Annotated in this window: 46 protein-coding genes and 11 pseudogenes; 30 read left to right on the top strand and 27 right to left on the bottom strand. The window is 70.5% G+C overall.

Features of this window, described 5'->3' with window-relative positions; all coding sequences use genetic code 11:
- The 3 genes from ACZ3TS_RS01845 to ACZ3TS_RS01835 form a co-directional block, all read left to right on the top strand.
- On the top strand, positions 1-546 hold a 546-nt coding region (locus tag ACZ3TS_RS01845), incomplete at its 5' end, for an IS66 family transposase (RefSeq protein WP_467612592.1).
- Positions 453-1,538 (top strand): ATP-binding SpoIIE family protein phosphatase, encoded by a 1,086-nt coding sequence (locus ACZ3TS_RS01840; RefSeq protein ID WP_467612589.1) that lies wholly within the window; start codon positions 453-455, stop codon positions 1,536-1,538. The genes ACZ3TS_RS01845 and ACZ3TS_RS01840, both read left to right, overlap by 94 nt.
- Positions 1,539-1,673: 135 nt before the next feature.
- Positions 1,674-1,916, top strand: a complete 243-nt coding sequence (locus tag ACZ3TS_RS01835; RefSeq protein WP_467612586.1) for a hypothetical protein — start codon at positions 1,674-1,676, stop codon at positions 1,914-1,916.
- On the opposite strand, the pseudogene ACZ3TS_RS01830 reads toward ACZ3TS_RS01835, so the two are convergent.
- Together ACZ3TS_RS01830 and ACZ3TS_RS01825 are read right to left on the bottom strand one after the other, a co-directional pair.
- A pseudogene (locus tag ACZ3TS_RS01830) lies at positions 1,880-2,020 on the bottom strand (molybdopterin-dependent oxidoreductase); the annotation flags it as partial. The gene ACZ3TS_RS01835 and the pseudogene ACZ3TS_RS01830 sit on opposite strands and share 37 nt — an antisense overlap.
- A gap of 82 nt (positions 2,021-2,102) precedes the next feature.
- Positions 2,103-2,690: a hypothetical protein gene (locus tag ACZ3TS_RS01825; RefSeq protein WP_467612583.1), complete on the bottom strand. Its 588-nt coding sequence runs from the start codon at positions 2,688-2,690 to the stop codon at positions 2,103-2,105.
- A 703-nt stretch (positions 2,691-3,393) separates the two neighbouring features.
- Here ACZ3TS_RS01825 and ACZ3TS_RS01820 point away from each other — a divergent pair.
- Positions 3,394-4,581: an N-acetylmuramoyl-L-alanine amidase gene (locus tag ACZ3TS_RS01820; protein ID WP_467612580.1), complete on the top strand. Its 1,188-nt coding sequence runs from the start codon at positions 3,394-3,396 to the stop codon at positions 4,579-4,581.
- Positions 4,536-5,297 carry a hypothetical protein gene (locus tag ACZ3TS_RS01815; protein WP_467612577.1) on the top strand — a complete coding sequence of 254 codons (762 nt, stop codon included), beginning with the start codon at positions 4,536-4,538 and terminating at the stop codon, positions 5,295-5,297. Before ACZ3TS_RS01820 ends, ACZ3TS_RS01815 begins: the two co-directional genes overlap by 46 nt.
- A gap of 186 nt (positions 5,298-5,483) precedes the next feature.
- Here the strand turns inward: ACZ3TS_RS01815 and ACZ3TS_RS01810 are convergent, their stop codons facing one another.
- The 3 genes and pseudogenes from ACZ3TS_RS01810 to ACZ3TS_RS01800 all read right to left on the bottom strand — a co-directional run bounded on the left by ACZ3TS_RS01810 (position 5,484) and on the right by ACZ3TS_RS01800 (position 7,321).
- Positions 5,484-6,128: a DsbA family oxidoreductase gene (locus ACZ3TS_RS01810; RefSeq protein ID WP_467612574.1), complete on the bottom strand. Its 645-nt coding sequence runs from the start codon at positions 6,126-6,128 to the stop codon at positions 5,484-5,486.
- A gap of 143 nt (positions 6,129-6,271) precedes the next feature.
- Positions 6,272-6,832: pseudogene (locus tag ACZ3TS_RS01805) on the bottom strand (NAD(P)H-dependent oxidoreductase); the annotation flags it as partial.
- Positions 6,833-6,922: 90 nt separating this feature from the next.
- Positions 6,923-7,321 carry a 6-pyruvoyl trahydropterin synthase family protein gene (locus ACZ3TS_RS01800; RefSeq protein WP_467612571.1) on the bottom strand — a complete coding sequence of 133 codons (399 nt, stop codon included), beginning with the start codon at positions 7,319-7,321 and terminating at the stop codon, positions 6,923-6,925.
- A 154-nt stretch (positions 7,322-7,475) separates the two neighbouring features.
- On the opposite strand from ACZ3TS_RS01800, the gene ACZ3TS_RS01795 reads away from it, so the two are divergent.
- A complete protein-coding gene (locus tag ACZ3TS_RS01795) occupies positions 7,476-8,093 on the top strand; it encodes a TetR/AcrR family transcriptional regulator (RefSeq protein ID WP_467612568.1) in 618 nt (205 codons plus the stop codon).
- 275 nt (positions 8,094-8,368) lie between these two features.
- Here ACZ3TS_RS01795 and ACZ3TS_RS01790 read toward each other — a convergent pair whose 3' ends face one another.
- The 5 genes and pseudogenes from ACZ3TS_RS01790 to ACZ3TS_RS01770 all read right to left on the bottom strand — a co-directional run bounded on the left by ACZ3TS_RS01790 (position 8,369) and on the right by ACZ3TS_RS01770 (position 11,490).
- Positions 8,369-8,929, bottom strand: a complete 561-nt coding sequence (locus ACZ3TS_RS01790) for an NADPH-dependent FMN reductase (RefSeq protein ID WP_467612565.1) — start codon at positions 8,927-8,929, stop codon at positions 8,369-8,371.
- Between the two features lie 542 nt (positions 8,930-9,471).
- Positions 9,472-9,843 carry an SgcJ/EcaC family oxidoreductase gene (locus ACZ3TS_RS01785; RefSeq protein WP_467612562.1) on the bottom strand — a complete coding sequence of 124 codons (372 nt, stop codon included), beginning with the start codon at positions 9,841-9,843 and terminating at the stop codon, positions 9,472-9,474.
- A gap of 52 nt (positions 9,844-9,895) precedes the next feature.
- Positions 9,896-10,198, bottom strand: coding sequence for a muconolactone Delta-isomerase family protein (locus ACZ3TS_RS01780; RefSeq protein ID WP_467612559.1), 303 nt, complete (start codon positions 10,196-10,198; stop codon positions 9,896-9,898).
- A 238-nt stretch (positions 10,199-10,436) separates the two neighbouring features.
- A pseudogene (locus ACZ3TS_RS01775) lies at positions 10,437-10,799 on the bottom strand (NADPH-dependent FMN reductase family protein); the annotation flags it as partial.
- A gap of 118 nt (positions 10,800-10,917) precedes the next feature.
- Positions 10,918-11,490, bottom strand: coding sequence for a TetR/AcrR family transcriptional regulator (locus tag ACZ3TS_RS01770; protein ID WP_467612556.1), 573 nt, complete (start codon positions 11,488-11,490; stop codon positions 10,918-10,920).
- Between the two features lie 188 nt (positions 11,491-11,678).
- Between ACZ3TS_RS01770 and ACZ3TS_RS01765 the strand changes: the two genes are divergently transcribed.
- Both ACZ3TS_RS01765 and ACZ3TS_RS01760 read left to right on the top strand, forming a co-directional pair.
- A complete protein-coding gene (locus tag ACZ3TS_RS01765) occupies positions 11,679-12,695 on the top strand; it encodes an alcohol dehydrogenase catalytic domain-containing protein (RefSeq protein WP_467612553.1) in 1,017 nt (338 codons plus the stop codon).
- A 225-nt stretch (positions 12,696-12,920) separates the two neighbouring features.
- Positions 12,921-13,865 (top strand): annotated as a pseudogene (locus tag ACZ3TS_RS01760) (SLAC1 family transporter); the annotation flags it as partial.
- Here the strand turns inward: ACZ3TS_RS01760 and ACZ3TS_RS01755 are convergent.
- Both ACZ3TS_RS01755 and ACZ3TS_RS01750 read right to left on the bottom strand, forming a co-directional pair.
- Positions 13,828-14,403 (bottom strand): nitronate monooxygenase, encoded by a 576-nt coding sequence (locus ACZ3TS_RS01755; protein WP_467612550.1) that lies wholly within the window; start codon positions 14,401-14,403, stop codon positions 13,828-13,830. The pseudogene ACZ3TS_RS01760 and the gene ACZ3TS_RS01755 overlap by 38 nt on opposite strands.
- Positions 14,360-14,482: pseudogene (locus ACZ3TS_RS01750) on the bottom strand (nitronate monooxygenase); the annotation flags it as partial. The gene ACZ3TS_RS01755 and the pseudogene ACZ3TS_RS01750, both read right to left, overlap by 44 nt.
- Here ACZ3TS_RS01750 and ACZ3TS_RS01745 point away from each other — a divergent pair.
- Together ACZ3TS_RS01745 and ACZ3TS_RS01740 are read left to right on the top strand one after the other, a co-directional pair.
- Positions 14,469-14,789: a hypothetical protein gene (locus ACZ3TS_RS01745; RefSeq protein ID WP_467612547.1), complete on the top strand. Its 321-nt coding sequence runs from the start codon at positions 14,469-14,471 to the stop codon at positions 14,787-14,789. The pseudogene ACZ3TS_RS01750 and the gene ACZ3TS_RS01745 overlap by 14 nt on opposite strands.
- A 183-nt stretch (positions 14,790-14,972) precedes the next feature.
- Entirely contained in the window at positions 14,973-17,096 is a 2,124-nt protein-coding gene (locus ACZ3TS_RS01740) for an AfsR/SARP family transcriptional regulator (RefSeq protein ID WP_467612544.1), read from the top strand.
- 26 nt (positions 17,097-17,122) lie between these two features.
- Here the strand turns inward: ACZ3TS_RS01740 and ACZ3TS_RS01735 are convergent, their stop codons facing one another.
- Positions 17,123-17,641 (bottom strand): sigma-70 family RNA polymerase sigma factor, encoded by a 519-nt coding sequence (locus ACZ3TS_RS01735; protein WP_467612541.1) that lies wholly within the window; start codon positions 17,639-17,641, stop codon positions 17,123-17,125.
- Positions 17,642-17,955: 314 nt separating this feature from the next.
- Here ACZ3TS_RS01735 and ACZ3TS_RS01730 point away from each other — a divergent pair, with 314 nt between their 5' ends.
- The 3 genes from ACZ3TS_RS01730 to ACZ3TS_RS01720 all read left to right on the top strand — a co-directional run bounded on the left by ACZ3TS_RS01730 (position 17,956) and on the right by ACZ3TS_RS01720 (position 20,672).
- On the top strand, positions 17,956-18,615 hold the full coding sequence (locus tag ACZ3TS_RS01730) for a YbaB/EbfC family nucleoid-associated protein (protein ID WP_467612538.1): 660 nt from the start codon (positions 17,956-17,958) through the stop codon (positions 18,613-18,615).
- Positions 18,616-18,811: 196 nt separating this feature from the next.
- Positions 18,812-19,312 carry a hypothetical protein gene (locus ACZ3TS_RS01725; RefSeq protein WP_467612535.1) on the top strand — a complete coding sequence of 167 codons (501 nt, stop codon included), beginning with the start codon at positions 18,812-18,814 and terminating at the stop codon, positions 19,310-19,312.
- 646 nt (positions 19,313-19,958) lie between these two features.
- On the top strand, positions 19,959-20,672 hold the full coding sequence (locus tag ACZ3TS_RS01720; protein ID WP_467612531.1) for an SDR family NAD(P)-dependent oxidoreductase: 714 nt from the start codon (positions 19,959-19,961) through the stop codon (positions 20,670-20,672).
- 376 nt (positions 20,673-21,048) lie between these two features.
- On the opposite strand, the gene ACZ3TS_RS01715 is transcribed toward ACZ3TS_RS01720, so the two are convergent.
- The 3 genes from ACZ3TS_RS01715 to ACZ3TS_RS01705 are packed head-to-tail and all read right to left on the bottom strand — an operon-like array spanning position 21,049 to position 22,707.
- Complete coding sequence (locus ACZ3TS_RS01715; RefSeq protein WP_467612528.1) at positions 21,049-21,210, bottom strand: hypothetical protein; 162 nt, start codon at positions 21,208-21,210, stop codon at positions 21,049-21,051.
- A gap of 25 nt (positions 21,211-21,235) precedes the next feature.
- Positions 21,236-21,931, bottom strand: a complete 696-nt coding sequence (locus ACZ3TS_RS01710; protein WP_467612525.1) for a DedA family protein — start codon at positions 21,929-21,931, stop codon at positions 21,236-21,238.
- A 5-nt stretch (positions 21,932-21,936) separates the two neighbouring features.
- Positions 21,937-22,707, bottom strand: coding sequence for a hypothetical protein (locus ACZ3TS_RS01705; RefSeq protein ID WP_467612523.1), 771 nt, complete (start codon positions 22,705-22,707; stop codon positions 21,937-21,939).
- Between the two features lie 278 nt (positions 22,708-22,985).
- Here ACZ3TS_RS01705 and ACZ3TS_RS01700 point away from each other — a divergent pair, with 278 nt between their 5' ends.
- A complete protein-coding gene (locus ACZ3TS_RS01700; RefSeq protein WP_467612520.1) occupies positions 22,986-23,780 on the top strand; it encodes an LLM class flavin-dependent oxidoreductase in 795 nt (264 codons plus the stop codon).
- A gap of 4 nt (positions 23,781-23,784) precedes the next feature.
- Here ACZ3TS_RS01700 and ACZ3TS_RS01695 read toward each other — a convergent pair.
- Positions 23,785-25,164, bottom strand: a pseudogene (locus ACZ3TS_RS01695) (FAD-dependent monooxygenase); the annotation flags it as partial.
- Positions 25,165-25,254: 90 nt separating this feature from the next.
- Complete coding sequence (locus ACZ3TS_RS01690; protein WP_467612517.1) at positions 25,255-25,413, bottom strand: hypothetical protein; 159 nt, start codon at positions 25,411-25,413, stop codon at positions 25,255-25,257.
- Between the two features lie 117 nt (positions 25,414-25,530).
- Here ACZ3TS_RS01690 and ACZ3TS_RS01685 point away from each other — a divergent pair, with 117 nt between their 5' ends.
- Together ACZ3TS_RS01685 and ACZ3TS_RS01680 are read left to right on the top strand one after the other, a co-directional pair.
- Positions 25,531-25,974 (top strand): VOC family protein, encoded by a 444-nt coding sequence (locus ACZ3TS_RS01685; protein WP_467612514.1) that lies wholly within the window; start codon positions 25,531-25,533, stop codon positions 25,972-25,974.
- A gap of 92 nt (positions 25,975-26,066) precedes the next feature.
- Positions 26,067-27,518, top strand: coding sequence for a dihydrolipoyl dehydrogenase family protein (locus ACZ3TS_RS01680; protein WP_467612511.1), 1,452 nt, complete (start codon positions 26,067-26,069; stop codon positions 27,516-27,518).
- Here the strand turns inward: ACZ3TS_RS01680 and ACZ3TS_RS01675 are convergent.
- Together ACZ3TS_RS01675 and ACZ3TS_RS01670 are read right to left on the bottom strand one after the other, a co-directional pair.
- Positions 27,494-28,210: an arylamine N-acetyltransferase gene (locus ACZ3TS_RS01675; RefSeq protein ID WP_467612508.1), complete on the bottom strand. Its 717-nt coding sequence runs from the start codon at positions 28,208-28,210 to the stop codon at positions 27,494-27,496. The genes ACZ3TS_RS01680 and ACZ3TS_RS01675 overlap by 25 nt on opposite strands.
- Positions 28,211-28,632: 422 nt before the next feature.
- A pseudogene (locus ACZ3TS_RS01670) lies at positions 28,633-29,049 on the bottom strand (YbfB/YjiJ family MFS transporter); the annotation flags it as partial.
- Between the two features lie 199 nt (positions 29,050-29,248).
- Between ACZ3TS_RS01670 and ACZ3TS_RS01665 the strand changes: the two are divergent.
- Positions 29,249-29,377, top strand: a pseudogene (locus ACZ3TS_RS01665) (3-oxoacyl-ACP reductase); the annotation flags it as partial.
- A 274-nt stretch (positions 29,378-29,651) separates the two neighbouring features.
- Positions 29,652-30,107 (top strand): MarR family winged helix-turn-helix transcriptional regulator, encoded by a 456-nt coding sequence (locus ACZ3TS_RS01660; protein ID WP_467612505.1) that lies wholly within the window; start codon positions 29,652-29,654, stop codon positions 30,105-30,107.
- A 544-nt stretch (positions 30,108-30,651) separates the two neighbouring features.
- Here the strand turns inward: ACZ3TS_RS01660 and ACZ3TS_RS01655 are convergent.
- Positions 30,652-32,553 (bottom strand): ABC transporter ATP-binding protein, encoded by a 1,902-nt coding sequence (locus ACZ3TS_RS01655; protein WP_467612623.1) that lies wholly within the window; start codon positions 32,551-32,553, stop codon positions 30,652-30,654.
- A gap of 203 nt (positions 32,554-32,756) precedes the next feature.
- On the opposite strand from ACZ3TS_RS01655, the gene ACZ3TS_RS01650 reads away from it, so the two are divergent.
- The 3 genes from ACZ3TS_RS01650 to ACZ3TS_RS01640 all read left to right on the top strand — a co-directional run bounded on the left by ACZ3TS_RS01650 (position 32,757) and on the right by ACZ3TS_RS01640 (position 35,875).
- The gene (locus tag ACZ3TS_RS01650) at positions 32,757-33,719 is read left to right on the top strand and encodes a lysylphosphatidylglycerol synthase transmembrane domain-containing protein (RefSeq protein ID WP_467612502.1); all 963 of its coding nucleotides are present in this window, start codon (positions 32,757-32,759) and stop codon (positions 33,717-33,719) included.
- A gap of 72 nt (positions 33,720-33,791) precedes the next feature.
- Positions 33,792-34,556 carry a crotonase/enoyl-CoA hydratase family protein gene (locus ACZ3TS_RS01645; protein ID WP_467612499.1) on the top strand — a complete coding sequence of 255 codons (765 nt, stop codon included), beginning with the start codon at positions 33,792-33,794 and terminating at the stop codon, positions 34,554-34,556.
- 227 nt (positions 34,557-34,783) lie between these two features.
- The gene (locus tag ACZ3TS_RS01640; RefSeq protein ID WP_467612496.1) at positions 34,784-35,875 is read left to right on the top strand and encodes a mechanosensitive ion channel family protein; all 1,092 of its coding nucleotides are present in this window, start codon (positions 34,784-34,786) and stop codon (positions 35,873-35,875) included.
- 52 nt (positions 35,876-35,927) lie between these two features.
- Here ACZ3TS_RS01640 and ACZ3TS_RS01635 read toward each other — a convergent pair.
- A pseudogene (locus ACZ3TS_RS01635) lies at positions 35,928-36,151 on the bottom strand (DeoR family transcriptional regulator); the annotation flags it as partial.
- A gap of 125 nt (positions 36,152-36,276) precedes the next feature.
- Between ACZ3TS_RS01635 and ACZ3TS_RS01630 the strand changes: the two are divergent.
- A complete protein-coding gene (locus ACZ3TS_RS01630) occupies positions 36,277-38,496 on the top strand; it encodes an NADP-dependent isocitrate dehydrogenase (protein WP_467612493.1) in 2,220 nt (739 codons plus the stop codon).
- 577 nt (positions 38,497-39,073) lie between these two features.
- Complete coding sequence (locus ACZ3TS_RS01625) at positions 39,074-39,583, top strand: MarR family winged helix-turn-helix transcriptional regulator (protein WP_467612490.1); 510 nt, start codon at positions 39,074-39,076, stop codon at positions 39,581-39,583.
- Positions 39,584-40,327: 744 nt separating this feature from the next.
- Here the strand turns inward: ACZ3TS_RS01625 and ACZ3TS_RS01620 are convergent.
- Positions 40,328-40,666, bottom strand: coding sequence for a GNAT family N-acetyltransferase (locus ACZ3TS_RS01620; protein ID WP_467612487.1), 339 nt, complete (start codon positions 40,664-40,666; stop codon positions 40,328-40,330).
- Positions 40,667-40,687: 21 nt separating this feature from the next.
- Positions 40,688-41,677: a pirin family protein gene (locus ACZ3TS_RS01615; protein WP_467612484.1), complete on the bottom strand. Its 990-nt coding sequence runs from the start codon at positions 41,675-41,677 to the stop codon at positions 40,688-40,690.
- Positions 41,678-41,739: 62 nt separating this feature from the next.
- Between ACZ3TS_RS01615 and ACZ3TS_RS01610 the strand changes: the two genes are divergently transcribed.
- From ACZ3TS_RS01610 to ACZ3TS_RS01600, 3 genes are all read left to right on the top strand, one after another.
- Positions 41,740-42,294, top strand: coding sequence for a carboxymuconolactone decarboxylase family protein (locus ACZ3TS_RS01610; RefSeq protein WP_467612481.1), 555 nt, complete (start codon positions 41,740-41,742; stop codon positions 42,292-42,294).
- A 286-nt stretch (positions 42,295-42,580) separates the two neighbouring features.
- Positions 42,581-43,759, top strand: coding sequence for an MFS transporter (locus ACZ3TS_RS01605; protein ID WP_467612620.1), 1,179 nt, complete (start codon positions 42,581-42,583; stop codon positions 43,757-43,759).
- Positions 43,760-44,426: 667 nt separating this feature from the next.
- Positions 44,427-45,146 carry an alpha/beta fold hydrolase gene (locus tag ACZ3TS_RS01600; protein ID WP_467612478.1) on the top strand — a complete coding sequence of 240 codons (720 nt, stop codon included), beginning with the start codon at positions 44,427-44,429 and terminating at the stop codon, positions 45,144-45,146.
- A gap of 190 nt (positions 45,147-45,336) precedes the next feature.
- Here the strand turns inward: ACZ3TS_RS01600 and ACZ3TS_RS01595 are convergent.
- Positions 45,337-46,592: pseudogene (locus ACZ3TS_RS01595) on the bottom strand (MFS transporter); the annotation flags it as partial.
- 355 nt (positions 46,593-46,947) lie between these two features.
- Here ACZ3TS_RS01595 and ACZ3TS_RS01590 point away from each other — a divergent pair.
- The 3 genes and pseudogenes from ACZ3TS_RS01590 to ACZ3TS_RS01580 all read left to right on the top strand — a co-directional run.
- Positions 46,948-47,253: a hypothetical protein gene (locus ACZ3TS_RS01590; RefSeq protein WP_467612475.1), complete on the top strand. Its 306-nt coding sequence runs from the start codon at positions 46,948-46,950 to the stop codon at positions 47,251-47,253.
- Between the two features lie 152 nt (positions 47,254-47,405).
- Positions 47,406-47,921 carry a hypothetical protein gene (locus ACZ3TS_RS01585; RefSeq protein ID WP_467612472.1) on the top strand — a complete coding sequence of 172 codons (516 nt, stop codon included), beginning with the start codon at positions 47,406-47,408 and terminating at the stop codon, positions 47,919-47,921.
- Positions 47,922-48,156: 235 nt separating this feature from the next.
- Positions 48,157-48,450, top strand: a pseudogene (locus ACZ3TS_RS01580) (Tn3 family transposase); the annotation flags it as partial.
- A gap of 125 nt (positions 48,451-48,575) precedes the next feature.
- Here ACZ3TS_RS01580 and ACZ3TS_RS01575 read toward each other — a convergent pair.
- Together ACZ3TS_RS01575 and ACZ3TS_RS01570 are read right to left on the bottom strand one after the other, a co-directional pair.
- Positions 48,576-49,202 (bottom strand): NADPH-dependent F420 reductase, encoded by a 627-nt coding sequence (locus tag ACZ3TS_RS01575; RefSeq protein ID WP_467612470.1) that lies wholly within the window; start codon positions 49,200-49,202, stop codon positions 48,576-48,578.
- A 33-nt stretch (positions 49,203-49,235) separates the two neighbouring features.
- Positions 49,236-49,970, bottom strand: a complete 735-nt coding sequence (locus ACZ3TS_RS01570; protein ID WP_129772044.1) for an SDR family NAD(P)-dependent oxidoreductase — start codon at positions 49,968-49,970, stop codon at positions 49,236-49,238.
- A 144-nt stretch (positions 49,971-50,114) separates the two neighbouring features.
- Here ACZ3TS_RS01570 and ACZ3TS_RS01565 point away from each other — a divergent pair, with 144 nt between their 5' ends.
- Positions 50,115-50,726, top strand: coding sequence for a TetR/AcrR family transcriptional regulator (locus tag ACZ3TS_RS01565; protein WP_467612467.1), 612 nt, complete (start codon positions 50,115-50,117; stop codon positions 50,724-50,726).
- The last annotated feature ends 433 nt before the right edge of the window (positions 50,727-51,159 follow it).

The raw sequence follows: 51,159 nt of genomic DNA, 5'->3' as shown, positions 1-51,159 counted from the left end.
GAGATTCACGAGATCGCCCCCGAGGCCCTGCTGCTGCACCTCCAGGCGTTCCACCAGGGCGTCAAGACCGGCCTGTCCGAGCACCCCCGGGCCGAGGGACGCAAGCAGACCACCGCCCGCAATCTGCTGGAACGCCTGCGCGATCAGGCTCATGCCATCCTCCGGTACGCCGACGACCCGCTCCACGTGCCCTTCACCAACAACTGCGGGGAACGGGCCCTGCGGCCGGTGAAGACCCAGCTGAAGATCTCCGGCTGCCACCAGTCCGAACACGGGGCGGCGGCCTGGCTCACCGTGCGCTCCTACCTCGACTCTGCACGCAAACACGGCCTGAGCGCCTTCCACGCCATCCACCGCGCCTTCACTGGCAACCTCTGGATGCCACCCATCGCGCAGAGTCACCTGACCAGGACACCTCACACACCGTCACCGATCAGCCGCATTCCTGCTGAATGCTTACCTCGGATCTGCCGCGGCTGGCGACCGCGGCGCGGTACCGGCCCGCCGGCGTCACCACCAGGATGGGGGGTGACTGGTACGACGTGATCACGCTGCCCGAGGACCGGGCGGTGCTGGTCGTCGGCGACGTCGAGGGACACTCCGTGGAGAGCACCGCCGTCATGGGGCAGATACGCACCGCGGTGGCCTCCTACGCCGCCGAGGGCCACCGTCCCGCCGCGGTGATCGACCGGACCGGCAGACTCCTGGCCGCACTGGGCACCGACCTCACCGCGACCTGCTGCGTCGTCTCGCTGGACACGCTGGACGGCACTGCCGAGGTGGCCCTCTCCGGGCATCCCCCGCCCCTGGTACGGCGGCCGGACGGGAGCATCGGCGTCCTGACCGCTCCGGCCAACCTGCCTTTGGGCGTTCCCACGGCGGACGCGTGTCAGGCAAGCGAGCACCGTCTTGAGCGCGGTTCGGTCCTGATGCTGTACACGGACGGCCTCGTCGGCTGGGACGTGCCCGATCCGCAGGCGCGTCTGCACGCGCTGCTCGGCGCCGACAGCGGCGGTTCTGCACCCGATCTCGAACAGCTGGCCGACCTGGTCGTCGAGGACGGCTCCACGCCACAGCAGCGCCGCGACGACGCCGTCCTGCTGCTGGCGCTGTACGGCGGGGCGGTGGGGCAGGAGGAACCGCGGGTGGGGAGCCTGCACATCCAGCGCCGTGATCTGCTCGGGGTCCGGGCGGCCCGCACGTTCGTCCAGGACCAGCTGGGCTCCTGGGGGCTGCAGGAGATGTCGGAGCCCCTGGAGCTGGTCGTCTCCGAGATCGTCACCAATGCGCTCATCCACGCCGGCAGTGACGTGGATGTGCGGCTGCGGGCCTTCGACGACCACCTCCGGCTGGAGGTACGGGACTCCGACAGCAACCCGCCGATACCCTCGTCGCTGTCGCTCGGCGAGGAGGAGAACGCGGAAGCGGAACACGGCCGGGGTCTGCTGATCGTGGAGGCGCTGGCCGACACGTGGAACAGTTCCCCGAACGGACAGGGCAAGACGGTGTCCCTGACACTACCCATCCCCGGGCGGTGAGCGGCGGCGGTGCGCGGGTGGGCGCGGGGTCCTGAGCCGGGTGGCCGCCGGTGTACGGTCGGACCGGCGGAGCCGAGGGCGAGCGCGTGTCCGCACGGGGGATGCCGTAAGACCGAGAGGAGGAGGGCGGGCGGGATGACGAGGTTGCGGCGGCCGGACTCGTCCGTCCTGGCGTCGCGCCGGTCGCTGTGGCGGCAGCGGGTGGCCGAACTGCGGGCGCAGGGCCGGTACGGTCCCGAGCTGCGCGAGGTCCTCCTTTCCTTCGTCGGCCTCGGCCTGGTGCTGGTGGCCTTGTCCTGCTGGCCGGCCGCCTCAGCCGCGCGTTCGGGGCCCCAGGCCGGCCGGGCCGGTCCGCCGTGTTCGGGCGAGAGCGGGTAGCCGTCGTAGGTGTGCGCGATCCACGCCCTGCCGTCGAGGAGGTCCTCCAGCGGCAAGCTGCTGGTGGAGCCGCCGTAGCTGCGCACGACGACGTAGTCCGCCGCTGGTCGACGGCGGCATGAGCGCGGGGCACTGAGCACGCGCGCCGAATCAGGCCGCAGGTGTGCTGAGCGGTCCGTGGCCGGTTCAGCCGGCTGAACCGGCCCCAGGCATGAGCACCTCGCGGCGGAGCTTCAGTGCCGCAGCGACCTGAACGCCGTGCGCAGCTCCTCGGACAGCAGTCGCGGCTGCTCCCAGGCGGCGAAGTGACCTCCCTTGTCGACCTCGTTCCAGTGGATGAGGTTGCCGTAGGCCCGCTCGCCCCAGCTCCGCGGCGCGGGGTAGATCTCGGCCGGGAACACCGTGACCGCCACCGGGACGTCGGGGGTCGAACGCGTCGAACGGTCCGCCGCCGGCCTGGTAGCCCTCCCAGTACAGCCGGGAGGAGGATGCCCCGGTGTTGGTCAGCCAGTACAGCGAGATGGCGTCGAGCATCTCGTCGTAGGTGAGGACCTTCTCGGGCTCGCCGCCGGAGTCGGTCCACTCCGCGATCTTGTCGTAGTAGTACGCCGCCATCGCCAGGGGCGAGTCGGCGAGGGCGTAACCGATGGTCTGTGGGCTCTGGTTCATCATCGCCGCATAGCCGAAGCCGTCATGGTAGAAGTGCAGCAGCCTGTCGTAGGCGACCTTCTCTCGGGCCGACAGGCCGACCTGCCTGGCGCTGCTGGGTGTCACGGACGGCGGTCGCCTGCCGGCTCCTGACAGGCACTCGGGCGGCTGCGACGACCCGGCGCCCCGTACGTCGCAGACGGACAGTCGCGCGGTGGGTTCACGGCCTTCGCCGCGCGACCACGGGACGTATGGAGCCGGGGACGCACCCACTGGTGTCACGCGTCATTTCATGGGGCACACACCCTGCCCTGCGGACTGAACTCCCCGCCGAGGGAACGACGTGCATCCACCCCGTCCGCCCTCCGGACCGTACCCCGGGACGGACAACACCTCGGCCCCTGGCGGGACTTCGACGCTGCGCCGGGGAGCCCGTCCCTCAACGCGGCGTCCTCAACTGATTCCGACAGATACGTCGTATCCGAACCGCTCGAGGTTCCGGGTTTGCCGCCACTACCCGACGCCGACGAGGGGTGGGTCCGAGCGCCGGCTGGTGTTCCCGTAAGGTACGTGTGAAGCGGAGGGCCGACTGTGGACGTGGCACCCGCTACAGCTAGGTGTGCGACCGCAGTTCACATCGTGACCAGGCCGGAGGCTCGTCGGGCTCCGGCCGTCCACGGAATCGCGTTGACCGTCTGTCCGACTCATGTGCCTACCGACCCGTCATGTCCGCCGACGCGCTCGGCACATGTGGTTGCGGCTCACACCTGATGACCGCTCACTCCCACTTCGCGTAAGGATCGTCATTTTGCACAAGAGGAAAACACGGTTGCGTCTCCCCGTCATGATCGCGGCGGGCGCGTTGGCCGCAGGCGGCCTGACCGCAACGCAGTTCACCGCACTCGCCGCGACTGATTCCACCGTCACCTCCCGGCAGCAGGACTTCGCCTCCGCCGCCGCGGAGTACCACGTTCCGGTCAGTGTGCTGCTCGGCGTCGCCTACGAGGAGTCTGCGTGGGACGCCCACGGGGCGCAGCACAGCACCGACGGCGGCTTCGGTCCCATGCACCTCACCGACGTCACCCCGGCGATGATGGCCGGTGGAGCCGCGGGCGGTGCCGGCCGGAAGGACCTCGCCTCCCTGGCGGCGAAGCCGGCCCTGCACACTCTCCAGGCCGCCGCGAAGCTGACCGGGATGTCGCCGGACACCCTGCGCAAGGACCCCGCCGCCAACATCCGCGGCGGCGCGGCGCTCCTCGCCTCGTACGAGAAGAAGGTGGCCGGTGGCACGCCGGCGGACCCGGCCCTGTGGTTCGGTGCCGTGGCCCGCTACAGCCAGTCGACGGACCGGCAGGGGGCGGTGGCCTTCGCCGACCGCGTCTTCGGCACCATCCGCAAGGGCGCCTCCACCGCGACGCGCGACGGCCAGCGCGTCCGCCTCACTGCCGTCCCCTCGATCCGCCCCGCGAAGGCGCAGATCGACCGGCTGCACTTGACGGCGGCGGCCACCGCGGACACCGAGTGCCCGTCGGCTGTCGCGTGCACGTTCGTGCCCGGCTCCGCAGCGGGTGTGCAGGTGTCCAACCGGCCCGCGAACGGCATCCGGATCGACACCATCGTCATCCACGACCTGGAGACCACCTACGACGCCGGCGTGAAGGGCCTCTCCTCCCAGACCAACGGCGCCGCGACCCACTACGTGATGCGGTCGTCCGACGGCGCGGTGACGCAGATGGCGCCCACCAAGGACATCGCCTTCCACGCCGGCAACTACTCCATGAACCTGCACTCCATCGGCATCGAGCACGAGGGGTACGCCGCGCAGGGCGCCACGTGGTACACGGAGGCGCAGTACGAGGCCACGGCCGACCTCGTCACGTACCTGGCGGCACGGTTCAACATACCTTTGGACCGTCAGACGTCATCGGGCATGACAACGTTGACAGTCCGGACGACGCTCACGCCGCCGGGATGCACTGGGACCCGGGCAACGGCTGGGACTGGGACCATTTCATGACGCTCCTCGGCCACCCCTACAGCGGAACGCACCGCGTCCCGACCGTGGGCTCGGTAGTGACCATCGATCCGCCGTTCGCCGACAACGTGCAGACCGTGCGTGTCTGTCCTGGTGACGACCCGTCCGATCCCACGACCACCTGCACGGACAGGCAGCAGGCGTCGAACTTCGTCTACGTGCGCACCGCCCCGGACGCATCCGCTCCGCTGTTCGGTGACCAGGCGCTCCGCCCTAACGCCCCGGGCACGAACGAGATCAGCGACTGGGGCAGCACGGCCCAGTCCGGGCAGCAGTTCGTCGTCGCGGATGTGAGCGGCGACTGGACCGCGATCTGGTTCAGCGGTGCGAAGGTGTGGTTCTACAACCCCGACGGCCAGAACGCCAAGATCGCCTACGGGGTGAAGATGATCCGCCCGGCTGGTTCCGCCTCGGTGGCCGTCTACGGCCGCAGCTACCCGGACGCCTCGGAGTACCCGGCCGGCATCTCGCCCTCGACACAGGCCCCCCTCACCGTGTACACCGTCCCCGCGGGTCAGGCGTACGTCGCCACGCAGGCCCCGGCCGTCACGGACGACTACGACAAGAGCAGCGGAACGGTCGTCCTCGGCGGCAAGAAGATGTACACCATCCAGTACGGCCACCGCGTTGCGCTGGTCTACGAGAACGCCGTCACCGCGACCCCCGTGACGCAGCACTGGGAGGACGGCGGCAACTGATCACCTGATCACCGCCGCGCGAAAAGGACCTGGCCGGGCCGGGTGGCTCGGTCCCTCACCCGTCTCGGGTGCACGCGCGTGTGCGTCGTACCGTCCGACCGGCGGACGGAACCATCCGCCGGTTGGGCCGGCCGGGCCATGCCGGCGATGGTCCCTTCTCAGCTCGGGGCCCCGAGGGGCCACGTCTCACGCGGCGGCCCGGTCCGCCCAGGCCTGCTCCAGGGCCCGCGTGAACGTCTCGGGCGACTGGACGCCGCTGACTCCGTAACGGCGGTTCAGCACGAAGAAGGGCACACCGCCGGCCCCCATCTCGGCCGCCAGTCGCTCGTCGGCCCGCACGTCCGCGGCGAACGCGGTCGCATCGTCGAGCACCTCCCGGGCCGAGGCCTCGTCCAGACCCGCTTCCACTGCGAGGGCCACCAGCGTCTCCTTGTCGCAGATCGACCGCTCCTCCGCGAAGTTCGCCCGGAAAGCGAGATCCATCATCTCGGCCTGCCGGCCGTGCGACCTGGCGAAGTGGATGAGGCGGTGCACATCGAAGGTGTTACCGAAGACACGTCCGCCGATGCGGAAGTCCAGCCCTACCTCGCGCGCCATGGCCGCGGCCTGTTCCTCCCTGGCCACCTGCTGCTCCCGGGTCCGGCCGTACTGCGCCGCCACCGCGTCGATGATCGGCACGGTGCCGTTCTCGGCCTGGGGGTTGAGTTCGAACGAACGGTGCACCACTTCGACCTCGTCGCGGTGGTCGAACGCGGCCAGGCCCCGATCGAAGCGGGCTCTGCCGACGTAGCACCACGGGCAAGCGACGTCGGTCCAGATCTCGACACGCATGGGAACATCTCCTGTCACGGCTGGTCGGAGTGAGCAACCTTCCGGTTGCCTGCCGAGGGGTTCGGCCGTCCGTACGGACAATATAGGCGACCGGACGTCTATAGCCCCCGGGATGTGTGGGGTCCTTGCGGTGACGCGTGGTGTCACCGGCGCCGGCGCTGCCACCAGCGCCGCGGGCCCTCCTCGGTGCCGGCCTCGGCCTCAGCCGCGGCCTTGAGGGCGGCGGCGATCTTCACGACGCGCTCGGCCTGGATGCCGGCGGCGAGGCGGGTGACCTCGCCGACGGGCTTGGCGCCCTGGCCGTCGGCGTGCGAGGTGCCGTAGGGGTTGCCGTCGACGAACTTCTGCGGGTCGGTGAAGCCCGGCGTGACCGTGATGCCGCCGAAGTGGTGCACGGAGTTGTACAGGGCGAGCAGGGTGGACTCGTGGCCGGCGTGATCCGTGGCGGTGGAGACGAAGCCGCTGTAGACCTTGTCCGCGAGCTTGCCCTCGGCCCAGAGGCCGCCGAGCGTGTCGATGAACTGCTTGAGCTGCGAGGAGACGTTGCCGAAGCGGGTCGGCGTGCCGAAGATGACGGCGTCGGCCCACTCGACGTCCGCCGGGGTGGCCTCGGGGATGTCGGCGATGGCCGCGTGGTCGGCGGCCCAGGCCGGGTTGGAGTCGATGGCGGCCCGGGGAGCGAGCTCGGCGACCTTGAGGAGACGTCACGTATCTCGCCGTGACCCGGAGAACGGAGCCAGAACGCGCGGGCGGTGCGGTTCATCCGGCGGGCCCCCGCCGCGGGCGGTGCCCCCTCACAGCACACGCTCATGACTCGCCCACGCGATGTGCGACTCGTGGAGCGTGACGGTGATCCCGGCGATGCCGCGGGCGCCCTCCCCCAGCGCGCCGCTACGGACGCGCTCGGCGAGCCGGTCGGCGATGACCTTGGCCAGGAACTCGGTGGACGTGTTGATCCCCGCGAAGTCGGGCTCGTCGTCGAGGTTGCGGTAGTTGAGCTCGCCGACGACCGCGCCCAGTTCCGGGGCGGCCAGGCCGATGTCGACGACGATGTTGTCATCGTCCAGCTGGTCGCGCCGGAACGTGGCGTCCACCAGGAACGTCGCTCCGTGCAGTCGCTGGGCGGGGCCGAAGACCTCGCCGCGGAAGCTGTGGGCGACCATGAGGTGATCGCGGACGGTGATGCTGAACAACGGACGGCCCTGCCATACGGCACACATCCTCGCCGGCCGATGCCGGGGACACCTATCACACGTATGCGCGGCCTCGTTTGGTTCAGCGGCTCGCGTGACGTCTAGCGCAGCGGACCGCCCCCCCTTTATAGTAGATCGGTCGTATACTGGCCCTATGGGACGCACAAGTGACGCCAGGAAGAAGATCCTCGACGCTGCGCAGTCACTCATCGAGCTGCGCGGCTACTCGGCGCTGGGCGTGGCCGAGATCTGCAAGGCGGCCGAGGTACCCAAGGGCAGTTTCTACTACTTCTTCGAGTCCAAGGAAGCCCTCGCGCTCACCGTGATCGACGAGCACTGGGCCGCCGAGCGGCGCGATTGGACCCGCATCCTGAAGAGCGACACGGAGCCCCTCCAGCGACTGCGCCAGCTCTTCGAGGCCACCGAGGCCGAGCACCGGGCCGGCCGGGAGAACCGCGGATCGATCGCGGGCTGCATGCTCGGCAACCTCTCCCTGGAGATGTGCAACCAGAGCGAGGCCGTACGCGACCGGCTCAAGGAGATCTTCGAGGACCAGGTCGACATGATCGAAGCGGTTGTCACCGAGGCCCAGAGCCGTGGGGAGGTCGCCGTCAGCGACACCCGCGAATCAGCCCGGGCCGTGGTCGCGCAGTTGGAGGGCCAGGTGCTGTTCGCCAAGCTCTACAACACCACCTCACCGCTCGGCTCGCTCTGGGCCAACTGTCTGGCGCTGCTGAACGCCCGGCCGGCCTCCGTCACAGCCGCGTCCTGACGGCACACCGGGGCCCGAAGGTCCTGGATCCGGGGCGGCCCCTGGTCCCGATGGCCAGGGGCCGCCGTCGTACGGCCGGGGAACCTCGCGCCCGGCCGCCGGGAGGCGGCGCACCGCCGCTCAGGGTGTCGCGCGAAGGGGGGCCGCACGGCACATGGCCGGCCGGGGCCGCTCCCCTCCTCCGGGAAGCGGCCCCGGCCGGCAGCGGTCACCGTCGTCCTCCGCTCTTGGACAACAGGGACCGGGATGTCGCCGGCCGAAGCCGGCGAGGTCATTCAGCTGGCGCGCAGCGGAGCGAGGGCCTTGGCCCACGCCACGACCTGGTCCAGCGCGGTGACGAGCGTGTCACGCTGGATGTCGGCCGGCTTGAACACGGAGAAGTTCTCGAAGTCCGTGAACAGGGAGAGCGCCACCTGCGCGCGGACGTCGGCCAGCTGCAGCTCACCGGCGATGCCACGCAGATGCTCCACGGCGCGGGCGCCGCCGATCGAGCCGTAGCTGACGAAGCCGACGGACTTGTTGTTCCACTCGGCGTAGAGGAAGTCGATCGCGTTCTTCAGCGCGCCCGGCACGGAGCGGTTGTACTCCGGCGTGACGATGACGAAGCCGTCGAGGGAGGCGATCTTCTCGGCCCAGGCCTGGGTGTGCGGCTGGGTGTAGTTGCCCAGGGAGGCCGGGTACGCCTCGTCCAGGACGGGGAGCTTGTAGTCCAGCAGATCGACCAGCTCGAACTGGGCGTCGGTGCGCTCGGAGGCGACTTCGTGCACCCAGCGAGCGACGGCTTCACCGTTACGGCCCGGCCGAGTGCTGCCGATGATGATACCGATCTTGGTCATGAGGACGCCCTTTCATGGGTCGGCCGTGCCTGAGGTCAGTTCTGGCCCGGCCGCAAATACTTGTCAAAACAAGTAGAGCACGCGATAGTTGACGCGTCAATAAAGCAGGTGGTTTGACGCTGTGCCACGCCTCACACCTGTGACGGTGTCAGCCGGCGCGTTCCCGCAGACGGTGGGGATGGGCCGCGTACACGCCGAGCACGCGCAGCGAGGAACCCCTCCCAGCCGCGTTGCAGGTACGGTGCGGCGGCGAGCCCCGCGGCGCCCGTGGCCGGCATGCCCAACAGCGCGCGCCGACCCACCGGTGCCCCTTCACGGTCCTGATTCGGCCGTCCCGCCATGTCTGTGCTCCTTCGACGTGGCGACGGTCTTCACGGCGCGCTTCCCACGTGACGCAGGCCCTGCCGACCGGTGTGTTCGAAACACCTCAACACCGTCACCGGTTTAACCGATTAGGATGGTGACACGGTGGGACAGAGCCTGCCGACGACACCCAGTGGAGGCGGAGCGGGCCCCGCCCCGGTGACCGTGCGCGAAGCGCGTCAGCCGAGCCTGGTCACCTGGTAGTGGGAGATGTACCAGCGGTCGGCCACACGCTTGAGCACGACGCTGAGAGTGACGTGGATGTCCGGCCGGTCGGTGAAACTGAAGTCGACGTCGAGATACCCGAGCAGGACATCGTCCGCGAGACTCCGCGTCTCCAGCACCTGGTACTCGGCCGCCAGTCCGATCGGCTGGGAGTCGTAGTACGTGAAGACCCCCTGCCGGCCGACGCTGTAGGGATGGAGCCCCTGGAAGATGGCGTCCTCGGTGAAGAGCGCCGCGACCTTCTCCGGCTCGTGCGCGTCGACCGCGGTCTTCCACTGGTCCATGACGCCACGCAGGACGGCTTCTTGTGCTCCTGTGCCGTTCATCGGTTTTCTCCTCTCACGGAGGGGCGCGCCACAAATCCGCGCCCCATGTGGATCAGACGGTGAGGCCGGTGGGGCCCGGGTCGTTAGGGTGTGGCTGCAGGGCGGTGATCTCGGCGTTCATCCACGGCCACAGGGGCAGCGTGCCGAGCACCTTCTCACGCAGGCCGGCCTCGTCGTCCGCGCGCCACACCCCGACGCTGCGCAGCTCGCCGACCGGGCGCCACAGCCGGAACAGGTGTCCGGTGGCGGCCAGTTCCCTGGCCCGTACGGATTCGGCCGCGCGTCGCCGGTCGACCTCGGCGGGGTCGGTGCCCTCGGGCACGGTCGTGGTGAGCACGACCAGGAATTCCTTCATCGTCGTTCGTCCTCTCGGTTCTTCGGGGCTGCGGGGCTGCGGGACTCTGGGGGGCTTCCGGGGCGGGAGGACTGCCCCACGGCACCCGAGCGGCAATCGCTCGGCGAGAACATGCTCGGCCAGTCACCGCCGGACGGCGCGGCATGTACCCGGCGCCGTCCCGTCCCGTCGAGCCGTCCTGGATACCTGTCGGCGACCAGGCGGTGGCGCCGACAGGGGGGTATGTCGGGTGGCCTGGTCAGGCGGCGGCCTTGAGGGCGGCGGCGATCTTCACGACGCGCTCGGCCTGGATGCCGGCGGCGAGGCGGGTGACCTCGCCGACGGGCTTGGCGCCCTGGCCGTCGGCGTGCGAGGTGCCGTAGGGGTTGCCGTCGACGAACTTCTGCGGGTCGGTGAAGCCCGGCGTGACCGTGATGCCGCCGAAGTGGTGCACGGAGTTGTACAGGGCGAGCAGGGTGGACTCGTGGCCGGCGTGATCCGTGGCGGTGGAGACGAAGCCGCTGTAGACCTTGTCCGCGAGCTTGCCCTCGGCCCAGAGGCCGCCGAGCGTGTCGATGAACTGCTTGAGCTGCGAGGAGACGTTGCCGAAGCATGTCGACGTGCGCCCGTCCACGTCCGCGTCCGTCCGCCCTGGTCAGACAGGGCGCGCGGGGATGAGCCGAAGGAGCGGCACCCCGGAACGAGAAACCCGGGGGCGCGTGGGGATGCGCGGGGTCTAGCTAGCGCAGAATGACGCCGAAGACGATGCGGAAGAACGCCTCGACCGGCGCCGCGGACTTGTCGGCCCGAGCCGCGATGAGCGCGCCTTCCCAGGCGCTCAGGACGAACAGGGCGGTGTCCGTCACGTCGAGGGCGCTGTCGAGGGCACCGGCCTCCTTGGCCTCGGTGAGCACCCGCTGGATGTGTTCGGCCCAGCGGCCGAATCCCCGCTGGACGGCCGAGCGGATCTCCTCGTTGTGATCCGCCATCTCCGCGCCGAAGTTGCCGGCCAGGCAGCCGCGGACGAATCCGTTGTCGAGGGTGTCCCCGCCGAGATACTCGAAGTGCGCCCGCAGTCGCTCGAGCGGAGGCCGTCCCGGCGTGGTGAGCATGTCGAACCGCAAGCCGGCGGCGTACCGGTTCAGCGCCTCCAAGGCGCTCTCCTCCTTGCTGGAGAAGTGGTTGTAGAACGACCCCTTGGGGACGCCGGCGGCGGTGGTGATGTCGCTGATGCCCGTGGCGTTGAAGCCCCTCGCCTGGAACTGTCGCAGGGCGGCCTGCGCGATCTCCTCACGCTTGGACACACGTCCCATCCTCGATCACCTCGCGTCCAATATGAGCGGTCGCCTCAACGGGAGTCAAACCCCGGGCGGACCGGTCGCAGGCGCGCAGGAGCCGTGGCCGGCGCATCGGCTAGACTCGATTTAAGTCGACCGGTCATTTTCAGGTCGGCCCCTCGTCCCTGATCCCACCTGGCTGACAACAAACACTCAGGAGCAGCATGTCCACGTACCGAGCCTTCGAGGCGACCGGTGTCCACAACCTCCGGCTGGTCGAACGTGAGCTGGTCGACCCCGAACCCGGACACGTCCGACTGCGGGTGGAGGCCTGCGGTGTCTGCCATACCGACGTGCTGGCCATCGAGGGCCTGCGCGCGGACCCCTCGCAGCCCGTCGTCCCGGGGCACGAGGTCGTCGGAATCATCGACGCCGTCGGCGTCGGTGTCACCGCCTGGCAGCCCGGCGACCGCGTCGGTGTCGGCTTCCTGAACGGGCACTGCGGGGAGTGCGAGCCCTGCCGCCGCGGTGACTTCGTCAACTGCCTGAACCAGCCGCAGACCGGAACGACCACCGACGGCGGCTACGCGGAGGTGGTCTACGCCCGCGCCAGCGGGCTCGCGCGCATTCCTGACGGCCTCTCCGCCATCGACGCGGCGCCGCTGCTCTGCGCCGGCCTGACCACCTTCACCGCGCTGCAGCAGGGTCACGCCCGGGCCGGGTCCCTGGTCGCCGTGCAGGGCATCGGAGGGCTCGGCCACCTGGCCCTGCAGTACGCGCGCAGCCTCGGCTACCGGGTCGCGGCGGTGGCGCGGGGCGAGGAGAAGGAGGCGCTCGCCCGGGAGCTGGGCGCCGACGAGTACATCGACAGCACCGTCGTCGACCCGGGAGACGCACTGCGCGATCTGGGCGGCGCCTCGATCATCGTCGCCACCGCGTCCAGTGGTGCGTCCATGAGCCCGCTGGTGCGGGGCCTGGCCCCGAACGGCACGCTGGTCGTCGTCGGTGCCGCGCCCGACCCGCTGACGGTCTCGACCCCCGACCTGATCTTCGGCACTCACGCCATCGTCGGCAGTCTGACCGGTTCCTCCATCGAGAACGAGGACAACCTCGCCTTCAGTCTGGCCCACGGCATCCGGCCCAGCGTCGAGGTCGTGCCCTTCGCCCAGGCCATGGAGGGATACGAGCGGATGCTCTCGGGCGAGGCCCGGTTCCGCGTCGTACTGGACACCGCGGCCTGAGTCACCCCGCCGCCCGCGAGGAGTGCGGCCCTCGCGGTGCCGTGCGGTGCCGTGCGGGCGGAGTCCGAGGACTCCGCCCGCACGGGTGTCTCGCCCTGTCCGCCCTCTGCTCGACATCCCGCCCCCACCCGCCCCGGCGGCGGGCTTCCTCAGGACCTTGCGTGAACAACGTCAGAGAGAACGCCACCGCGGACGGACACACGGTCCGCGCGGTCCGTCTCGCTCGGCACCGCCGGTCTCGGCGGGGCCTGGCAGTCGGCGGCGACCGTCCATCAGGGAGCCCTGCCGGTCAGCGACGTCTTTTACACGGTCAGCGGTCTGATCTGGCTCGTGCTGCTGGCCCAGTATCTGCGTCACGGCGGAGCCAGGTGGCGCAACCTCCGTCACGACCTCCGTCATCCCGCCCAGGGCTTCGCCATCGCCTACGTGCCCATCATCGGGATGCTGATCACCGGTCACTTCTCCCGGTTCGGGCTCGACCGCGCCCGATGGGCATACGCGGTCTTCGCCCTTCTCGCCGCCCTGGTCGCCGCCCGGCTGCTCGCCCACTGGCTCACCGGTTCGCTCAGCGCAACCGTGCTGCACCCGGGCTATCTGCTACCCGTCTCCTCCGCCCCGTTCATCGCGAGCGCCGTCGCCTCGTCGCTCAAGCTGCCCGGCGTCGCCGACGCGGCGTTCGGGGTCGGGCTGCTGTACTGGCTGACCTTCGGCACCGTCGTTCTGGGCGGACTCGTCACCACCGGGCCGCTGCCGCAGCCCGCACGGCCCGCACTCGCCGTTCTGACCATTCCCCCGGCCACCGGCGGCATCGCCTGGACCGCGGCCCACAAGGGCAGCTTCGGCCCGGTCGGTTACGGCTTCGCGGGGACCTTGTTCTTCACGGTCCTTCTCGTCGCCTTCCTCCTGCCCGACCTGCGTCAGCCCGCGTTCCACCCCGGGCTGTGGGTCTTCAGCTTCCCCGTGACGGCGAGCACGAACTTCACCGTCAGGCTGCTCGTGGCGACCGGCGTCCGGGTCGGACCGCCTCTCACCGGGGTGCTCCTGGCCGCGGCCACCGCCGCACTCGTCCTGCTCTCGGCCGCGACCGCGTGGTACGCGCTGCGCGCCACGCGGCGGCGCCGAGCGCGTCAGGTCACAGCTGACCGGCGAGCCGCTGAAGGGTGCGGCTGACACTCTCGGTCCTCGCCTCCCGGTAGCCCGTGCCGGCCCACAGGTGGATGAGCCGGGTGTCGCCGACGGCGGTGGCCGCCTTGCGCAACGGGGCGGTGAGATGGTGCACGGCCGGATAACCCACCGGGGCGACCGCCTCGTACCGTTCGATGAATCGGTTGCGCAGGCCGCGTGCGGGGCGTCCGGTGAACGCACGGGTCAGAACGGTCTCCGTGAAGGCCGGATCCGCCAGCGCGGCCTTGTGCGGAGCAGCGGCCCCGCTCTCGTCCGTGCGCAGCAACAGGGTGCCGACCGCGGCGGCGTCCGCGCCGGCGCGCAGCGCGGCCGTCACGTCGGCGGAGCCGGCGATGCCTCCGCCGGCGACGATCGGCAGTGCGGTGCCGCGGCGGACGTCGGCGATCAGACCGGCAGCGGCACGGGGCGGGCAGCCTCTCCGGGGTGAACGTGGCCGAGTGCCCTCCCGCGGCGGATGCCTGCAGGACGAGCCCGTCCACCGCCGCCTCTGGCGCCTGCCGGGCCTCGTCGGCGGAGGTGACACTCTGCAGGACGGTGGTCCCGGACCGGCGCAGGGCCTCGACGACCGCGGGATCGGGGACACCGAAAGTGAACGAGACCACTGGCACCGGCGATGCGATGAGGAGATCGATCTCCCGCCGCGTCCCGGACGTCACCGCGGCCGTGCTGCACGCCGGGGCGGCGCGTGTGCCGGCGAAGTTCGAGGGCCGCCCGCTGTCCCTCGACAGCCGGCGGGCCGCTGCGGCAGCGGCCGTCCTCGGTGCGGAGGTGGTGGTGCCGGCCCACTACGACGGCTGGGCCCATTTCTCCGAGGGAGGCGCCGACCTGAAACTGGCCTTCGACGAAGCAGGCCTGTCCTCGCTGCTGCGGACCGCGCCGCACGGGAACTGGGTGGACCTGCGTCCCTGACCACGGAGGGCGGGGGCCGTACCCGCCCGCCGCCCACCGCGCATCTCCTTGACAGGTCAAGGAATTTCCCATTTACTCGACTTAGCAAACCTGAACGATCCTCTACTTTCCTTTCCGCGTCCACCATGCGAGCAGTACGTGACGTATGACATCGGTCCCGACGGCGGGGAGGTCGGACGGGAAATGGACGCGGTAGTGCGCTATTCGATCCTCGGCCCCGTGCGCGCGCTGCGCGGGGCCGACGAACTCGATCTCGGCCCTCCCAAGAGACTGGCCCTCTTCGCCCTGCTCGTGCTGCGCGCGCCCGGCCCCCTCACACTGAGCGAGGCGGTCGACGTCCTGTGGGACGACGAGCCGCCGGCCAGCGCGGCCAACGTGGTGCACCGGCACATCGGTGCCCTGCGCAGAACGTTGGAGCCGCAGCTGCGCAGCCGGTCCAACGCCAAGCACCTCGTACGCGCCGCCGATGGTTACCGGTTGCCGGTCGACGCCTCGGGCTCCGATCTCCTGCACTTCCGTGACCTGTGCACGCAGGCGCGGCTCGCGGCCAGGGCCGGAGACCCCGCGCGGGCCGCCCACCGCTTCGTCGAGGCCCTCCGGCTCTGGCGCGGCCCCGTCGTCGCCGACGGCAGCTACGTGTGCCGGCATCCGGTGTTCACCGCGGTCGGGCACGAGTTCGTCGCGGCGGTCAAGGAAGCCGCCGACGTCGTCCTGACCGCGGCACCCGCGCTGACGGAAGACGTGCTCACCGCCCTGCGCCAGGCGCTGGACGGCCACCCCTTCGACGAAGCCGTGCATGCCCGGCTGATCGCCGCCCTGGCCGCCACCGGCCGGCAGGCCGAGGCCCTGCGGCAGTTCGACCACATCCGCCGCAGTCTGGCCGACGAGCTTGGCGTCGACCCCGGCCCCGAACTGCGAGCCGCCCAGCAGCACCTGCTGCAACGCAGGCTCACCGCGCCCGTGCGCAGGCCGGCGGGCCCTGCCTCGGCCGCGTCGGTGCCGTCCCAACTACCCCCGGACTGCGCGTCCTTCGCCGGCCGGCGGTCGGCGCTCGACCGGTTCCTGGAACTGCTGCCCTTGGAGGGGGAGAGCCCGGCCCCGGCCATCATCGCCGCGGTCTGCGGCATGGCGGGAGTGGGCAAGACGACCCTGGCCGTCCACGTCGCCCACCTGGCGGCGGCACGCTATCCCGACGGACAGGTCTACGTGGATCTCCGGGGCCACCACACGTCGCGAGCGCCTCTCGACCCCAGCGACGCCATGCGCACGGTGCTCGAAGCGCTGGACACCGAAACGATTCCCGCGCAGCCGGGCGCCGCCGCGCTGGGCTCCGCGTACCGCAGGGCCCTGGCCGGGCGTCGGCTGCTCCTCGTCCTGGACGACGCCGGCGACAGTGAACAGGTCCGTCCCCTGCTGCCCGCCACACCCGGCTGTCTGACGATCGTCACCAGCCGTCGGCGGCTGGAGGGGCTGGCCGTGACGGACGACGCCCGGATCGTCACGCTCAACCCCATGACCCGGCAGGAAAGCCTCGAACTCCTCGAACGCCGCCTGGGCGCGGACCGGCTCAGGGGCGAGCGTGCCGCGGCCGAGGAGATCGTGGAAGTGTGCGGAGGACTGCCGCTGACGCTGGCCGTCGCGAGCACCCGGGCGCTGCTGCAACCGACGTTCTCCCTCGCCTCGCTCGCCGCGCAACTGCAGGACGACCGGAGCAGCCTCGCGGCCCTGGCCACACAGGATGTCCGCACCGATGTCAGGAGCGCCTTCACGGCCTCCTACGAAGCGCTGAGCCACAGTGCCGCGTCACTGTTCAGGCTGCTCAGCCTGCACCCCGCGCGCGACATCACCGCGCGGGCCGCCGCCAGCCTGGCCGGCACCGACTTGTGGGCCACGCACGCGGACATGGCGGAACTCACGGATCACCACCTGCTCGTCGAACTCGTACCGGGCCGGTACGCGTGTCATGAACTGCTGCGCGGTTTCGCCGCGGAACTCAGCTCCCGGCGGGATCCGGCCAGCGTGCGGTCCGCGGCACGCGCCCGGATGGTCGAGCACTATCTGTACAGCGCCGATGCCGCCACCGCGCTGATCGCCGCGCACCGCAGGGCCCTGATCCTGCCGCCCCCGCGCCCCGGGGTACGGCCTCAGCAGTTCGACGAGAGAGCGGAAGCCGCAGAGTGGATCATCGCCGAGAGACATCTGCTGCCGTCTCTCGTCGAGGACATGGGGCTCTTCCCCCGGGGCGAAACGTTCCGCCGGCAACTGTGCTCGACACTGAAGACATTCGCGCGCCGCGTCGACCGCTGAGCGGGAGGCGGCCCCGCGGCCACGTCTCAGGACGCCTCGAGCCGTGCCGCGCCACGGAGCTTGCGCAGAGCGTTGTGGTGCCTGGACTTGACCGTTCCCATCGGCACTCCCAGGATTCCGGCGGTCTCTTTGAGGGTGCGGTCGTACAGGTAGATGTGCACCAGCACCGCGCGGTGCTCCGGCGACAGCCCGTGAAGAAGCGGCCTGGCCGTCATGGCGTGGTGCACCGCCTCGGTGCTGTCGGTGCCCGACAGCGGCTCGTTGTAGACGGCGCCGACGACCTCCCTGCGCGTGTGCGGCTTGCGCACCCAGTCGATGACCAGGTGACGGGTCACGGTGAGCAGCCAGCCCCTGACCGATCCTTCCATGCCGATGAGGCGGTCGAGATTCCGCCAGGCCCGGATGATCGTTTCCTGCACGATGTCTTCGGCGAGCCCACGGTCGCCGAGCATTCTTTCGGCATACGAGACAAGCCCGTCCCGGTGCTCCGTCACGATGGCGCCAAGCGTCTCTGCCCGGTTCTGTGCCGTGGAGGGCGTGGTCATAGTCCCCTGAGCCGTTCTGATGCTCTGTCGTTCTGCGGTCGGAGACCGGATGCGGTCTCGCACATGCGCACTGTAGGCGGACGGGGGTGTCGGAAAACTGCTGCGCTTGTGACGCCGCGATGCCGTCCCGCGCCGGGCCGGCCGCCCGTCACGGACGGCGGTCGGCCCGCGGGGTGCGAACACGCGATGGCCAGGTCGTGATGGTCGTGTGGAGACGGCGGTCCGGCCGCGTGAACCGTAGCTGCCGATGCCTCGTGTGTCTCTGGTAGCACGCCGACTCCGAGTCGCTGCACCAACACAGGAGGAACGGAACGGTGGATACGCCTCCGGGAAACCGCGTGGAAGAGGTCCTTGCCGAGTTCGCCCAGCGGTACGACGCCATGGCTCGGGCCGAGGAGGAGCTGCGGACGCTGTCGGTGACGGCGTCGTCCGCGGACGGCGTGGTGGAGGCCACCGTGTGCGCCGACGGCCGGGCGTCGGCAGTCCGCTTTCCCACCAACCGGTTCAAGGAGATGTCGGGCCCGGAGCTGGCCCGCAGCGTCCTGGGGGCCCTGACGACGGCCCGGGCGGAGGTAGCCCTCCGCGCCGCCGCGATCGCCCTGTCCCCGGCGGCCCAGGTGTCCGGATGCACCGCGCCGGACACGTGTGACGACCCGCTCCGCAGTGGCCCGGGGACGCACACCCCGTCCCACACGTGCTGGCATCGTGTGGTGCGGGAGGCCCGAGCGGTGTCCGGCCGTCACGGCGCCGTCCCCGATCCGGTCGGCGTGCCGGGCCGCGGTGCGGCGCCGGAACAATCGCACTCCCCGGGGCCGCTCTGGGGAAAGCTGCTGCCAGGCGTTCCGTCGCCTGCGCGGCCGGCTTCCCTGCCCGCGGAGCTGTCCGAAGCGGTCGTGGCGCTGGGTCAGGCCGTATGCGAGTCCGCCGGAGGGCTGTGCACACCTGACTGGCGCGGGCGGGCTGTGCACACCTGACTGGCGCGGGCGGGCTGTGCACACCTGACTGGCGCGGCCGGCCGGACACGGCGGACCCGTCGGACGGTGACCCCGCGGCGGTGGACACCGCCTGATCGTGATGGTGCGCGAGACACTGACCCTCGACACTTTTCTGCATGTGTACTCGGGCGTGGGTACCATGCGCATCATCAGCATAACGAGGGAGTGAACGGTTGTGACCAGCCAGTCAACCGCCACGCTCCGGTCGCGGTACGTCGCACGAGCCGCGTCGGATCTGGAGGAGAATCGCCGACGACAGCAGGAACTGGCCCAGACCATCAAGATGTTGAAGCGGGAGGAAGCCCTCCTCATCGACATCCTGGCCCTCGCCGAGCGGCACGAGGGTGACGTCGGCGAACCGCCACCCCTCCCCGAGCAGGCCCAGGAGGAACCTACGGTCCGGCAGGTCAGGTCGGCCAAGGCCCAGAACGGCACGGCGAGGAGGAAGGCGAGGGGCAAGTCGCGGCAGCCTCTGCTCGCGGACATCCTGCTGGACCTGCTCCGCGCGCAGGACCAGCCACGTTTCGCGAAGGAACTGAGGGACGAACTCCTCGCCAAGCACCCCGACCGGACCCCGACCCCCCAGGTGGTGCGCAACACCCTTGAATCACTCGTGGCCAAGGGACGTATCCGCCGCCACAAGCACGAGCGGTCGGTGACGTACACCGTCGCGTGAAGTGCCGTGCGCGGCCCGTGGACGTGTGCCGCTCCGCTCGGGGGGCGAGCGGAGCGGCACACGTGCGCAGCGGTCGCCCTCCCCGTCCGGGTGAGACGGAAGGACGACCGCTCCACCCGCTGCGAAGCCAGCCAATCCATGTCTTCGCGGCGGGAGCCTTCAATGGGTGAACGGTCCCGGTGTCGTTCGGGGTTCACGAGTCGGCCGGGATTTTCCCGCTCGGGACGAGGTGTCAGGGCCTCCAGGAGCGGCACAGCAGGTCAGCGGCTCGTTCGGCGATCGCGTAGACGGTGGCGTTGGTGTTGTTCGACGGGATGGCATAGTTCAGTGGCTTCAGTCGCTGATTGGGGGGCGGATGTCTGCGGACCCGAAGTGCAGGTCCTCGGCCACCGCGACGAAGTACCGCACCTGACGCAACTCCATGAGGCCCGTGCTACGGAGCGGCGGTCGGCGGGGCGGCGCTCGGTGACGTGTTGACTCCCAGCTGATAGGCACAGGCTCCTACAGCAGGTCAGAGCGGCGCGACGCCGATACCGGCGGGGCGGGCGCCGGAATTAGACGACCGATCGGCTCGTTGTGCGGCGTGACCGGCCGACACGGACCGGTCGGAACCACCGCCGTCACACCGAAAGCGAAGAAGACAGTCATGAGCAACTCCGGCAAGAAGGTCGCCGTCATCACCGGTGCCTCCCAGGGGATCGGCGCGGGCCTGGTCGAGGCGTATCGCAAGCTCGGTCATGCCGTGGTCGCCACGTCGCGGACCATCGCCGCCTCGGACGACCCGGACGTCGTCACCGTTCAGGGTGACATCGCCGACCCCGCCACGGCCGAGCGCGTCGCCGCCGCCGCGATCGAGCGGTTCGGCCGCATCGACACCCTCGTCAACAACGCCGGCATCTTCGTCGCGAAGCCGTTCACCGAATACACCCAGGAGGACTACGACGCGGTCACGGGCGTCAACCTGAGCGGGTTCTTCCGGATCACCCAGCTCGCCGTCGAGCAGATGCTCCGTCAGGGCGGCGGCCACGTCGTCCAGATCACCACGAGCCTGGTCGACCACGCCCTCTCCGCAGTGCCCTCGCTGCTGGCCTCCCTGACCAAGGGCGGCCTCCAGTCCGCCACCAAGGCGCTGGCCATCGAGTACGCGACCCGGGGCATCCGCAGCAACGCCATCTCCCTGGGCGTCATCAAGACCCCGATGCACTCGGAGGAGTACTTCGAGATGTTCGCCGCCCTGCACCCGGTCGGGCGGATGGGCGAGGTCAGCGACATCGTCGACGCGGTTCTCTACCTGGAGAACGCCGCGTTCGTGACGGGCGAGATCCTGCACGTCGACGGCGGCCAGAGCGCCGGTCACTGACGCCGGGTCTGACGGTCACCGGTCGCCGCCCGGGCCCGGAGGCACATCCACAGGCGGCTGATCAGGGGCGTGATCAGCCGCCTGTTCCGCTGTCCCAGGAGGTGCTCTGACGGTGCAGCGGCACGGGCTGTGGCAGAACGCGAAAGAAACCTTCTCGCGCTGCCGGTCGGCTCCGGGTGGGCCGTCTGAGAACGGGCGACGGGCAGCTCGCGCAGCCTGCGCCGGAGGGCCGCCCCGGCGATGTCGAGCGCCGTGGCCAGGCCGTGTGACATCGGGGCCACCCAGAGGTCCTCCTCAGGGGCTGGAGCACGCCCGGCAGGGTCTCGGCGACCGGGCCGGGGCCGAGCAGGCGGGCGCGCCGGGTGAACTGGTGGCGCTACCCCTGCGTACTGCCGTCCACGAGCCGGTCGGGGCCGCCCCGCACCACGCTCACCAGCATCATCGGCTGCACGAGCACCGCCATACCGTCGGCGGACGGGTCCTGCGCGGACGGGCGCAACGGCCTCACCCGGCGGGCGCAGTCCAGTATGGTCTGCACCGCGGAGACGAACGCCTCCCATGACTCATACCTCCTGTGAATGGGTGAACTCACGTGCCGCGCTCCGCGCCGGCGAGCGCCGCGGCCCGCCGCACGCCACGACCCTGGACCTGGTGACCGGCCGGTGGCGTCGGCGTCGTGCGAGGACCTTGACGACGACGAGCGTCGGAACCGTCACGGCCGTCACCGCGGCGATGGCGACCGCGCCGGCCGTGCGCAGCAGTCCGGTCGCGGCAGCACCGGCGAAGCCCAGCAGCACCGTTCCGGTGCCCCAGACCAGCGACGCCGTGGTGCTGTAGAGAAGGAAGCGCCGGTAGGGCATGCCCGACGAGCCGGCGGCGCAGGGCAGGAAGGTCCTCGCAAAGCCGATGAACTTGCCCGTGAAGACCGCTGCCCCGCCATGGTGGGTGAGGAAGGCCCGGGCTCGTCCGTCGCGGTGGCAGACGAGGGCTTTGAGGGGCCGCCGCCGGTCGGGCCGCCGCGCGCACCAGCGGCCGAGGGCATAGCCGAGGTTGTCGCCGGTGACGGCGCCCGCGACCACGACGGCCGCGAGAAGGGGGGCGTTCAGCTCGCCCCGGCCGGCGACGGCCGACGCCAACAGGACGGCCGTCTCGCCGGGCACCAGAAGTCCGATGAAGGCGCTGGTCTCCCCGGCCGTGAGGACGAACACCGCAGCGTACGACCACCATCCGGCCGCCTCGATCACACTGTCGAGGTGCATGGCCGTCAGCCCGCCTCCCGCAGGGCGCGGAGGCCGCCCGGTATCCGTTTCCGGGCTCCGGCGCGCCTGCGCACCGGCTCCACCCGGCCTTCCGGCTCCCAGGCGTCCGCGGGGCCGCGGGACCGTGCGCCCTGGCGCGTGAGGCGTCCCGCGAGGAGCCAGCTCAGAAGCGGCACGCCCGCGGCGAACGTGGCGGCGAGCCCGGTGTGCTCGGTGGTCAGGACGGACGTCGCGACGGCACCCAGCGCCGTCGTCATGACGGCGACACGCGCTCGGGACGACGAGACGGCGCTGGTGACCGCCAGCGCGATCAGCAGGCACCAACCCGTCAGCGCACCGGGCATGGATAGGTAGTCGCCGAGGAGGCTGCCCTCACGCGCCGGGAGGTGTTCCAGAGGCATCCAGCAGGTGTAGGCCAGCCCGGCCGCGCTGGACGACAGCAGCGCGAGAGCGGCGCGGGCGTAGGCCGCCGGACGCTGGTGTGCCAGCCACAGCGGCACCAGGGCCGTCAGGGGCCAGGGAGCGAGAAGGCGGACGACAGCCATGGTCTGCGCCGTGTCCAGCCGGTCGGGTTCGAGCGGGGAGTCGGCGGAGGAGGAGACTCCGAGGAGGGCCGCGTGGAGCAGCGCGAGCGCCGCCGCCCCGGTCGCCAGGTGCCGCAGGATCCTGCGAGTGACGGTCTCCTGCCCCTGCCGGTCGTCACGCGGACGGTCCGCCTGCCGGCGTTCGGACGCCGGATCGGAGCAGCCGTGCGGTTTCGTGGTGTGGGCTACCACTTGGTCACACCTCACTAACTTGACGCGGCAACCATATGCATTATTTGATCCGTCAAGCAAGTATTCGCGGCGGCGCGCGGTCCATCGCGAGCCGTCGAAGTTGACATTCGGCCAACACGACAGATACTTGACTAGTCAAACAGATGTGGTGGAGAGTGGTCTGCCGCTGCGAGGCTGCCCGAGGAGGACACCATGACGGCCCCGGCCTTCGAGATAGGTTTGAACTCGTTCGGGGAGGTCGCTCGGACAGCGGCCGGACACTCGACGACGCCGAGACCGTGCGGCTGCTCGTCGAGGAGGCGAAGCTCGCCGAAGCCGCGGGGCTGGACGTGTTCAGCATCGGTGAGCACTACCGGCCGGGCCACGTCGACAGCGCCACTCCCGTCCTGCTCGCCGCGGTGGCCACCGCCACCGAGCGCATCCGCCTGGGAACGTCGGTGACGGTGCTCAGCACCAACGATCCCGTGCGGCTCTACCACGATTTCTCGACGCTGGACGCCGTGTCGAACGGCCGTGCCCAGCTCGTGCTCGGCCGTGCGTCGGCCACGGAGTCGTTCCCCCTGTTCGGCTACGACCTCACGGACTACGAGCCGTTGTTCGAGGAGAAACTCGAGCTCTTCATGCGTCTGCAGCGCGAGGAGACGGTGACGTGGACCGGCGCGTTCCGCGCGCCGCTCACGGAACAGCGGCTGCGTCCCCGGATGCGCCCGGGAGGCGTTCCCACCTGGATCGGTGTGGGCGGCAGCCCGCATTCCGTGCTGCGCGCCGCCCGCTACGGCCTGCCCCTGATGCTGGCCGTCGTCGGCGGACGTCCGCAACGCTTCTCCACCCACGGCGATCTCTACCACCGGGCACTCCAGCAGTCCGGGCACGGCCCGCAGCCGGTCGGCCAGCACTCCCTGGGGCTCGTCGCCGACACCGACGAGGAGGCGGTCGAGACCTGGTGGCGGTACTGGAAGCCGGTCGTGACCGCACTGGCCGAGGAGCGGGGGTTCTACAAACCCACGCGGGAACGTTTCGCACGGCCGCGAGCTTCCAGCACAGGTTGTAAGCGTCCTGGACGGCGCTGTTGAGACCCAGGCCGCCCGCCGGGGGAACACGGTGCGCGGCGTCACCGAGCATGAAGACCCGGCCGACCCGGAAGTCGTCGATGAGGAAGCGCTCCAGATGCCACTCGCTCACCCCGAGGATCTTCGCGTTCAGGTCCGGGATGCCCAGGGCCTCGCCGGCCCAGCGCAGCATCTTCTCCGGCTGCGACTTGTCCACATCGGCCCAGGACACGGAGAGCACCCACTCCGTGGTGTGCCGGCCCCAGCGCTCCGGTCCCTGCGAGAGGAGCACGCCGCCGAAGTCCAGGTGCTCCGGGTACTCCGGGTTGAACACCCAGCTGATGACGGAGTCGTCGCCCGGCAGGTACTCCGACAGGTCGGCGGACACGTAGAGGCTGACCAGCTTGCGGAGACGCTCGCGCATCGTCACCTTGACGCCGGCCAGCTCCCCCACCGTGCGGCCCGCGTCGGCACCGAGGAGGTAGCGGGAGCGAACCGTGTAGGCGGTGCCGGTGGCCCGGTTCAGGACGGTCGACGTCACGCCGTCGGCGTCCTGTTCCAGGCCGACCAGTTCGTGGTGGAACCGGACCGTCGCCTGGTCCTAGCTCTCGGCGTGCGCCCTCAGGATCGGCTCCAGGCGCAGCAGGGAGAGGTTGGCGTTGGACTCGGGGCTCGCCGCGACGTAGTCCGGGTCGTTGTCACCGCCCAGGAACTCCACCGATCCCAGACGGCGGCCGTGCGCGCCCTCCGGCCCGCCGCCGGCGAGCCCGGAGTACCAGACGACGGCCTTCGCGTTCTCCGGGGGCGTGGCCTGCCGTCTGATGTCGTCGGACACTCCCATGTCAGTGAATATCTCCATGGAACGCTGGTTGAGCGAGTGTCCTCGCGGAAGCGTCGTCGTCCCTGGGTAGCGGGTGACGAGCAACGACGGAACACCGAGCCTGGACAGGAGGATGGAGGAGGTGAGTCCTGCCCCGCCGCCACCGACTATCAGCACCGGAACGTGAACATCGAACTTCTGTGACACGCGAACGTACCCTCTCGTTTGCGGGGGATTGACGGACGCGAGGCACAGTCCATTCGGCATCGATGACCTGAAGGTTTGTTGGGTGCAGAACGACACACATGCGTCGCGCTCGCGCGGTTGAACGTGAGAGTAACAGGACATCCTTCGCGCGACGCATCGTGTGAAGGCGTCCAGGGGTGACACCCCGGCCGATACATACGTGTTGACCCGTGGCGCTCCGGCACGGGGTACGGGGGCGAGCCCCGCCGCGACATCGAAAGACAGTCTGAACCACGCGTTCTCGGCGATGGGACGCCAGCAAAGGAAGGCCTGTGTCCCGCCCGGTCGCAGCGCCCGCGCGACGTCGCCGAAGGCCGCGTCCGGATCGTCGAAGAACCTCACTCCGAACTGGCTGAGCGCGACATCGAAGGCGCCCTGCTGCGTCGTCTCTCCGGCACGCGGCCGGAGGCGGGACGGCTGCGCCGCGACTGCTCACCCGGCCGTCAGGAACTCGTCCGCGGACAGGCGACGGTTGACGACGCGGATGTCACCGATGTTGCCGTGGAAGACGATGTCCACGGCGCCCGCGTACTGCACTCCTGGCGGCGGCGCGTCGCAGAACGTGTCCGATGAGGACCGAACCGGAGACAAACCCGTCACCCGTTTGACAGGTGACTTGGCAGGCTGCCAGGATGTCACCTGTTCAACCGGTGACGCTGGCGGTATGCCGCAACGCGACACCTCTCATCCGCACCAGTGAAGGCGACCATGGATCTGAAGCTCGAAGTTGTAGTGCTGCCCGTCTCCGACGTCGACCGGGCCAAGAACTTCTACGAGAAGGCGGGATTCCGTCTGGACGTCGACTACGTGGCCGACGACAGCTACCGCGTGGTGCACCTGACACCGCCCGGCTCCCAGTGCTCGATCCTCTTCGGCACCGGGGTCACCACGGCCGCACCCGGCTCCGTCCAGGGCCTGCACCTCATCGTCTCGGACATCGAGGCCGCCCATGACGAACTCGTCGAGCGCGGCATCGAGATGGGCGAGATCTTCCACGACGCCGGCGGGGTGTTCCACCGTGGCACGGAGGAAGGACGGGTCAGCGGCCCGCACCCGGAGCGCGCCAGCTACGGCTCGTTCGCCGCCTTCAGCGACCCGGACGGCAACGGGTGGGTACTGCAGGAGGTCACCACCCGGCTTCCCGGCCGGTGACGACGAGTCCGCTCGCCGGACACGGCTGAAGCAATGCGAGCTCGGGCCCCTCGGTGGAGGCCGGAGCACTCCACCAGGGACAGGAGCATGTGATGAACGAGACCCTCCGCACCTACGACGTGGTGGTCATAGGAGCGGGCCCGGTCGGTGAGAACGTGGCCGACCGGGCCCGCGCCGCCGGGCTCAGCACGGTGATCGTGGAACGCGAACTGCTTGGGGGCGAATGCTCGTTCTGGGCCTGCGAACCCAGCAAGGCGCTGCTGCGGCCGGTGATGGCACGCGCCGACGCCCTCCGGGTCCCGGGGCTGAGCCAGGCGGTGCAAGGGCCGCTGGACGTGGACGCGGTCCTCGCGCATCGCGACCGCATGGCCGCCTTCTGGAAGGACGACGACCAGGTCGACTGGCTCGACTCGGTCTCCGTCGACCTCATACGCGGTCACGGCCGGCTCACCGGTCCCCGGCAGGTGTCGGTACAGACACCCGCCGGGGACACCGTCCGGCTGACCGCGCGGCACGCCGTCTCGCTCTGCACCGGCACCGGCACCGCCCTGCCCGACCTGCCCGGACTCGACACCGTACGCCCGTGGACCAACCGCGAGGCCACCACCGCCGACCGCGTACCCGGGCGCCTCGCCGTGGTGGGCGGCGGCGTGGTTGCCGTCGAGCTGGCGACAGCCTGGCAGGCGCTCGGCTCCCGCGTGACCCTGCTGGCGCGCGGCGAGAGCCTGCTGAGGAAGATGGAGCCGTTCGCCGGTGAACTGGTGGCGGAAGGGCTCCGCGAGGCCGGCGTCGACATACGACTGGGCACCGAGGTGGCCTCCGTGCGGCGCGAGAACGGTGGGGACGGCACGGTACGGATCACCCTGGCCGACGGCGCGGAACTGACCGCGGACGAGATTCTGTTCGCCACCGGCCGCGCGCCGCGCACGACGGACGTCGGCCTGGAGAGCGTCGGCCTGACGCCCGGCGACTGGCTCACCGTCGACGACACCTGCCGGGTGACCGCCGTCGCCGACGGCTGGCTCTACGCCGTCGGCGACGTCAACCGGCGCGCGCTGATGACCCATCAGGGCAAGTACCAGGCCCGGATCGCCGGCGCGGCCATCGGCGCCCGCGCCAGGAAGACACCTGTCGACGACGTCCGCTGGGGCGCACACGCCGCGACCGCCGACCACGTGGCCGTCCCGCAGGTCGTCTTCACCACCCCGGAGGTGGCCTCCGTCGGGCTCACCACGCACGAAGCGCGGCGCACCGGCCGCCGGGTCGAGGTGGTGGACTACGACCTCGGCCGCCTGGCGGGCGCCCAGCAGTACGCCAAGGACTACCGCGGCCGGGCCCGCATGCTGGTCGACGCGACGAACGGCACCGTGGCCGGGGTCACCTTCGTCGGGCCCGGAGTCGGGGAACTGCTCCACTCGGCCACGATCGCCGTCGCGGGGGAGGTTCCGATCGAGCGGCTCTGGCACGCCGTCCCCGCCTTCCCCACGATCAGTGAGGTGTGGCTGCGGCTGCTGGAGACCTACCGGGACGCCGGCGGGCGGTAGACCGCCGGACACGGCGCGGGCGGAGGCCGGCTCGCATGGCGGCGGTCCGGGAGCGGCGAACGGTGACACAGGCCGCTCCGCCCCGCGTGCGGGGTCCCACGTACGGGGTCTCGCAAGCGGAGTCCCACCTGCGGGGCCCAGGTACGGGGTCCCGCGACGGGAACGAAGTCCCGCCCGGGCAGGAGGCCGCCCTCCCAGGTGGTCCCGCCCGGGAAACGCGGCGTCAGTGGCCCATGCCCACCGCTCCGTCGACGGGTACGACAGCCAGCGGTATGGTCCGCCGCACACACGGGAACCGGCCCTGACCCGGCGGCGCGGCCTGGAGGTGGACGGCGACGGTGCCCGTCGCGGCACCGTCGCCGCCGTCCAAGAATCGGCCGTGGCCGTCCGGGCCGGGGCGCGCGCAGCTCCGGGGCACGGTCCAGGGCGATCCCGAAGTGGTCGCGGTACGCCGCTAGGACGGCCTCCTCGGACAGTTCCGTACGGCTGCTCTCCCCCGCCTGCGTGACCTGCAGTGTCTGTCCGCTGAGGGTGATCCGGCCGTTTTTCGTGGGCAGCGAGCACACCAGGTTCTGGGTGAAGTGAGCCTGGGGAGCGTGGGTGTGCCACCAACAGGCCGTGGCGAAGTCCTCAGCGCCCGCGGGCGGATTTCGAACGAGTCGTGGCAAGGACACGGACCCCGGTGCGTCCATCGGTGTCACGGCCCGCGCCGGTCCGGTCCGGCACGACGGCGATTCCGACCAGCGGATTTCTGGCTGCCGTCTTGCATCCGCCCTGACGCCTGTACGCCCGACTGAGAAACACCGTGTTACTGCTCTGGAACGCGTTTCTTCGGACGGACAGCAACTCAGGACACCTGTTCACCGTTTCGGGAGCCGAGTTCAGGACTCAGGTGGGCGGCCGCCCGTAGTGCGCACCACGTGGAGCGGCCGCCCCGTCCCGCCACAAGGGGGTGGGGTGGCGGGGGCCTGTCAGCAGAAACACGTGCGGACCCGGGGGATCGGTTCACGGTCTTCCCGGATCCCCGCCGCCGTGTACCGGAGACGCGGGTCACCGGCCCGTCGGGACCTCGGCGGTCGCCCCGGTCTCCGCGCTCCGCACGGCGTCCGGCGTCCGGCGTCCGGCGTCCGGCGTCCGGCGTCGGCATGGTGTGCGGGAACCCGATGCGGAGCCCGAACGCAGTCAGCGCCGCGGCCAGCACGACGGCGGCGGCCAGGAGCAGGGCCTGGTGGTAGCCGTGACGCAGCAGGGGCGTAGCCACGAGCGGGCCGAGGATCTGCCCGACGGAGTACCCGGCGGTCAGCAGGGCCACGGCGCGCGGGAACCGCAGATGCGTACCGGCCGCCAGCGCCAGCGTGCTCACGCCGATGAAGGTGGAGCCGAACAGCACCGCCGAGATCAGTGCGGGCGCCACTCCCCCGACCAGCGCGGGCAGGGCGATACCCACTGCCTGGACGCCGAGCGCGGCCAGCAGCAGGTCCGGCCTGGACCAGCGGCGTCCCAGTCCGGCCCACACGGCGGAGGAGGGTATTGGGCAGTTGCTCGGCCGGTGACGATCACTGCGCCATGCGCATCGCGCATTCGAACGGCGGCGGCCCCCTGAACCATCGGCAGTCGGCGGGAACACAGAGCCAACCACCTCTCTCCGGAGCATCATCACGAGCAAACCCGATCAGAGGGTCGCCGTCATCACCGGTGCGTCCCAGGGCATCGCTGCCGGCCTGGTCGACGCCTACTATCCGGTCGGCCGGAGGGGCGAGATCCAGGACGCCGTCGACGTGGTTCTCCATCTGGACAACGCTCCCTTCGTCACCGGCGAGATCCTGCACGTCGACGGCGGCCAGAGCGCCGGTCACTGACGTCGGACGCCTGCCCAGCACACCGCGGCGGGCGGCGCCCTGGGCTTACCGGACACGTGTCTCTACGAACACGTGTCTCTACGAACACGTGAGATGACTTTTGAGGACCAGGGGCGGCAATCGATTTTTCATACAGGCACGGCATTAGTTTCCGCTGCAATATAAGTCGACCGGTCATTTTCTGATGCGGATTTCTCCTTTCCGCGGCCGGAGCCTTGGATGTAAACCGGGTACGCCCCGGTCTGTAACGAGCCCTGACATTTACACTGTGGCCATGGCAGACGTGACAACCATCAAGCCTTTGAACCGCGACGAGGAGGCCTTCCTACGGGCTCTGGGGAGAGTAATCACACTCCTGCCCCGGGTCGTCGACGCGGACATGCTGGAAGAGCATCCGATTTCGGGTACCGAGTACATGGTCCTCGTGCATCTCTCTGAGGCGCCGCACAACCAGATGCGGATGAGCGAGCTGGCCGCCATGTGTGGGCTGTCACTGAGTGGCATGACGCGAGTGGTGAACCGGCTGGAGGCGCAGTCGCTGGTCATCCGTGAGAAGTCGCCCGACGACGGGAGGGCCTGGCTCGCCGTTCTCACCAGTGCCGGGTGGACGCAGCTGAAGCAGGCATGGCCCACCAATCTCGCGAGCGTGCGACGCCATGTGTTCTCGCGTCTGGAGGGCTGCGACATCGCCGCCGCCGCGAAGGTGCTGGAGCACATAGCGTCCGTCTGAGGCCCAGTCGCCCGAGCGGGCCGACCGCGCCACGGACCTCCACTAGTACTCCAGTGTGGTTTCGCGATCTTGCGCAGGTCCGGCTGGGAACGGGTACGGGCACCGCGTGATCATCGGGGGTTGTGTGGACTCCTGAAGATCGTGCGGTGGCCGCAGGCCACCCTGCGGCCACACCGAGCGGGCCAACCGGCCCGACCGGGACCACTTCCGCTGCCGTCGGTGCGAGCTCTCCCTCACTCTCGGCTACGCCCCGCAGACGTCGTCGCCGGGGTCAACGTGCGTGATCACGCACGCTCGGCGTGGTGTTCGTCACCGCACCCGCACCCACCCCCGAACCTGACCGGGGATGGGTGGATGCGACCCGTGACCGTCCCGTCGTAGGGGGCACTCGGGAGCGCGACAAGGTGTGAACGACCAAGCGCACAAACTCGGGCCGTTCACGGCCGAGAAGGTGACGCCACGGTCCGCCCAGCGCGAGCACGAGGGGGAGGCGGCGGTCGGTGTGCGGCCGGTCACAGAGAGACGCGTGCCAGGGCCGGGGGTCCTACGCCACGGCCTCCGTCTCCGCCGTCCCTTCCGTCTCCCGGGCCGCCGACTTCTCGAACTGCGTCCGGTACAGCTCCGCGTACCGCCCGCCCGCGGCCAGCAGCTCCTCGTGCGTACCCCGTTCCACGATCCGGCCGGCCTCGACGACCAGGATCACGTCGGCGGCCCGCACGGTGGACAGACGGTGGGCGATGACCACGGCGGTCCGTCCCTCCAGCGCTTCCGTCAGGGCCTCCTGGACGGCCGCCTCCGAGGTGTTGTCGAGATGGGCGGTGGCCTCGTCCAGGATGACCACCCGCTGGCGGGCCAGCAGCAGGCGGGCGATGGTCAGCCGCTGGCGTTCGCCGCCGGACAGGCGGTAGCCGCGCTCGCCGACGACCGTGTCGAGACCGTCGGGCAGGGCGCGTACGAGGTCGTCGAGGCGGGCCCGCCGCAGCACGTCCCACAGGTCGTCCTCGGTCGCGTCCGGGCGGGCCAGCAGCAGGTTGGCCCGCACCGTGTCGTGGAACAGGTGGCCGTCCTGGGTGACCATGCCGAGCGTCTCGCGCAGTGACCCGGCGCTCAGCTCACGTACGTCGACGTCACCGACGCGGACGGCGCCCTCGTCGACGTCGTACAGCCGCGGGAGCAGTGCGGCGATGGTGGACTTGCCGGCCCCGGAGGAGCCCACGAGCGCGACCGTCTGCCCGGGTTCGGCGCGGAAGGAGACGCCGCGCAGGATCTCGGCTCCGCCACGCGTGTCCAGTACGGCCACCTCCTCCAGAGAGGCGAGGGAGACCTTGTCGGCGGCCGGGTAGCCGAAGCGGACGTTCTCGAACTCCACCGCCACCGGCCCGCCCGGAACCCGCCGCGGATCCGGCCTCTCCTCGATCAGCGGCTTCAGGTCCAGTACTTCGAAGACGCGCTCGAAGCTGACGAGGGCGCTCATGACCTCGACGCGTGCCCCCGCGAGGGAGGTGAGCGGCGCGTAGAGCCGGGTGAGCAACAGCGCCAGTGAGACGACGGCACCCGGTTCCAGACTGCCGCGCAGGGCGAACCAGCCGCCGAGGCCGTACACCAGGGCCAGCGCCAGGGCGGAGACCAGCGTGAGCGCCGTGATGAACGCCGACTGCGCCATCGCAGTACGCACGCCGATGTCCCGCACCCGCCGGGCCCGCGCGGCGAACTCCACGGACTCCTCCTCGGGGCGCCCGAACAGTTTGACCAGCGTGGCGCCGGGCGCGGAGAAACGCTCGGTCATCCGGGTGCCCATCGCGGCGTTGAGGTTGGCGGCCTCCCGCTGCAGCCGTGCCATCCGGCCGCCCGTCCGGCGAGCGGGGACCACGAAGACCGGCAGCAGCGCCAGGGCGAGCAGGGTGATCTGCCAGGACAGGGTCAGCATCACAGCCAGTGTGAGCAGCAGCGTGACCAGGTTGCCGACGACTCCCGACAGGGTGTTGCTGAAGGCGCGCTGGGCGCCGATGACGTCGTTGTTGAGACGACTGACCAGCGCACCCGTACGAGTACGTGTGAAGAACGCGACCGGCATGCGCTGCACATGATCGAACACAGCCGTCCGCAGATCCAGGATGAGGCCCTCCCCGAGCGTGGCCGACAGCCAGCGCCCGAGGAGCCCGAGCGCCGCCTCGGCGAGGGCGATGAGAGCGATGAGCAGCGACAGTCGTACGACCGTCCCCCGGTCGCCGTGCGACACGATCGCGTCGACGACGCGGCCGGCGAGCACGGGGGTCGCGACGGCGAGCAGTGCCGTCACCACGCTCACCACGACGAACTGCGCGATGCGGCGGCGGTGCGGGCGGGCGAAAGCGCCGATGCGGCGCAGCGTGGCGCGGGCGAAGGGGCGCCGCTCCTGCTGCGCGCTCATGACGCTGTGCAACTGGTGCCATGCAGTGGTCTCCATGCTCATAAGACAGACGTTAGGACCTCAAGCGACGTTGAGGTCAATGTGCGGCGGAATAGGTACGGGCACCCGGTCGAGGAGGCGGACGACCCGACGGAACGGCCCGCCCGTACCCCGGCACCCCCGGGCATTGCCTGGCACGTCAGCCGCCGTCCGCACGCCCGCAACCTCCCGTTGGCGCGACGTGGAAAGCCTCTGCCGATGTGACTGCCGTACGTCTCACCCAGGGATTCCCCAGACGTCTTCCGGTCCGCCAGGTTCTGTGCCTGCTCCCGCTCGCGCTCGTGCTCGTGCTCGCGGTACAGCACTGGTCCGTGCTGGCGGAGGGCTTTGGCCAAATGGCGTCGGCCGAATGGCCGTGGCTGGTGGCCGCCGCCGGCGCGACCTGCCTGACCTGGGTCGCGGCCGCCTTCACCCGGCAGGGCGCGGTGGTGCAGCGGCTGCCGGCGCGGCGGCTGCTCGCCACGCAGTTCGCGGCGGGCGCGGCCAATCACCTGCTGCCGACCGGCCTCGGCGCGAGCGCGGTCAACCTGCGATTCATGACGGTGTGCGGGGTGCCGCTCGCCAGCTCGTCGGCGGCGCTGGCCCTGTACCTGCTCGCCGAGTCGATCGCCCGGACCGGTCTGCTGCTGGTCCTGCTGATCGCCTTCCCGCACGCCCTCCACCTCGGCACCCTCGTCCCCGCCCCGGCGATGGGCCCGCTGCTGCTCGCCGTGGCCGCGGTGGTGTGCGTCGCGGCCCTGGTCCTGCTCTTCGTACGGCGACTGCGCAGGGCCGTGTTCTCCTTCCTGCGCACGGCCCTCGGCGAGGCCCGCACCGTGCACACCCGCCCCGCCCGCGCGCTCGCCCTGTGGGGCGGCTCGCTGGCCTTCCCGGCGCTGCAGGCGGCCGGACTCGCCGCGGTGGGCCGGGCGTTGGCGCTCCCCGTGCCGCCCGCGCACATGGCCGTCGCGTACCTGGCGGCGACCATCGCGGTCGCGGCCGTGCCCACCCCCGGCGGCATCGGCTCGGTGGAGGCGGCGCTGATTGTCGCCCTGGTCGCGACGGGCGCCCCGGTGGCCCTGGCGACGGCGGTCGTCCTGGCGTACCGGATCATCACGGTGTGGCTGCCGCTACTGCCGGGGGCGCTCACGCTGGGGGCGCTGGTACGGCTGAAGGTGATCTGACGCCGGACAGCGTCCGTACCCCCGAGTAACCTCGGCGGGGCAGCCCTCCCGTCGCGTGAAAGGGACAGCCCGATGCCGGTCCGGATCGAACGCCAGGGGTACGTCACCACCGTCGTCCTCTCCCGCCCCGAGGCCCGGAACGCGGTGGACGGGCCGACCGCCGCCGCTCTCGCCGCCGCCTTCCGGGAGTTCGAGGCGGACGCGTCGGCGCGGGTGGCGGTGCTGTGGGGCGAGGGCGGTACGTTCTGCGCGGGCGCCGATCTCAAGGCGATCGGCACCGAGCGCGGCAACCGGGTGGCCCAGGACGGCGACGGCCCGATGGGGCCGACCCGGCTGCGGCTGTCCAAGCCGGTGATCGCGGCGGTCGCGGGGCACGCGGTGGCCGGCGGTCTCGAGCTGGCGCTCTGGTGCGATCTGCGGGTGGCCGAGGAGGACGCGGTGTTCGGGGTCTACTGCCGCCGTTGGGGCGTGCCACTCATCGACGGCGGGACGGTGCGGCTGCCACGGCTGATCGGCACGAGCCGGGCGATGGACATGATCCTCACCGGCCGTCCGGTACCGGCCCGTGAGGCCGAGGAGATGGGCCTCGCCAACCGCGTGGTGCCCACGGGCCGCGCCCGCGCCGAGGCCGAGGAGCTCGCCGCCGCCATCGCCCGCTTCCCGCAGGCCTGCCTGCGCGGCGACCGCGCCTCCGTCCTCGACCAGGAGGGGCTGGACGAGACGACGGCGATGCGTGGCGAACTCCGGTACGGCATGGGCGTGCTCGCGGAGGGCCTGGAGGGCGCCGCACGCTTCGCGTCGGGAGCCGGGCGTCACGGGTCGTTCACGGACATGTGACCGTGCCGCGCCGCGGACCGGCGTGCCCTGCCGAAGCGCGGCGTCAACGGCGGCTCCCCGTCGGCCCGGTGACGGACGGCCACCGTCATACGGCAGGATGAACCTTCGCTCCGGACGGCGGACGGCTGTCCGGAGGAGAACGTGCATCCCGTGATTCGAGCAGGTGGCAAGGTGACGAACCCTCACATCCGGCCCTGGGGCCCTCTCTCCCGCCCGGGAGGTGACCGGTGAACCGCGCGCTCACCCTCGACGACCTGATCATCGCCGGAATCGCCCTGGCCGCGGGCCTGGTGGCGGCGGTCCTGGTGCGCATGCTGCTGCGCTGGCTGGGCAGGCATGCGAGGCGGACCAAATGGAGCGGCGACGACGTGATCGTGGACGCCCTGCGGACACTGGTGCCGTGGGCGTTGATCGCCGGTGGCGTGGCCTCCGCGGCGGCGGTGCTGCCGCTCACCCGGACGGTGCAGCACCACGTCAACCAGGCCCTGAGTGTGCTGCTCATCTTCGTCGCGACGGTGACGGCCGCCCGGGTGATCGCCGGCCTGGTGCGAACGGTCACCCAGTCCCGGTCGGGAGTCGCCGGATCGGCCACGATCTTCGTCAACATCACCCGCGTCGTGGTGCTGGCGATGGGCTTCCTGGTGACGCTGCAGACGCTGGGCATCTCCATAGCGCCGCTGCTCACCGCCCTGGGCGTCGGCGGTCTGGCCGTCGCGCTCGCCCTCCAGGACACCCTCGCGAACCTCTTCGCGGGCATCCACATCCTCGCCTCGAAGACGGTCCAGCCGGGCGACTACATCCGGTTGAGCAGCGGCGAGGAGGGCTATGTCGTCGACATCAACTGGCGGCAGACGACCGTCCGCCAGCTCTCCAACAACCTGGTCGTGATCCCCAACGGGCAGCTCGCGAAGACAAACATGATCAACTACACGCGTCCCGAGCAGCAGTTGACCGTCCTGGTGCAGGTGGGGGTCGGATACGACAGCGATCTGGAACACGTCGAGAAGGTCACCACCGAGGTGGTCGCCGAGGTGATGACGGAGATCACCGGAGCGGTACCGGATCACGAACCGGCCGTCCGCTTCCACACGTTCGGCGACTCCCGGATCGGCTTCACGGTCATCCTGGGCGTCGGCGAGTTCAGCGATCAGTACCGGATCAAGCACGAGTTCGTCAAACGCCTGCACAAGCGGTACCGGGCCGAGGGCATCCGCATCCCGGCACCGGCCCGGACGGTGGCACTGCAGCCGGGCGGCGCCGCCCTGCCGGAGGGGGTCATCCCGCACCCCAGGGAGGCGGAGGTGCCGCCGCGGCTGTAGTACCACCGAGCAGCCGGTCGTGCCGGGCTGCGCACCCCGGCCAGTCGGCCGGACCCTTCGCCGGGGAGACCCTCGCGAACCAGCGGGCGGCCTCCTCGGCGCCGAGCACCACGCCGTGTCCGCGACGCAGCTTTCCCTCTCGGGTCAGCTCCTCGACGTCCCTGCGGACCGTCACCACCGACACCTGGAGCTCGGCGGCCAGGTCCGCCTCACAGCGGTCTCGAAGTCCTCGAGGGCCTCCAGAAAGCGCTGCCGCCCCCTGCGTCGAAAAATCATGAGCCGCACCTTAGGGCCAGCCGTCTCCGGTCCGGCAGCCGGGCACCCGGCCCTGTGCGCCGGCGGCCACGATGACGAGATATCTTGATGTCGAGCAATGTTGCAGACGTGGAGCGGAGCACCCGGTGACTGACTCGACCATCATTTACACGCACACTGACGAGGCCCCGGCCCTGGCGACGTATTCCTTCCTGCCGGTGGTCCGGGCGTACGCCTCGCAGGCGGGTGTCGCCGTGGAGACGCGTGACATCTCGCTGGCCGGGCGCATCCTCGCCCACTTCCCGGAGTACCTGACCGAGGACCAGCGGATCAACGACGACCTCGCGGAGCTGGGCGAGCTGGCCAAGACGCCCGCGGCCAACATCATCAAGCTGCCGAACATCTCGGCGTCCGTCCCGCAGCTCAAGGCCGCGATCGCCGAGCTGCAGGCCAAGGGCTACGCCCTGCCCGACTACCCGGACGAGCCGAAGAGCGACGAGGAGCGGGAGACCCGCGCCCGTTACGACAAGGTCAAGGGCTCCGCCGTGAACCCGGTCCTGCGTGAGGGCAACTCGGACCGCCGTGCCCCCGCCTCGGTCAAGAACTACGCCAAGACCCACCCGCACCGCATGGGCGCCTGGACGCCGGAGTCCAAGACCAACGTGGCGACCATGGGCGTGGACGACTTCCGCTCCACCGAGAAGTCCGCGGTGATCTCCGAGGCCGGTGCGCTGCGCATCGAGCTGAAGGGCGACGACGGCTCCACCACCGTGCTGCGCGAGTCCGTCCCCGTCCTCGAGGGCGAGGTCGTCGACGCCTCCGTGATGCGCGTCGCCGCCCTGCGCGAGTTCCTCACGGCGCAGGTCGCCCGCGCCAAGGAGGAGGGCGTCCTGTTCTCCGTGCACCTGAAGGCCACGATGATGAAGGTCTCCGACCCGATCATCTTCGGTCACGTGGTGCGCGCCTTCTTCCCGAAGACGTTCGCGAAGTACGGCGAGACCTTCGCCCAGGCGGGTCTGACCCCGAACGACGGTCTGGGCGGCATCTTCAAGGGTCTTGAGGCCCTGCCTAACGGCGACGAGATCAAGGCCTCCTTCGACGCCGAGCTCGCCGAGGGCCCCGCGCTGGCGATGGTGGACTCCGACAAGGGCATCACCAACCTGCACGTCCCCTCAGACGTCATCGTCGACGCCTCCATGCCGGCCATGATCCGTACCTCCGGCCATATGTGGGGCCCGGACGGCCAGGAGCACGACACCCTCGCGGTCCTGCCGGACTCCAGCTACTCCGGCGTCTACCAGGCCGTGCTCGAGGACTGCCGCGCCCACGGCGCCTACGACCCGGCGACCATGGGCTCGGTGCCGAACGTGGGCCTGATGGCGCAGAAGGCCGAGGAGTACGGCAGCCACGACAAGACCTTCGAGATCCCGGTCACCGGCACGGTCCGCCTGGTCGACCAGGCCGGCAACGTCGTCCTGGAGCAGACCGTCTCCGCCGGTGACATCTTCCGCGCCTGCCAGACCAAGGACGCCCCGATCAAGGACTGGGTGAAGCTCGCGGTCACCCGCGCCCGCGCCACCGGCGACCCGGCCGTCTTCTGGCTCGACGAGACCCGCGCCCACGACGCCAACCTGATCGCCAAGGTCAAGCAGTACCTGCCCGAGCACGACACCGAGGGCCTGGACATCCGCATCCTGTCCCCCGTCGAGGCCACCAAGCTGTCCGTGGAGCGCATCCGCCGCGGCGAGAACACCATCTCCGTCACCGGCAACGTGCTGCGTGACTACCTGACGGACCTGTTCCCGATCCTGGAGCTGGGCACCAGCGCCAAGATGCTGTCGATCGTCCCGCTGATGGCGGGCGGCGGCCTGTTCGAGACGGGCGCCGGCGGCTCCGCCCCCAAGCACGTCCAGCAGCTGGTCAAGGAGAACTATCTGCGCTGGGACTCGCTCGGCGAGTTCTTCGCGCTCGTACCGTCCTTCGAGCAGTACGCGAAGACCACCGGCAACCAGCGCGCCCAGGTCCTGGCCGACGCCCTCGACCGCGCCACGGCGACCTTCCTCAACGAGGACAAGTCCCCCACCCGTCGTGTCGGCGGCATCGACAACCGCGGCAGCCACTTCTACCTGTCCCTGTACTGGGCGCAGGAGTTGGCCAAGCAGACCGACGACGCCGAGCTGGCCGAGGCGTTCGCCCCGCTCGCCGAGACCCTCGCCGCAGGCGAGCAGAAGATCGTCGAGGAGCTGATCGCCGTCCAGGGCAAGCCTGCCGACATCGGCGGCTACTACCAGCCCGACCCGGCCAAGGCCGCCGCGGTCATGCGCCCCTCGGCGACCTGGAACGATGCGCTGGCGTCGCTCGCCTAGGCAGCACCCGCACCAGCGTGAAGCCGCCCCGGCCGGATCCGATCCGGCCGGGGCGGTCGCGTTCGGGTTCCGCTCAGTGCTCACCCTGGTCTGCGGCGAACGACGACGCCATCCAGGCCGGCACCGCGTTCCAGTGGTCCGTGCCCGCCACGACCACGGGTTCCCGACAGGGACACACGCCTGTCGGGGGTTCGACCTGATCAGCCTCGAGAAGTCGGGAACCGGACCCGAGGCACAGAGCGGAGTGCGGTGGACGGGCAGCCGTCCGCACGGACCCTCGTCGAGTTCGAGCCGGACGGCGACGGCACCGCCCTCGCCCAGGCGCCGGCCGAGGCACTGGAGCCCGAGAAGGGCTGGTACTCCGACTACACCGTGGGCGAGGAGCGGGCGGTCGTCTTCGCCGGGAAGGCGTTCCGCTATCGGCGCGGCGACGCGGCCGGCCGCGCCGAAGCGGTCGCGTACGGGAGGGTAGTCCGCATCGCGAGAGAACTACGTCCAAATTGTGAGACGATCGCGGGTTCAACCGAGACTTGCCTTCCCCTCATTCAAAACTGGACGACCAGTAGACTGGGGGACCATGGCCCACTCCGCCGCCCCCGCCGATCAGCCCGGAACCGACCGGTCGGACGAGGACGGGTTGCTGCCGGCCGAACTGCGCGCCTGGATGCAGCTCCTGGCCGCGGCCGGGGCGATCGAGCAGCAGCTGCGCTCCCGGGTCAAGGAGTCCCTCGGGGTCTCGCACGACGAGTTCCTGGTGCTGTGCCTGCTGGCCGACCAGCCCGGCGCGGCCCTACGCATGTCGCGGATCGCCGAGCTGCTCGGCCGCCCCAAGACCCGTCTGACCTACCAGATCGCCTGTCTGCAGCACGCCGACCTGGTCACCCGGCGTTCGGTGTGCGGTGACAAGCGCGGCATCGAGGTCGCCCTCACCGACAAAGGGCGCCGTCTGCTGCGTGAGGTCTCCCCTGCGCTGGCCGAGACCGTCACCGCGGCCGTCCAGCACGTGATCGACCACCGGCAGTGCGAGACGCTGCGCGGGCTGCTGCCGGGGGCGGCGGAGGCCGCGGGGGCCGACACGGCCGGATAGGCCCCCGGCCGTCGCGACGGACGCGAAGCGACCTGCGTTCCCTGACGGCCCGCTGGTGCGCGCTGACCTTTTGTTCTTGCCTGAGCCGTATTGACGGTGCTCGTGACCCACCGCCACGTCGACTACGTGCGTGTCACCACCAGGGATTGTTCCGCCGCGAGCCGACGCTCCGCTCCGGCGTCCGATCAGCCCGCTTCCCCTCACGGCACACCCTCCCGCGCTCGACTCCGACCACCCCTGCCCACAGGCCCGGCAGGCGGAGCTCGCCGCTCTGAGCCCCGGTGCCGACCGGCTCCGGGTGCTCCAATCGCCCTACGGGCACGTTGGTTTCCTCATCCGCACTGGGCGGGGGTCAGGACGGCCGTGGAGAAAACGGCGGGCACGGGTGCCTCCTACGGAGACGTTGGATCAACTCGGTGGTCGGCACCGACGTGCCGCCTTCACCACATCAGGGGTTCTCGGGGCCGGCCAAGGAGGAACAGCAGGGAGAACGCCGACAAGAGCTCCCGTCCTGACGTGCGTCATTCCGCCGCCGCGGACCGCGCCGTCGCGGCCGCCGGGCGTGCGCAGGATCGCTTCCCGCACCCGACGATCAGATCAGGGAGGGGGCGCGGGAGCACGGGAGTGCCGGCACGCGTGCGATCGGCGGAATGGACCGGGGCCACGGCCCCGGTCCTCAGGCAGCCCACGAGCGCCGCCCGCGGCTCGGAGGGGCGGTCGCGGGCCGCCGGGGCGGTGCAGCTCTCAGCCCAGTTCCGTGTCCAGCCACTCCAGCACGTCGGGCGTGACGGGGTCGGTGATGTCGGCGAACTCCTCGTGCTTCATCAGGAACTTGGCCACGTAGGGGCAGACCGGCACGATCCGCTTGCCGGACTCCCGCACGTCGGTCAGCGCCTGCTGGACCAGCTGGGCGGCCAGTCCCTGTCCGGCGAAGGCCTCGCCGACCTCCGTGTGGTAGAAGACGCGCTGTGCGCCGCGGTCGCGGTATGCGGTCAGACCGGCGCGCTCGCCGTCGACCAGGATCTCGTAACGGTGCTTGGCGTCTACCCGCTCGACGGTCGGAGCGGCGGACGGCTGGCTCATGGGGTGCCTTTCAGCTGGAGGTCAACGCCGCGGCGGGTTGCTGCGCGGCCTGATGACGGCGTTGGGCAGGGCAGGTGCGGGCAGCCGGTCGCCCGCGTATCCCTCGACCGTGCCGAAGCGCTCGGAGGCGTTCTGCCAGTCTTCGCGGGCTCGGACGATATCTTCATGGCTGCGGCCGATGAAATTCCACCACATGACGATCTCTTCCTCGAACGGGGTTCCGCCGAGCAGTACCGTCCGAGCCGTGTCGTGCGACTCGTTCACCAGCGTCAACGTGTCGGTGCCCGGGGCCGCGTAGCCCAGCTCCGCCGGGCGCAGCAGGGCGTCGGCCATGCGGACGTTCCCGTGGTCGACGAGGAGACCGTGTTCGAAGGCGGGGTTCACGGCGAGCGTGATCGCCGCTCCCGGCTCGAGGACGATCTCGGCGCCGAGCAGCGGCGTGAAGGTGCGCACCGGGGAATCGTGTCCGGCCAGGGACCCCAGGAAGACCCTGAGTTCGGCCCCGTCGATCCGCACGGGCTCGGGTGCGTAGTGCTGGAAGTCCCGTTCGGTGTGCCGGTGTTCCTCGGGCAGCGCCACCCACAGTTGCACGCCGTGCAGGACCGCGGTCCGCGCGGTCGAGACCTCGGAGTGGCTGATGCCGTGGCCGCCCGTCATCAGGTTCAGCTCACCGGGCCGTACGAAGGCGTGGCTGCCCAGGCTGTCACGGTGCTCGATCTCCCCGCTGAACAGCCAGCTCACCGTCTGCAGCCCGGTGTGCGGGTGCGGGGCGACGTCCATGCCGCCGGTCTCTGCGATGTCGTCGGGGCCGTAGTGGTCGGCGAAGCACCACGCTCCGATCAGGGTGCGGGCGCGCTGCGGGAGCGTCCTCCGCACGGTCATCGCCCGCGGACCACCGAGTGGCACGTCACGCGGGGCGAGCACCTCGATCACTGGGACCTTCGTCTCCCGCCGGTCGTCCACCGCCGCTCCGCAGCGCACTTCGACGGACTCCGCCTCTACGTTGCTCATGGGACACCGCTCTCCATCCCGCACAATGGTTTTACATTCAACAACAATATCGGGATCATAGGATGACAAGCCGCCCGGCGCACGCCCAAGCAGCACAGACCGGAGCGGTGACCCCGAAGGAGTCCAGGTTGAGCAGCCGCACCACACAGTCCGAAGGCCCGCGGATCTTCATCGACAAGCAGAGCCCGAAGGCCTATCACGCCCTGGTCCAGACGTCCGAGGCCGTTCGCTCGGGCGCCGCCGACGCAGGGCTCGACCGTACCCTTGTGGAGCTGATCAATCTACGGGTGTCGCAGCTCAACCGCTGCGCCTACTGCCTCGACCTCCACACCGGGGCCGCCCTGCGTGCGGGCGAGACCACGCAGCGGCTCGGCGTGCTGGCGGCCTGGCGGGACACCGAACTGTTCACACCTGCGGAGCGCGCGGCACTCGCGCTGGCGGAGGCCGTCACGGACGCGTCCCACGCCACCGCGCAGGAGTCCGCCTACGACGCGGCCCGCGAAGTGTTCTCCGACGACCAGATCTCCGCGGTGATCTGGGTGGCGATCACGATCAACGCGTTCAACCGGGTCTCGATCATGAGCAAGCACCCGGTGCGGACCGGCGCCCGGCAGTGACGCCTCCCCTCGGTGCCGTCCCCACCGGGGCGGCGAGCCTCCGGCGCGGGGGTCATCTCGGAAGGAGATGACCCACATCAAGAACCATCGTCGTGGATGAGGAAGCAGGGCGAGTCCCCCAGCGCTTACGCCCCGTGAGAGCACCGAAGAAAATGCTCGACCGTCGCATGGCACCCGCTCCGAGCCGGCTCCCCGGCTCCCTCTCCCGAAGAAGGGTCCTGTGTCCGAGACAACCGATCTCCGAGCCTCACGCGTGAACACAACCAGGGCGGAACCCGCTCACGGTGTGCCGGGGTGGCTGATCGCGCTGCTCGCCGTAGCCTCCGGCATGACGGTCGCCAACCTCTACTACGCACAGCCCCTGCTCTCCTCGCTGCGCGACGTCTTCCACGTCAGCACGGCCACCGCGGGCGTACTGATCACGCTCACCCAGGTCGGCTACGTGATCGGCATGCTCTTCCTGGTCCCGCTCGGCGACCGGCTGGAGAAGCGCACCCTGATCAACACCCTGCTGACGGTCACCACGCTCGCCCTGGTGGCGGCGGGTCTCGCGACCGGCTTCCCCATGCTGCTCGCGGCCTCCCTGATCAGCGGCGCCACCTCGGTCGTCGCCCAGATCCTGGTCCCGTTCGCCGCGAGCCTCGCCCCCGACCACGCACGCGGCCGGATCGTGGGCCGGGTGATGAGCGGCCTGCTCACCGGCATCCTGCTGTCGCGGACCGTCAGCAGCCTGGTCTCAGACGTCGCCGGCTGGCGCGTCGTCTACCTCGGCTCAGCCGTTCTCATGGCCCTCCTGGCCGTGGCCCTGCGCGCGGCACTCCCGCGGCAGGCACCCACCACGACCGTGCCCTACGCCGAGGTCCTGCGCTCCACCCTCAGGCTGGTGCGCACCCACCCCGCACTGCTGCGTCGCGGCTTCTACCAGGCGGCCATGTTCGGCGCGTTCAGCGCCTTCTGGACCACCGTGTCCTACCTCCTCACCGGCCCGCGCTTCCACTACTCCCCCATCGGCGTCGGCGTGTTCGCCCTCGTCGGGGCGGCCGGAGCGGCCGTCGCCCCGCTCGCCGGCCACTGGGCCGACCGGGGGCTGGTGCGCCCCGTGACCGGCGTCGCGTTCGCCGTCGCCGCACTGGCCTTCGCCGTAGCGGGATTCGGAGGCCACAGCATCGTGCTGATCGCCCTGGCCGCCGTCCTCATCGACATGGCCGTCCAGACCACCCTCATCCTCGGCCAGCACACCATCTACCAGCTCGACCCCCACGCCCGGGCCCGCCTCAACTCCGCCTTCATCGCCACCTTCTTCATCGGCGGCGCCCTCGGATCCCAGCTCGGCTCGATCGCCTACCGCGACGGCGGCTGGGGTGCGGTCACGGCGCTCGGCGCGGCGCTGCCGGTCCTGGCGTTCCTGTACTGGGCCACCGAGCAACGGGCCGCCGACCGCCGAGAGGCCCGTAACTCGGAGTAAGAAAAGCCGTGACGTACGGTAATGGCTTGGGCAGTCGAGGAGCCGAGGGGGCGGGGTGGTTCCGGAACCCGTACGGTTCGCCGTTCTGGGACCGCTCCGGGTCTCGCAGGCGGGACGGAGCTGAACCCCGGCAACCCTCAGAAGAGGGCTCTGCCCGCGCAGGCCGGTGAACCGGTCCCCCCGAGATCGTGGAGGCCCTGTAGAGGGCGTGACTCCCGCAGAGCGCGGTCAATGTGATGCGCCGTCACATAGGGACACCGCGCCGCCTGCCGGAGCCGGAGCTGCCCACCCGCGCGACCGGCCACTGACTGATGCGGAGCGCGGCCGGATACCGGCTGCGGACCGACACCGGGGCTTCGTGAGCACCACCCACTTCGGCCGCGTGTCCCGGGCCGCCTACGGAATGTCCTCGGCGACTGGCCGGACACCGTGGGCCGCCGCTGAGGCCGCCGACGCCTTCTTGCCGTCTCCTCCCTCCAGCACCCGGCGCCTTCGCCAGGGTCGTTCCGATGCGCTCGTTGTGCGCTGCCGGTTCAACGGCGGTGCGCGCACGGGCAACAAGGGCCCGCAAAACGGCTTTAGCGTGAGAAACGTTTCCGCCGGGAGGAGCCCCGGCGTACCGCACACCGCGCTGCACGCCGGCTGAGCCCGAGGAGAGACACCACCCATGACTTCGTCCACCCCCACCGTCGTTCTCGTCCACGGGGCGTTCGCCGACGCGGCCAGCTGGTCCGGCGTCATCGCCGAACTGCAGAGCGAGGGCATCGCGGTCGTGGCGCCGCCGAACCCGCTGCGTGGGCTCGCGTCGGACGCCGCCTACATCGCCTCCGTGGCCTCTCAGATCGACGGCCCGGTCGTGCTGGTGGGCCACTCGTACGGCGGCGCACTCATCACCGAGGCCGGCGTGACGGAGAACGTCGTCGGGCTGGTCTACGTGGCAGCCTACCTGCTCGAAGAGGGCGAGAGCCTCGGCGAGCTCCAGGGCCGCTTCCCCGAATCTCCGCTGGTGAGCAACCTGAAGGAGTGGACCTACCCCGTGGCGGACGGCGACCCCGCGGTCGAGGTCAGCATCCAGCAGGACGCCTTCCCGTCGGTCTTCGCAGCCGATGTGCCGGCCGACGTCACCAAGGTCCTGGCGGTGGCGCAGCGTCCGCTCGCCGCCTCGGCGTTCGCCGAGAAGGCCACCGCGGCCGCGTGGCGGACCAGGCCCGCCTGGGCCCTGGTGGCGGGCGCGGACCACGCCATCAACCCGGAGGTTCAGCGCTTCGCCGCGAAGCGGGCCGGTGCCACCGTCGTCGAGATCGAAACCGCCTCGCACGCCGTCGCGGTCTCCCGGCCCCAGGAGGTCGCTGGTCTGATCCGCGACGCGGTGCGCGCAACTGCCTGAGCGGGTGTGACCCCCGGTCCCCGTTCGCCCCGGGGACCGTGAGCGCAGCGGCCCCCGGGCGCGGAGCTCCTCCGCCCCCGAGGGCCGCCCGAGGGCCGGGGCGCGGACGGACTACACCCGGGGATGGGAGAGTTCGATGTCGTCCGCCCTCCGCCGCCCGGATCCGTGGTGTGGCGGCCGGTGAGCCCCCCGCCTTCTCCCCGGCGCCGACCGCGGCCGGCACCACGGCGGGCGCGGGCTCAGGTGTCGCGGAATCGGCCGCGCGCCGGCGCGGGATGAAGGCGGCGACGACGAAGGCCAGGACCGCCGCGCCGGAGCCGACGGCCATGACCACCTTGAAGCCGTTCTCGGACGGCAGGGAGACGGAGCCGAACGTGGTCGTCATCTGGGCGAGGACGACGCCGGCGACCGCGCTGGCGGTGGACGTGCCGATGGACCGCATCAGCGTGTTGAGGCTGTTGGCGGCGGCCGTCTCGGACGGGCCCACGGCACCCATGATGAGCGCGGGCATCGCGCCGTAGGCGAAGCCGATACCGGCGCCGATGACGCACGAGACCAGGACGATCTCCCATACGGCGTTCATCAGCCAGACGTTGAGACCGTAACCGGTGGCCACGATCACCGCGCCGAGCATCAGGGTCACCTTCGGACCCCTGGCCTTGGAGATGGCGGCGGAGACCGGCGCCATGGCCATCATCACCAGCCCCGTCGGAGCCATGACCAGTCCCGCGTCGAGCAGCGACTTGCCGAGACCGTAGCCGGTCGCCTCAGGCAACTGCAGGAGCTGCGGAAGCACGAGGGACATCGCGAACATGGAGAACCCGAAGGCGAGGCGAGGTTCGTCACGAGCACCTGACGCCCGGCGGTGGTGCGCAGGTCCACCAGCGGTTCCTTGGCACGCAGTTCGAAGAAACCCCAAGCGACCAGGACGACCACGGCGGCGGCGAAGAGTCCGAGGGTGGTGTCGCTGCGCCAGGCCCAGTCGGCACCCTTGGAGACCGCCAGCAGCAGGCAGACCAGACCGGCCGCCACGCCGAGGGCGCCGACCAGGTCGAACCGTCCGCCCGTGCGGACCTTCGACTCCGGTACGCAGAACAGCACGAGCACGGCGGCGACAGCACCGAGCGCGGCCGAGGTCCAGAAGAGCACGTGCCAGTCGAAGTGGTCGGCGATCAGCGCGGCGGCGGGCAGGCCGAGAGCGGAGCCGACGCCGAGCGAGGCGCTCATGAGCGCGGTCGCCGAGCCGAGCCGTTCGGCGGGCAGTTCGTCGCGCATGATGCTGATCCCGAGCGGGATGACACCGGCGGCCAGGCCCTGCAGCGCCCGTCCGACGATCATCGGGGTGAGCGAGTCGCTCAAGGCGGCCGTGACCGACCCGGCGACCAGCATCACCATGCTGGTCAGCAGCATGCGGCGCTCGCCGTACATGTCGCCGAGACGGCCCATGCCGTGCTGTACCTGGCCACGCCGTCCGGAGCTGACGTACGGGCCGCCATGCAGGCCGGCCTCCTGGGCTGCATGACGACCCCGGCACAGGGCAACGTGATCCCGCCCGGCGCCCTGTACGCCTGCGACAACGGCAAGTTCGGCAAGGGTTGGCCCGGCGCCGAGGCCTGGTTCGCCTGGCTGAAGGCGACCGTCGACCGCTACGGCCGTGATCGCTGCCTGTGGGCCGTGGCCCCCGACCTTCCCATGGACGCCGCGGCGACCCTGGCCGAGTCGCTGCCGTGGCTGGAGCGGATCCGCGGCCTGGGCGTTCCGGTCGCTTTTCGCCGCCCAGGACGGCAGCGAGCACGGCCACGTGCCCTGGGACTTGATCGACGTGCTGTTCCTTGCGGGCTCCACCCAGTGGAAGACCTCACCGGCCGCGCACCGCCTGGCCCTGAGGGCGCAGGAGAAAGGCATGGCCGTCCACATGGGCCGCGTCAACTCCCGCCGGCGGCTGCGCATCGCGCAGGCCTTCGGATGCACCAGCTGCGACGGCACCTATCTCGCCTTCGGGCCCGACACCAACCTCCCCCGCCTTCTGGCCTGGATGAACAAACAGCCGGCCAAGGGGTTCGTGCTCACCGTCGATCCGACCGTCATCGAAAGGGCAACCGGATGACGCGCCCGGCCGCTCGGCGGAAGCGGCCAGGCCAGGCGACGATCCCCGACGGTCGGGGCGAGGTCCTCGATGCCGGCAGGGCGGCCGCCGTTCAACGGCGCCGTGCCGAGAGCGAACAGTGCCGGCAGCGGGTCCTTACCGTCCTGGCCGCGATGCGCAAGAGCCGCCAGGCCCTCTCCGATGCGGAGATCACCCGGCGGGCCGCCGTCAACCCGCAGTACCTTCAACGCCACCGCGACCTCAAAGCGGAAGCTGAGACTGTCCGCGCCCACCTGGCCCAAGACGGGCCGCGGGCGGCGGCAGCAGCGACCGCCCGCAAGGAGGCGGCCCTCGAAGTCGAGAACCGCATGCTCCTGGAACAGAACGCCGCCCTGCAACGGACCCTTCACGAAGTCCAGAACGAGCTGCGCACGCTACGCGCCCGCGAACTGGGCGCCCGCCTCCGTGACGGCCTGGGTGCCCGCTCGCTGCGCGACACGGAGATGGAGGAACTGCGCGAGCAACGAGACGCCGCACTCGCAGCCGGCCGCCTAGCAGAGACCGCCATGCAGGCACTCCGCAACGTCAACCAGCGACTGATGGTCGAGAACAGCCGGCTGATCGCCGCAGATGCTCCGGAACCAACCCGGACAGCCCCAGCCGCCCGCAAGCCGCCCGGCCCTTGCTAAGCCTGCCGCCGACCGACCTCTGACCGGCACCGCCGGCAGCCTCGAACCCGACGGACGGAGTCGGTACGGATCTGACCGCATGACCAGGTGAGGCCCCTCCAACGCTCCGGAGAGGCCTCACCGATCTCCAGAACCACCGGTACACGCCCCGGTCACGGCCTCGAACTCCTGAAGCCGGGAACTCGGGCGGCGGTCAGGACCGGTCTTCGCCTGCGACTATCTCGCTGATGAGCATCTCCGCCGCGAGATCAACGGCGGACTGCAGGTCGTCGAGAGCTGGAACTCCACCAACGACAAGATCTTCTGCGGCCGCGAGAGCGTCCTCACCGGCGCCGACCGCGAGCACGCCGAGGTCTCCATGCTCGCACTCCATCTCCTGCAATCCAGCCTGGTCTTGATCAACACCCAGCTTCTCCAGGCGGTCCTCCGCGACCCGCAGTGGGCGAGGGAAGCTCACCGCCGCAGACCGGCGCGGGCTGTCCCCGCTGTTCTGGTCCCACGTCAACCCGTACGGGAGATTTCACCTTGATATGGACAGCAGGCTCTACATCACCAGGAGGTACGCCTACCTCGGATGGCCTGGGTGCCGCTTACTGCCCGTCGCCGTGATGCGGCGGCGGGCTCCGCGGTGGGCGCTCTCCTTTCGGTAATCCGTCAACCGTTTGGAAGTTCGGTGATGCTGAGGGCGAAGTCCAAGTTCCCCACCCCGTGGTTGGCGAGGCCCACCGTGATCACGCCCGCTCCTTCCAGCCAGTGCGCCATTTTCAGGCCGCCGACGTCCAGCGGGCGCAGTCCGAGGGTCTCGATGAACGCCTCCACACATGCCTTGGCCTGAGCATTGTCGCCGGCGATGAAGACGTCGGGCCGACCCTTCTCCAGGACATGACGGAAGACGGTGTTGAACGCCTTCACCACGCTGGCGCCGGCCGGGGCGACCTTGGCGACTTCCTGCGCGATCGAGGTCTCCTCGCGGTGAGCTAGCCCGTCGAACGTGGAATTGAAGGGATTGCTGATGTCGACGATGACCTTGCCTGCGAGAGCGTCTCCGTACTCGGCGATGACCGGCACGACACCGTCGTACAGCAGGGCCACGATGACGATGTCCCCGGCCGGAGCGGTGCCCCATTCTCCCGTTGTGGTGCCGCCGCCGAGAGCCTTGGCCAGGTCAGCGGCCTTGGACTGATCGCGGCCCATGACCTCGACGGTGTTGCCGCCCGCCACCGCCCGCGCGCCGATGGCGCGGGCCATGTTCCCGGCGCCGATGATGCTGATGTTGCTCATGAGATGTCCTGCCCTGGTTGTGTGTTGTTCGGTTTAGATGGCGGTGGTGCCGCCGTCGGCGACGAGTTCCATGCCGTTGACGTAGCTGGAGTCGTCGGAGGCGAGGAAGAGGGCGGCGGTGGCGATTTCGTCGGGGCGGCCCATCTGGCCGCGGGGGATGAGGGACTCGAACTGGCGCTTGGTGGCCTCGTCGAAGAGTTCTTCCTGCTTGGCGGTGGCGACCTGGCCGGGGGTCAGGACGTTGACGCGGATGCGGCGGTCCTTGAGTTCGTTGAGCCAGATTCGGGCCCAGGCCTGCTGGACGGCCTTGCTGCCGGCGTAGACGCTCCAGCCGGGGAAGGCGCCGAGGGAGGCGTTGGAGCCGGTCATGAGGATGGAGCCGCCGTCGTTGAAGAGCGGGAGGGCCTTCTGGACGGTGAACAGGGTGCCTCGGGCGTTGAGCCCGAACCAGGTGTCGAACTGGGCCTCGGTGATCTCGCCGAGCGGGGCGGGCTCGCCGCCGCCGGCGCTGGCCCACAGCACGTCGAGGCTGCCCTTCTCCCGCTTGACGGTGTCGTACAGGCGGTCCAGGTCGTCCAGGTCGGCGGCGTCGCCCTGGACGCCGGTGACGTTGCGGCCGATCTGCTTCACGGCCTCGTCCAGGGCCTCCTGGCGGCGGCCGGTGATGAAGACGTGCGCTCCCTCGTCGACGAACAGCTTCGCGCCGGCCAGCGCCATGCCGGTGGTGCCGCCGGTGATGACCGCGACCTTGCCGTCAAGCTTTCCCATGGTCGTTCCCTTGAGTCGGTGGTGCCGTGTGTACCTGAGGCGATGCTGTTATGTACACCGCCCTGTGTGCTTACGGTACGGGGTGGGCGGCCGGGGCGCAAACTATGTACACCGGTCATTACCTAGCTGCGGTACGATGGCGCCATGACGGAGTTGGAGAAGGGCCCCACGGGCCGCCGACGCGGCCGGGGCGCCCGCGAGCGCATCCTCAGTGCGTCCCAGCAACTGTTCCGCGAGCAGGGCATCAACCGCACCGGCATGAACGAGCTTTGCGAGGCGGCCCAGGTGTCCAAGCGCACGGCCTACCAGCACTTCACCGGTAAGGACGAACTCGTCGCCGAGTACCTGCGCCGGTTCGACCCCTCCGTTCTGTCCGGCGTGTTCGACCGCACCGACCTCACACCCCGCGAACGGCTCCTCGCCGCCTTCGACATCCCCCCCACCACCCCCCTGTGCCCCTACATCGCCGCCACCGTCGAACTGCACGACCCCCAGCACCCCGCATCCCAGTACGCACGCGACTACAAGAAAGCCGTCGCCGCGCGGCTCGCCGACACCGCCCGCGAAGCCGGCGCCGCCGATCCTGAACAGCTCGGCGAGCAGCTCGCGCTGCTCATCGACGGCGCCGCGGCCCGCACCCGGGTCCTCAACGCCGACGCCTTCCCCACCGCCGCCGCCATCGCCGCCGTCCTCATCGACAACGCCATCCCCGCCACAGCCGGCGATGACCGGCGGCGGGAGGAAGTGTCGAGTTAACTTGGCACTCCGCGGCCGGGCTGGAGGCGCTGCCGGTCGCGCGGCTGCACCCGCTGGTACGCGACACCAGCCGCCCGACACCTGGCCCGGACCTGCTGGCTTTTACGGAACTGGCCGCCCGCGTGCTGAAGGCCACGGCAGAAGCCCCCGGGGAGCCGGCGACCCGCGAAGGCTTCAGCAGTTCGAGGCAGTCATCCCGGCACAGGGCGCTGGCGCGCCGCCGGTTCGAACAGACGGCTGTTCACATACGTCCGTACGCGGTGGCGCATGAAGAACTCGTACGCAGCTGGGAGGTTGTGAGGATGCGGGTGGGGGGGCCGGGGGGCGGGGGGGGGCCCCCCCCCCCCCCCACCCCCCCCCACCCGGGGAGTGGCCACCCCCCCCGCCACAACAACCCCCCCGCCCACCCCCCGCGGCCGCCCCCCGGGGGGGA

It is taken from the genome of Streptomyces sp. NPDC022910 (genome assembly GCF_055561075.1).
This window is presented reverse-complemented; position numbering and strand designations above follow the sequence as displayed.

Coding starts and splice junctions, on each gene's coding strand:
- ACZ3TS_RS01615 (WP_467612484.1), bottom strand. CDS start 41,677: ATGAGCAACGTAGAGGCGGAGTCCGTCGAAGTGCGCTGCGGAGCGGCG.
- ACZ3TS_RS01720 (WP_467612531.1), top strand. CDS start 19,959: ATGAGCAACTCCGGCAAGAAGGTCGCCGTCATCACCGGTGCCTCCCAG.
- ACZ3TS_RS01835 (WP_467612586.1), top strand. CDS start 1,674: ATGACGAGGTTGCGGCGGCCGGACTCGTCCGTCCTGGCGTCGCGCCGG.
- ACZ3TS_RS01815 (WP_467612577.1), top strand. CDS start 4,536: ATGCACTGGGACCCGGGCAACGGCTGGGACTGGGACCATTTCATGACG.
- ACZ3TS_RS01840 (WP_467612589.1), top strand. CDS start 453: ATGCTTACCTCGGATCTGCCGCGGCTGGCGACCGCGGCGCGGTACCGG.
- ACZ3TS_RS01770 (WP_467612556.1), bottom strand. CDS start 11,490: ATGGGACGTGTGTCCAAGCGTGAGGAGATCGCGCAGGCCGCCCTGCGA.
- ACZ3TS_RS01780 (WP_467612559.1), bottom strand. CDS start 10,198: ATGAAGGAATTCCTGGTCGTGCTCACCACGACCGTGCCCGAGGGCACC.
- ACZ3TS_RS01740 (WP_467612544.1), top strand. CDS start 14,973: ATGGACGCGGTAGTGCGCTATTCGATCCTCGGCCCCGTGCGCGCGCTG.
- ACZ3TS_RS01585 (WP_467612472.1), top strand. CDS start 47,406: ATGCGCAAGAGCCGCCAGGCCCTCTCCGATGCGGAGATCACCCGGCGG.
- ACZ3TS_RS01660 (WP_467612505.1), top strand. CDS start 29,652: ATGGCAGACGTGACAACCATCAAGCCTTTGAACCGCGACGAGGAGGCC.
- ACZ3TS_RS01575 (WP_467612470.1), bottom strand. CDS start 49,202: ATGAGCAACATCAGCATCATCGGCGCCGGGAACATGGCCCGCGCCATC.
- ACZ3TS_RS01685 (WP_467612514.1), top strand. CDS start 25,531: ATGGATCTGAAGCTCGAAGTTGTAGTGCTGCCCGTCTCCGACGTCGAC.
- ACZ3TS_RS01710 (WP_467612525.1), bottom strand. CDS start 21,931: ATGCACCTCGACAGTGTGATCGAGGCGGCCGGATGGTGGTCGTACGCT.
- ACZ3TS_RS01610 (WP_467612481.1), top strand. CDS start 41,740: ATGACAAGCCGCCCGGCGCACGCCCAAGCAGCACAGACCGGAGCGGTG.
- ACZ3TS_RS01570 (WP_129772044.1), bottom strand. CDS start 49,970: ATGGGAAAGCTTGACGGCAAGGTCGCGGTCATCACCGGCGGCACCACC.
- ACZ3TS_RS01625 (WP_467612490.1), top strand. CDS start 39,074: ATGGCCCACTCCGCCGCCCCCGCCGATCAGCCCGGAACCGACCGGTCG.
- ACZ3TS_RS01600 (WP_467612478.1), top strand. CDS start 44,427: ATGACTTCGTCCACCCCCACCGTCGTTCTCGTCCACGGGGCGTTCGCC.
- ACZ3TS_RS01765 (WP_467612553.1), top strand. CDS start 11,679: ATGTCCACGTACCGAGCCTTCGAGGCGACCGGTGTCCACAACCTCCGG.
- ACZ3TS_RS01735 (WP_467612541.1), bottom strand. CDS start 17,641: ATGACCACGCCCTCCACGGCACAGAACCGGGCAGAGACGCTTGGCGCC.
- ACZ3TS_RS01680 (WP_467612511.1), top strand. CDS start 26,067: ATGAACGAGACCCTCCGCACCTACGACGTGGTGGTCATAGGAGCGGGC.
- ACZ3TS_RS01810 (WP_467612574.1), bottom strand. CDS start 6,128: ATGCGTGTCGAGATCTGGACCGACGTCGCTTGCCCGTGGTGCTACGTC.
- ACZ3TS_RS01675 (WP_467612508.1), bottom strand. CDS start 28,210: ATGGACGCACCGGGGTCCGTGTCCTTGCCACGACTCGTTCGAAATCCG.
- ACZ3TS_RS01655 (WP_467612623.1), bottom strand. CDS start 32,553: ATGGAGACCACTGCATGGCACCAGTTGCACAGCGTCATGAGCGCGCAG.
- ACZ3TS_RS01785 (WP_467612562.1), bottom strand. CDS start 9,843: ATGAACGGCACAGGAGCACAAGAAGCCGTCCTGCGTGGCGTCATGGAC.
- ACZ3TS_RS01620 (WP_467612487.1), bottom strand. CDS start 40,666: ATGAGCCAGCCGTCCGCCGCTCCGACCGTCGAGCGGGTAGACGCCAAG.
- ACZ3TS_RS01790 (WP_467612565.1), bottom strand. CDS start 8,929: ATGACCAAGATCGGTATCATCATCGGCAGCACTCGGCCGGGCCGTAAC.
- ACZ3TS_RS01645 (WP_467612499.1), top strand. CDS start 33,792: ATGCCGGTCCGGATCGAACGCCAGGGGTACGTCACCACCGTCGTCCTC.
- ACZ3TS_RS01795 (WP_467612568.1), top strand. CDS start 7,476: ATGGGACGCACAAGTGACGCCAGGAAGAAGATCCTCGACGCTGCGCAG.
- ACZ3TS_RS01565 (WP_467612467.1), top strand. CDS start 50,115: ATGACGGAGTTGGAGAAGGGCCCCACGGGCCGCCGACGCGGCCGGGGC.